The 52,879-nt window shown below is 42.2% G+C and carries 49 protein-coding genes and 1 pseudogene; 17 read left to right on the top strand and 33 right to left on the bottom strand.

The annotated features are described in order from the left end of the window. The 9 genes from Xvie_RS13550 to fkpA all read right to left on the bottom strand — a co-directional run. A partial coding sequence (locus Xvie_RS13550) for a GTP-binding protein (protein ID WP_234369306.1) occupies positions 1-100 on the bottom strand: 100 nt, incomplete at its 3' end. A gap of 69 nt (positions 101-169) precedes the next feature. Then, positions 170-2,278 (bottom strand): elongation factor G, encoded by a 2,109-nt coding sequence (fusA, locus tag Xvie_RS13545; RefSeq protein ID WP_086109840.1) that lies wholly within the window; start codon positions 2,276-2,278, stop codon positions 170-172. A gap of 93 nt (positions 2,279-2,371) precedes the next feature. Further along, positions 2,372-2,842 carry a 30S ribosomal protein S7 gene (rpsG, locus tag Xvie_RS13540; protein ID WP_086109839.1) on the bottom strand — a complete coding sequence of 157 codons (471 nt, stop codon included), beginning with the start codon at positions 2,840-2,842 and terminating at the stop codon, positions 2,372-2,374. Between the two features lie 98 nt (positions 2,843-2,940). Further along, entirely contained in the window at positions 2,941-3,315 is a 375-nt protein-coding gene (gene rpsL, locus Xvie_RS13535) for a 30S ribosomal protein S12 (protein WP_010848548.1), read from the bottom strand. Positions 3,316-3,494: 179 nt separating this feature from the next. Continuing rightward, the gene (tusB, locus tag Xvie_RS13530; protein ID WP_086109838.1) at positions 3,495-3,782 is read right to left on the bottom strand and encodes a sulfurtransferase complex subunit TusB; all 288 of its coding nucleotides are present in this window, start codon (positions 3,780-3,782) and stop codon (positions 3,495-3,497) included. Between the two features lie 19 nt (positions 3,783-3,801). Beyond that, complete coding sequence (gene tusC, locus Xvie_RS13525; RefSeq protein WP_086109837.1) at positions 3,802-4,161, bottom strand: sulfurtransferase complex subunit TusC; 360 nt, start codon at positions 4,159-4,161, stop codon at positions 3,802-3,804. A gap of 68 nt (positions 4,162-4,229) precedes the next feature. Further along, complete coding sequence (tusD, locus tag Xvie_RS13520) at positions 4,230-4,625, bottom strand: sulfurtransferase complex subunit TusD (protein ID WP_086109836.1); 396 nt, start codon at positions 4,623-4,625, stop codon at positions 4,230-4,232. A gap of 17 nt (positions 4,626-4,642) precedes the next feature. After that, entirely contained in the window at positions 4,643-5,347 is a 705-nt protein-coding gene (locus Xvie_RS13515) for a helix-turn-helix transcriptional regulator (RefSeq protein ID WP_086109835.1), read from the bottom strand. 565 nt (positions 5,348-5,912) lie between these two features. Continuing rightward, positions 5,913-6,677, bottom strand: coding sequence for an FKBP-type peptidyl-prolyl cis-trans isomerase (gene fkpA / locus Xvie_RS13510; protein ID WP_086109834.1), 765 nt, complete (start codon positions 6,675-6,677; stop codon positions 5,913-5,915). Between the two features lie 230 nt (positions 6,678-6,907). Here fkpA and Xvie_RS13505 point away from each other — a divergent pair, with 230 nt between their 5' ends. Further along, entirely contained in the window at positions 6,908-7,126 is a 219-nt protein-coding gene (locus Xvie_RS13505; RefSeq protein WP_086109833.1) for a SlyX family protein, read from the top strand. A gap of 137 nt (positions 7,127-7,263) precedes the next feature. Here Xvie_RS13505 and slyD read toward each other — a convergent pair whose 3' ends face one another. The 4 genes from slyD to kefG all read right to left on the bottom strand — a co-directional run bounded on the left by slyD (position 7,264) and on the right by kefG (position 10,550). After that, the gene (gene slyD / locus Xvie_RS13500) at positions 7,264-7,794 is read right to left on the bottom strand and encodes a peptidylprolyl isomerase (RefSeq protein WP_086109832.1); all 531 of its coding nucleotides are present in this window, start codon (positions 7,792-7,794) and stop codon (positions 7,264-7,266) included. 163 nt (positions 7,795-7,957) lie between these two features. Then, entirely contained in the window at positions 7,958-8,161 is a 204-nt protein-coding gene (locus Xvie_RS13495) for a YheV family putative zinc ribbon protein (protein ID WP_086109831.1), read from the bottom strand. A 14-nt stretch (positions 8,162-8,175) separates the two neighbouring features. Then, a complete protein-coding gene (kefB, locus tag Xvie_RS13490) occupies positions 8,176-9,984 on the bottom strand; it encodes a glutathione-regulated potassium-efflux system protein KefB (protein WP_086109830.1) in 1,809 nt (602 codons plus the stop codon). A 2-nt stretch (positions 9,985-9,986) separates the two neighbouring features. After that, a complete protein-coding gene (kefG, locus tag Xvie_RS13485) occupies positions 9,987-10,550 on the bottom strand; it encodes a glutathione-regulated potassium-efflux system ancillary protein KefG (RefSeq protein WP_086109829.1) in 564 nt (187 codons plus the stop codon). A gap of 187 nt (positions 10,551-10,737) precedes the next feature. On the opposite strand from kefG, the gene Xvie_RS13480 reads away from it, so the two are divergent. Beyond that, positions 10,738-12,699 carry an ABC transporter ATP-binding protein gene (locus tag Xvie_RS13480; protein ID WP_086109828.1) on the top strand — a complete coding sequence of 654 codons (1,962 nt, stop codon included), beginning with the start codon at positions 10,738-10,740 and terminating at the stop codon, positions 12,697-12,699. Between the two features lie 326 nt (positions 12,700-13,025). On the opposite strand, the gene Xvie_RS13475 is transcribed toward Xvie_RS13480, so the two are convergent. Together Xvie_RS13475 and Xvie_RS13470 are read right to left on the bottom strand one after the other, a co-directional pair. Then, entirely contained in the window at positions 13,026-13,916 is an 891-nt protein-coding gene (locus Xvie_RS13475; RefSeq protein WP_086109887.1) for a LysR family transcriptional regulator, read from the bottom strand. Positions 13,917-15,550: 1,634 nt separating this feature from the next. Next, a complete protein-coding gene (locus tag Xvie_RS13470; protein ID WP_167376280.1) occupies positions 15,551-18,985 on the bottom strand; it encodes an inverse autotransporter beta domain-containing protein in 3,435 nt (1,144 codons plus the stop codon). 400 nt (positions 18,986-19,385) lie between these two features. Here Xvie_RS13470 and murQ point away from each other — a divergent pair, with 400 nt between their 5' ends. Continuing rightward, on the top strand, positions 19,386-20,285 hold the full coding sequence (murQ, locus tag Xvie_RS13465; protein WP_208612590.1) for an N-acetylmuramic acid 6-phosphate etherase: 900 nt from the start codon (positions 19,386-19,388) through the stop codon (positions 20,283-20,285). A gap of 62 nt (positions 20,286-20,347) precedes the next feature. Next, complete coding sequence (murP, locus tag Xvie_RS13460; RefSeq protein WP_086109825.1) at positions 20,348-21,829, top strand: PTS N-acetylmuramic acid transporter subunit IIBC; 1,482 nt, start codon at positions 20,348-20,350, stop codon at positions 21,827-21,829. Between the two features lies 1 nt (position 21,830). Here the strand turns inward: murP and Xvie_RS13455 are convergent, their stop codons facing one another. Next, entirely contained in the window at positions 21,831-22,439 is a 609-nt protein-coding gene (locus tag Xvie_RS13455; protein WP_086109824.1) for a LysE family translocator, read from the bottom strand. 92 nt (positions 22,440-22,531) lie between these two features. Between Xvie_RS13455 and Xvie_RS13450 the strand changes: the two genes are divergently transcribed. The 4 genes from Xvie_RS13450 (at position 22,532) to crp (ending at position 25,909) form a co-directional block, all read left to right on the top strand. Further along, positions 22,532-23,572: a hydrolase gene (locus Xvie_RS13450; RefSeq protein ID WP_086109823.1), complete on the top strand. Its 1,041-nt coding sequence runs from the start codon at positions 22,532-22,534 to the stop codon at positions 23,570-23,572. Positions 23,573-23,619: 47 nt separating this feature from the next. Beyond that, positions 23,620-23,844 carry a YheU family protein gene (locus Xvie_RS13445; RefSeq protein ID WP_086109822.1) on the top strand — a complete coding sequence of 75 codons (225 nt, stop codon included), beginning with the start codon at positions 23,620-23,622 and terminating at the stop codon, positions 23,842-23,844. Between the two features lie 71 nt (positions 23,845-23,915). Then, positions 23,916-24,785 (top strand): phosphoribulokinase, encoded by an 870-nt coding sequence (locus tag Xvie_RS13440; protein WP_086109821.1) that lies wholly within the window; start codon positions 23,916-23,918, stop codon positions 24,783-24,785. Positions 24,786-25,270: 485 nt separating this feature from the next. Then, positions 25,271-25,909, top strand: coding sequence for a cAMP-activated global transcriptional regulator CRP (gene crp, locus Xvie_RS13435; RefSeq protein WP_086109820.1), 639 nt, complete (start codon positions 25,271-25,273; stop codon positions 25,907-25,909). Positions 25,910-25,978: 69 nt separating this feature from the next. On the opposite strand, the gene Xvie_RS13430 is transcribed toward crp, so the two are convergent. The 4 genes from Xvie_RS13430 to Xvie_RS13415 all read right to left on the bottom strand — a co-directional run bounded on the left by Xvie_RS13430 (position 25,979) and on the right by Xvie_RS13415 (position 29,957). Beyond that, complete coding sequence (locus Xvie_RS13430; protein ID WP_208612588.1) at positions 25,979-27,205, bottom strand: aspartate aminotransferase family protein; 1,227 nt, start codon at positions 27,203-27,205, stop codon at positions 25,979-25,981. Positions 27,206-27,328: 123 nt separating this feature from the next. Continuing rightward, positions 27,329-27,904, bottom strand: coding sequence for an aminodeoxychorismate synthase component II (locus tag Xvie_RS13425; protein WP_086109818.1), 576 nt, complete (start codon positions 27,902-27,904; stop codon positions 27,329-27,331). 248 nt (positions 27,905-28,152) lie between these two features. Next, complete coding sequence (gene ppiA, locus Xvie_RS13420; protein WP_086109817.1) at positions 28,153-28,719, bottom strand: peptidylprolyl isomerase A; 567 nt, start codon at positions 28,717-28,719, stop codon at positions 28,153-28,155. A gap of 278 nt (positions 28,720-28,997) precedes the next feature. Continuing rightward, on the bottom strand, positions 28,998-29,957 hold the full coding sequence (locus tag Xvie_RS13415) for an AEC family transporter (protein ID WP_086109816.1): 960 nt from the start codon (positions 29,955-29,957) through the stop codon (positions 28,998-29,000). Positions 29,958-30,147: 190 nt separating this feature from the next. Here Xvie_RS13415 and Xvie_RS23245 point away from each other — a divergent pair, with 190 nt between their 5' ends. The 3 genes from Xvie_RS23245 (at position 30,148) to yihA (ending at position 31,744) form a co-directional block, all read left to right on the top strand. After that, complete coding sequence (locus Xvie_RS23245; RefSeq protein ID WP_244175646.1) at positions 30,148-30,693, top strand: LysR family transcriptional regulator; 546 nt, start codon at positions 30,148-30,150, stop codon at positions 30,691-30,693. A gap of 12 nt (positions 30,694-30,705) precedes the next feature. Next, positions 30,706-31,041, top strand: a complete 336-nt coding sequence (locus Xvie_RS23240; protein WP_339373921.1) for a LysR substrate-binding domain-containing protein — start codon at positions 30,706-30,708, stop codon at positions 31,039-31,041. 79 nt (positions 31,042-31,120) lie between these two features. Beyond that, on the top strand, positions 31,121-31,744 hold the full coding sequence (gene yihA, locus Xvie_RS13405; protein WP_086109815.1) for a ribosome biogenesis GTP-binding protein YihA/YsxC: 624 nt from the start codon (positions 31,121-31,123) through the stop codon (positions 31,742-31,744). Between the two features lie 85 nt (positions 31,745-31,829). On the opposite strand, the gene spfP is transcribed toward yihA, so the two are convergent. From spfP to Xvie_RS13385, 5 genes are all read right to left on the bottom strand, one after another. Beyond that, positions 31,830-31,877, bottom strand: coding sequence for a small protein SpfP (gene spfP, locus Xvie_RS26665; protein ID WP_438361642.1), 48 nt, complete (start codon positions 31,875-31,877; stop codon positions 31,830-31,832). 374 nt (positions 31,878-32,251) lie between these two features. Further along, the gene (polA, locus tag Xvie_RS13400; RefSeq protein ID WP_086109886.1) at positions 32,252-35,071 is read right to left on the bottom strand and encodes a DNA polymerase I; all 2,820 of its coding nucleotides are present in this window, start codon (positions 35,069-35,071) and stop codon (positions 32,252-32,254) included. A 412-nt stretch (positions 35,072-35,483) separates the two neighbouring features. Next, positions 35,484-36,107: a thiol:disulfide interchange protein DsbA gene (gene dsbA / locus Xvie_RS13395; RefSeq protein WP_086109814.1), complete on the bottom strand. Its 624-nt coding sequence runs from the start codon at positions 36,105-36,107 to the stop codon at positions 35,484-35,486. Between the two features lie 17 nt (positions 36,108-36,124). Further along, positions 36,125-37,114 carry a serine/threonine protein kinase gene (locus Xvie_RS13390; RefSeq protein ID WP_086109813.1) on the bottom strand — a complete coding sequence of 330 codons (990 nt, stop codon included), beginning with the start codon at positions 37,112-37,114 and terminating at the stop codon, positions 36,125-36,127. A gap of 18 nt (positions 37,115-37,132) precedes the next feature. Continuing rightward, positions 37,133-37,402 (bottom strand): YihD family protein, encoded by a 270-nt coding sequence (locus tag Xvie_RS13385; protein WP_086109812.1) that lies wholly within the window; start codon positions 37,400-37,402, stop codon positions 37,133-37,135. Positions 37,403-37,587: 185 nt separating this feature from the next. On the opposite strand from Xvie_RS13385, the gene mobA reads away from it, so the two are divergent. The 4 genes from mobA to Xvie_RS13365 all read left to right on the top strand — a co-directional run bounded on the left by mobA (position 37,588) and on the right by Xvie_RS13365 (position 42,135). Next, positions 37,588-38,190: a molybdenum cofactor guanylyltransferase MobA gene (gene mobA / locus Xvie_RS13380; RefSeq protein WP_086109811.1), complete on the top strand. Its 603-nt coding sequence runs from the start codon at positions 37,588-37,590 to the stop codon at positions 38,188-38,190. Further along, the gene (gene mobB / locus Xvie_RS13375) at positions 38,187-38,765 is read left to right on the top strand and encodes a molybdopterin-guanine dinucleotide biosynthesis protein MobB (RefSeq protein ID WP_086109810.1); all 579 of its coding nucleotides are present in this window, start codon (positions 38,187-38,189) and stop codon (positions 38,763-38,765) included. Before mobA ends, mobB begins: the two co-directional genes overlap by 4 nt. A 96-nt stretch (positions 38,766-38,861) precedes the next feature. Beyond that, entirely contained in the window at positions 38,862-40,247 is a 1,386-nt protein-coding gene (locus Xvie_RS13370; RefSeq protein ID WP_086109809.1) for a pyridoxal phosphate-dependent decarboxylase family protein, read from the top strand. Between the two features lie 415 nt (positions 40,248-40,662). Further along, positions 40,663-42,135, top strand: coding sequence for an alpha/beta fold hydrolase (locus Xvie_RS13365; protein WP_086109808.1), 1,473 nt, complete (start codon positions 40,663-40,665; stop codon positions 42,133-42,135). Between the two features lie 127 nt (positions 42,136-42,262). Here the strand turns inward: Xvie_RS13365 and Xvie_RS13360 are convergent, their stop codons facing one another. From Xvie_RS13360 to Xvie_RS23235, 5 genes and pseudogenes are all read right to left on the bottom strand, one after another. Continuing rightward, complete coding sequence (locus Xvie_RS13360) at positions 42,263-43,006, bottom strand: class I SAM-dependent DNA methyltransferase (RefSeq protein WP_244175644.1); 744 nt, start codon at positions 43,004-43,006, stop codon at positions 42,263-42,265. 116 nt (positions 43,007-43,122) lie between these two features. Continuing rightward, a complete protein-coding gene (gene lsrG / locus Xvie_RS13355; protein ID WP_086109807.1) occupies positions 43,123-43,422 on the bottom strand; it encodes a (4S)-4-hydroxy-5-phosphonooxypentane-2,3-dione isomerase in 300 nt (99 codons plus the stop codon). Between the two features lies 1 nt (position 43,423). Beyond that, positions 43,424-44,308, bottom strand: a complete 885-nt coding sequence (gene lsrF / locus Xvie_RS13350) for a 3-hydroxy-5-phosphonooxypentane-2,4-dione thiolase (protein ID WP_086109884.1) — start codon at positions 44,306-44,308, stop codon at positions 43,424-43,426. A 66-nt stretch (positions 44,309-44,374) separates the two neighbouring features. Next, positions 44,375-45,394 carry an autoinducer 2 ABC transporter substrate-binding protein LsrB gene (gene lsrB, locus Xvie_RS13345; RefSeq protein WP_086109806.1) on the bottom strand — a complete coding sequence of 340 codons (1,020 nt, stop codon included), beginning with the start codon at positions 45,392-45,394 and terminating at the stop codon, positions 44,375-44,377. A 126-nt stretch (positions 45,395-45,520) separates the two neighbouring features. Beyond that, positions 45,521-45,625, bottom strand: a pseudogene (locus tag Xvie_RS23235) (autoinducer 2 import system permease LsrD); the annotation flags it as partial. Between the two features lie 455 nt (positions 45,626-46,080). Between Xvie_RS23235 and lsrR the strand changes: the two are divergent. Then, entirely contained in the window at positions 46,081-47,046 is a 966-nt protein-coding gene (lsrR, locus tag Xvie_RS13335; RefSeq protein ID WP_086109804.1) for a transcriptional regulator LsrR, read from the top strand. 74 nt (positions 47,047-47,120) lie between these two features. Then, positions 47,121-48,713: an autoinducer-2 kinase gene (lsrK, locus tag Xvie_RS13330; protein ID WP_167376279.1), complete on the top strand. Its 1,593-nt coding sequence runs from the start codon at positions 47,121-47,123 to the stop codon at positions 48,711-48,713. 128 nt (positions 48,714-48,841) lie between these two features. Here lsrK and Xvie_RS13325 read toward each other — a convergent pair whose 3' ends face one another. The 3 genes from Xvie_RS13325 to Xvie_RS13315 form a co-directional block, all read right to left on the bottom strand. Then, complete coding sequence (locus Xvie_RS13325) at positions 48,842-49,228, bottom strand: acyl-CoA thioesterase (protein ID WP_086109802.1); 387 nt, start codon at positions 49,226-49,228, stop codon at positions 48,842-48,844. A 258-nt stretch (positions 49,229-49,486) separates the two neighbouring features. Further along, positions 49,487-50,839, bottom strand: coding sequence for a glutathione-disulfide reductase (gene gorA / locus Xvie_RS13320; protein WP_086109801.1), 1,353 nt, complete (start codon positions 50,837-50,839; stop codon positions 49,487-49,489). Between the two features lie 207 nt (positions 50,840-51,046). Next, positions 51,047-51,889: a 23S rRNA (adenine(2030)-N(6))-methyltransferase RlmJ gene (locus Xvie_RS13315; protein ID WP_086109800.1), complete on the bottom strand. Its 843-nt coding sequence runs from the start codon at positions 51,887-51,889 to the stop codon at positions 51,047-51,049. Positions 51,890-52,879: the final 990 nt, after the last annotated feature.

The following is a 52,879-nucleotide window of genomic DNA, read 5'->3' as shown; positions in this document are numbered from 1 at the left end:
TGGTGATTGCAGCAGTCAGGGTAGTTTTACCGTGGTCAACGTGGCCGATAGTACCAACGTTAACGTGCGGTTTTGAACGTTCAAACTTTTCTTTAGACACGACTCTATTCCTTAATACCGCTCCCCCGTCACAGAGAAGAGGGAGCTAAAAGATTGTAAACTCGAAAACTTATCTAGATTTGCGAGCTTCGATAATAGCCTGAGCGACGTTGCTCGGCGCTTCGTTGTACTTCAAGAACTCCATGGAGTAAGAAGCACGACCTTGGGTCTGAGAACGCAGGTCAGTAGCATAACCAAACATTTCAGACAATGGTACTTGAGCACGAACAATTTTGCCCGTAGCTAAATCATCCATACCCTCGATCATACCACGGCGACGGTTCAAGTCACCGATGACGTCACCCATGTAATCTTCTGGTGTTTCCACCTCAACTTTCATGATAGGTTCCAGCAGAACTGGTTTCGCTTTCATGAAGCCTTCTTTAAATGCCATGGATGCAGCAATTTTAAAGGCGATTTCTGAGGAGTCAACGTCATGGTAAGAGCCATCGAACAGGGCAACTTTAACGTCAACGATTGGATAACCAGCCAGAACGCCGCCCTTCAGCTGTTCCTGAACGCCTTTGTCGACGCCTGGGATGTATTCTTTAGGAACAACACCACCAACGATTTCGTTCGCGAATTCGTAACCAGCACCACCTGCTTCCAGAGGCTCGATACGTAGCCAAACGTGACCGTACTGACCGCGACCACCGGATTGTTTAGCGTGTTTACCTTCCTGCTCAACAGAAGTACGGATAGTTTCACGATAAGCAACCTGAGGTTTACCTACGTTCGCTTCAACATTGAATTCACGACGCATACGGTCAACCAGTACATCGAGGTGCAGCTCACCCATACCTGCAATGATAGTTTGACCAGTCTCTTCATCACTGCTTACACGGAATGATGGATCTTCCTGAGCCAAACGGCCTAAAGCGATACCCATTTTTTCTTGGTCAGCTTTAGTTTTTGGTTCGATAGCAACAGAGATAACTGGCTCTGGGAATTCCATGCGCTCCAGAATGATTGGAGAACCCATGTCACAGAGAGTATCACCTGTAGTTACATCTTTCAGACCGATCGCAGCGGCGATGTCGCCTGCGCGGACTTCTTTGATTTCTTCACGTTTGTTGGCGTGCATCTGTACGATACGGCCAAAACGTTCTTTCTTGTCTTTTATCGGGTTCAGTACGGTGTCACCAGAGTTAACAACACCAGAATAAACACGGAAGAACGTCAGGTTACCCACGAATGGGTCAGTAGCGATTTTGAACGCCAGCGCAGAGAATGGCTCGTCATCGCTAGAGTGACGTACTGCTGGAGTGTCTTTACCGTCTGGCAGAACACCTTTGATAGACTCAACGTCTGTTGGTGCTGGCAGATATTCAACAACTGCATCCAGCATTGCCTGAACACCTTTGTTCTTAAATGCAGAACCACAGGTAACCAGGATAATTTCGCTAGCCAGAACACGCTTACGCAGAGCTGCCTTGATTTCTTCTTCAGTCAGCTCTTCACCGCCCAGATATTTGTCCATCAGGTCTTCTGATGCTTCTGCTGCGGATTCAATCAGGTTCTGATGCCATTCTTGAGCCAGTTCAACCATGTCTGCTGGGATATCTTCATAAGTGAAGGTAGTTCCCTGATCAGCTTCGTTCCAGTTGATTGCTTTCATCTTCAGCAGGTCAACAACACCGGTGAAGGTATCTTCAGCACCGATCGCCAGTTGAAGTGGAACTGGGTTAGCAGCCAGACGGGTTTTGATCTGCTCAACAACGCGCAGGAAGTTCGCACCCATACGGTCCATTTTGTTAACGAACGCGATACGTGGAACATTATATTTGTTAGCCTGACGCCATACGGTTTCAGACTGAGGCTGAACACCACCAACCGCACAGTAAACCATTACTGCGCCATCAAGAACACGCATGGAACGTTCTACTTCGATAGTGAAGTCAACGTGTCCTGGGGTGTCGATGATGTTGATACGGTGTGGTTCATACTGTTTAGCCATACCAGACCAGAATGCAGTCGTCGCAGCAGACGTGATAGTAATACCACGCTCCTGTTCCTGCTCCATCCAGTCCATAGTTGCTGAACCTTCGTGAGTTTCACCGATTTTATGGTTTACGCCTGTATAAAACAGAATACGTTCAGTTGTCGTGGTTTTACCGGCGTCGATGTGGGCACTGATACCGATATTACGGTAACGCGCTATGGGTGTTTTACGAGCCATTTTTTCCTCTCTCGTGGGCGTTCAATTTAGAGAACGGGTAGCCGAGCAGCTACCCAGAACATATTCACTGTTGATGGGTTACCAACAAAGGGATTACCAACGATAGTGTGCGAACGCCTTGTTAGCTTCTGCCATACGGTGAACGTCTTCACGTTTCTTCACAGCAGCGCCTTTGTTTTCAGCCGCATCAGACAACTCATTCGCCAGGCGCAGAGCCATCGATTTATCACCGCGTTTACGAGCAGCATCAACGATCCAACGCATTGCCAGAGCATTACGACGAACCGGACGAACTTCAACTGGAACCTGATAGGTAGAACCACCAACACGGCGGGACTTAACTTCCACAGTCGGGCGCACGTTATCCAGTGCCAGCTCGAATGCTTCCAGATGATCTTTACCAGCACGCTGAGCCAGGGTCTCAAGCGCACCATATACAATTGCTTCTGCGACAGACTTTTTACCGTCTACCATCAGGATATTTACAAATTTGGCCAGCAGTTCAGATCCGAACTTTGGATCTGGCAGAATTTTACGTTGACCAATTACACGACGACGTGGCATGGAAATACTCCGTTTCGAATTTCAGGGTTGTCCAAAACTCTACGAGTTTATTTTGACATTAAAGTGAAAAATGTTTGGCCTTACTTAACGGAGAACCATTAAGCCTTTGGCTTCTTCACACCGTACTTGGAACGACCTTGTTTACGGTCTTTAACACCTGCACAGTCCAGTGCACCGCGAACAGTGTGGTAACGCACACCTGGCAAGTCTTTAACACGACCGCCACGGATCAAAATAACGGAGTGTTCCTGCAGGTTGTGGCCTTCACCACCGATGTAGGAAGAAACTTCGTAACCGTTAGTCAAACGCACACGACATACTTTACGCAGTGCGGAGTTTGGTTTTTTAGGAGTGGTGGTATATACACGAGTACATACGCCACGTTTTTGCGGGCAAGCTTCCAGAGCAGGAACGTTGCTTTTCACAACTTTCGAGCTACGGGATTTGCGAACCAGCTGGTTAATAGTTGCCATTATTAAAAAAGCTCCTGGTTTTTTTGCTTCGTAAACACGGATTTTATCCTTCGTCAGTCATAATGACAAAACGAAAGGACGCCGAATTTTATTGCTGACTTGACGAGGTGTCAAGAAATATACAGTTTTTCTATACTGGTAAAATAACTGAAAAGTACAATTTAGACTTACCAATTAATCTACCAGGCAAAATTTTGTTGATGCTTTACCGATAAGCTAACAAAGCCGTTGTAATCAATCACCATTACACGGTCTGAAATTTGTTCAATCAGTCCTCGTGCTTCTAAATCTTCCTTCAAAACATAAATATCTGCCCCTGTATGAGCCAACTCTGTCAAATAGCGATTACCATTAATGCCGAGTAATACACCATTCTGAATCAAGAGAACATCATCTGTATCAGATACAAGGCCAAGCATTGCATTGAAGTCATCATGGTAAGGTGAGCGACTGACAGTATATAACATGTTACCCGCCTGAAATAGATTAAAATTTCAACACAAAATCATAGCCCACCAGCAATTCTCGAATTGCTTCAGCGGAAAGAAATTCAGCTTCCAGCACAAAATTGCTTGCTGGGCTGCCTCCTCGAATGACCAGATCATCCAGACAAACGTAACATTTATCAATGTCATAAAGAGGCAAGATCTTAAAGGTTGAGATATAGTCACGGGCTAAAGCTTTATCCGGCTGCTGGTTAGCCAGCAACTGGAATACTCCATCAGAAATAAAAAATACACCGATTTGCTCAGTCAATGCCGACGTTGCAAGCAATGCATCCAGCCCTTCCCTACCGGCAGAAGTGCCATGGGGAGCTTCAGTAAAAACAAAGGCGATTTTTTTCATTGATACCCGCTATTTCATCGATACCCACGAAGGTTCCTGATTATTGCCTTAAACTAAACTGCCCTAAACTAAAATTGCATGACACGATCACACAACATCATGGCTTCTGCCAATGATCCTAATCCACTAAGCTCAAACCCATCAGCTAAATTAACGGCAGGCAAATTCAATTCACGGGCTTGTTGTTCATCCACGATACCGCGCCGCAATGCTGCCGCAACACAAATAAACAGATTGAACTGATGTTGGACTGCCAATGCCTGCCATGCCCTGACCAGATCAAACTCATCATTGGCCGGGGCGACCAATTGATTACCGTTTTGGACACCTTCTCGATAAAAAAACACGCTATGTAATTTATGGCCTGCTGCGGTCAACGCCTGAGCAAATTGATAGGCACTGCTGGCTTGTTGGGTTCCGTAAGCTGGCCCAGTGACCAGCAGGCAATAAGACAGTGATGACATTACTTCTCCGAACTAATTCATTCACCACTTTTAAACTGGCGAATATAGAGATATACCGTATGCTTGGAGATATTTAAACGATCAGCGACCTGATTAATGGCATCTTTAATATCAAAAATACCTTTCTCATACAAATTCAGTACGACTTGTCTGTTTTTCGCATTATTGGAAACATTGCGATCAGTATTGACTTCCTCAATAGTGAACTCCAGCGTTTGTGCCACCAAATCATCTACGGAAGAAGCAAAATTGACGTTTGAAGCAACTTCATTGGTTTTCTCTGGGATAAAGGTCTGAATAATTTCGGAAAAAGGCACATCAAGATTCATATTGATGCACAAAAGCCCGATGACTCTACGTCGGCGATTGCGGATAGCAATTGTGACAGATTTCATCAGCGAGCCACTTTTTGCCCTCGTGAAATACGCTTTAGAAACGCTACTGTCTTCATCCGTAATATCATGCAACATTCGCAACGCCAGATCAGTAATCGGAGAGCCAATCTTACGACCCGTATGCTCTCCATTAGCTATTCTGACGGCTGAGCATTTAAGATCTTCCAGTGAATGAAGAACTATCTCACAATGCCCACCAATCAACATAGCCAGGCCATCAACAGCAGCTTCATAAGATTTTAAAATTTCATGATCAGTTTCACTAAATGGTTGATTTTCCATCAAATCAATATCACTGTTATCACTAGTTAATAGCGGGGTAGACATTCAATACACCATCCTTCAAGTTCAGACTTTGCCTCATCAAAAACTCAGGGCAAAATTTATTATAAAATCATATTATTGCAACTCAGAGTCTACTTCAGTAAACGCTTACTGTTGCAGGCCATTTTAATCAGGACTAAACACAGAGACCGGGACACACATAAAATACGTGAAAATTTCGAGCACAGCCCAAATTCAAAATGGCAAATTAATAGCCTCATGTGATAGGCATTAAAACAGAAAACATTTAAAAATGTTTTATATCCCATTCAGAATGGTGACGTTAAAACTACATCGAATTGCCGTCAAGCCCTTACTGTATATCCCGTGGGGATCTATCACAGCTTTATGCCTAATCTGCCTGAAACACAAAAAACAATATAATATTTAATACCTCAGAAAATAATAAGCAAACAAATTCATTTTTCTTTATCCATGCTTATTACTCATCAAATTATTACTCACCAAATAGAGGTAAATATCAGCAGCAAATCGAAGGGTGAAAGAAATGCATGATAAAGCAGGAGCCTTAAGCTCCTGCTAATGCTGTTTTTGATTATTACAAGAGTTATTTTGCCTTGGCAACAGGTTTAATATCCAATAATTCAACACTGAAGACCAAAGTGGAGTTGGCTGGAATACTAGCCATACTTGACTGGCCATAAGCCAGATTAGGTGGAATAACTAATGTGATTTTTCCGCCTCTTTTCACATGCTGCAGGCCTTCAGTCCAACCAGGGATAACGCTATCCAAACGAATAGTCAGAGGCTCTTTACGCTCATAAGAGCTGTCAAAAACCTGACCATCAATCAAAGCACCTTTGTAGTTAACAACTACAGTATCAGTCCCTTTAGGTGCTTTGTCAGTGCCTTCTTTTTCAATTTTGTAAAGAAGCCCTGTTTTGGTTTCCACTACGCCAGCTTTCTTAGTGAACTCTTTGCGATACTTAGCACCTTTTTCGCCATTTTCACCCGCTTCTTTTTCTGCCTTGGCCCGTGCCGCACTTTTCACTTGAGATTCCAAAGTCGACAGAGTTTCTCGAATTTCTTGATCAGTCAATTTGGCTTTATTATTTAAAGCGTCTTCAACACCGGCCAATAACTGTGCTTTTTCCAGATTGAAACCGAGCATTTTATGCTCTTTCAGCGCATGGGACATATAGCCACCTACAGAAGCCCCCATGGCGTAGGCATTCTGCTGCTCCATAGTTTTAAAAGCGCTATTCAGTTTTGGTTCACTTTTGGTTTCGGTATTAGCAGCCAAGGCCTGAGGTACACTAAACGCCACCGCCAGAGTCGTTGCCAGTAGAGTTGTTTTAAACAATGATTTCATCCTATTCTCCAATAAGGTTGGTGGGTTTATCATAAGCATAGGTCACACACAACATCTACTATAACCGCCTAAGGAAACCAATGACAATATTTGCTATGCCTTGCAATAAAAACCAATAAAGAGGTTTTGCAAAATCCTATTTCACTGAGTTTTTTGAGTATTATAGTGTCAGCTTGACCGAGTAACCGCTCCGTCCTTTAATTAAATGATCAGAAGTAGGAGGAAAGATAATGGAATTATCTGAGTTTGAACAAAGATTTGAACAGATTGAAACTAAACTGGCCTATCAAGAAGCTACCATTGAAGAACTGAATCAGGAAGTGAGAAAACAACAAATAGAAACTGATAGGCTGAAAGAACAGCTGAAATTAATGACTGAACGCCTGAAAACTCATCAGACATCCATCATTGCACCACTTTCTGAAGAAACACCACCTCCCCATTACTGATATCAATCTGGGAAAATCTCTGCCAAGGAAGGCTCAAGCATAAAATAAAAAAAGAGAAGCATATAAAACGCGCTTCCCTTTTTCTGCTACTTATTACTGATTTCTCAGAGTACCAACGATTGTCAGTTAGCTACGACTTAATGGCAGCTACCGCCGCAGCATTCATGCTCGCCATGCTCATGATCGTGATCACCACAACCACCTTGACCATGCACATGGCCGTGAGCTAATTCTTCTTCAGTCGCCTCACGAATCGCTATAATTTCAACATTAAATTTCAGATTCTGGCCAGCCAGCATGTGGTTAGCATCAACAACCACTTCATCACCTTCTATTGCTGTGATTTCTACTGGGATAGGTCCCTGATCCGTATCAGCCAAGAAACGCATGCCTACTTGAAGATCGTCCACACCAACAAACACATCTTTTGGTGCACGCTGAACCAGGCTATCGTCATACTGACCGTATGCATCATCTGCTTCTACGCTAACATCAAAACGTTCACCCGCCTCACGACCTTCCAGTGCTTTCTCCAATCCACTGATTAGAGAACCACGACCATGCAGATAGTCTAACGGTGCACTTACCGGGGACTCATCAACTAAAACACCATCTTCTGTTCTTACTTGATAAGCCAGGCTGACCACCAAGTCTTTTGCTACTTTCATGACAACTCCTACATACCCGAAAGGGAAAAACCCGTGAGGGAAAATTTTTACAGCTCAGAAAATGCTGCCGATTGTAACGGAATTCTACGTCGCTGTACCTAGCGACGGTAAAATTTATCCACAATTTATTGTATTTATATTGATTTATTATATGTGTACTGATTTATTGTGGCGTAAAGATCCCAATAATCTGTTCCTGCTCCCTGACATGAGATGCGGTAGCTTCATCCGTTTGCCTTTGTATATGACCACAATGGACACACTCAACAATATCAACCTTATTCTCCTGCCACATTGCCAACGTATCCTGTGATTGACATTTTGGGCAAACAGCTCCCGCAATAAAACGCTTACGACTAACGGACATAATTCCCCCCAACGCTATTCATGTTCATCCCACCCTTCCGGCCGACGACGTTCATTAATCATTTCCCGTTCAAACAGTTCTTCCAATTCCCTGCGAGCCTCTTTTATGCGGGATATCTGTGCCAGATCCTCATGCAGATAGGGCATCAATTCACGCAACATGCGCATATCTAATCGCCGAAAATGCTGCTGTGCACGATGTGCCTGATATGGATGCATACCCAGCCTGATCAATGCCTTTTTTCCCAGCTCCAATGCACTGGAAAATGTTTCTCGGCTAAAATCTTTCACACCACTCTGCAACAGCTCATGGGCTTCCAGACGCCCTCTTGCACGCGCAATAATATTCAGATGAGGAAAATGTTTCTGACACAAGCGCACAATCGCCACCGTATCTTCTGGTTCATCACAGGTAATGACAATTGCTTTGGCCTTTGCAGCACCAGCGGCTCGCAACAGTTCCAATTTACTCGCATCACCATAATACACCTTATAGCCATAACGACGCATAGTACTGATTGCGCCCATATCGCGTTCCAGCACAGTGATACGGATCTTATTCGCCATTAGCAAACGCCCAACCACTTGTCCGAAACGACCAAAACCAACCAAAATCACCTCAGGATCATTGTCTTCCACAAATGGCTGTTCAGTGTATTTTTCATGTGCATTATATCGACGTGCCAAAACACGTTCGATTAATAGCATTACCAAAGGTGTTGTCATCATTGATAATGTCACCACAGCCAATAAAAGAGACTCCTGCGTCTGATTCAATACCTTTTGCTCAAGCGCCTGAGAAAACAAGACAAATGCAAATTCTCCCCCTTGACTTAACACCCCGGAAAATTGTGAGCACAGCGATTTTCTTAAACCGGACATCCTGCCAATCACATAAAGTATGAGGCTTTTTATCAATACCAGACCCAAGACACTCAATAAGATATTAAGCCAATAAGTAAAAAAAATGCTCAAATTCAGCGACATGCCAACAGAAATAAAAAATAGCCCCAACAACAGTCCCTTGAATGGCTCAATAGAGATCTCTAGCTCATGCCGATATTCACTTTCCGCCAACAATACGCCTGCAATGAAAGTACCTAGCGCCATAGAAAAACCTAATGCTTCCATAAAAATCGCGGCTCCCAGAACAATCAGCAATGCAGCCGCAGTAAATACCTCCCTGACACCAGATTTCACCACTAACCGGAACAAGGGACGCAGTAAATATCGTCCTCCCAACAACATGCCGGCTAAAGCGATAATCTTCAGCACAATATGCCGCCAATCACTGGTTGTTACTCCCCCGACCAGCAAAGGGATTGCAGCTAAAGCAGGGATCACTGCCATATCCTGAAACAGTAAGATAGAAAATCCGAGCCGACCACTTTCATTATTACTCGTCATCCCTTTATCTTTCATCAATTGCAGTGCCATAGCCGTAGATGACATCGCAAGGCCAATACCACCAATAACAGCGGCTTGCCATACAAAATTCGCCAAATAAAGGAGTGAGATGAGAACCAGTGCGGTTAAAACTACTTGAGCCATACCGGCACCAAAAATCGATCGCCTGAGCTGCCAAAGTTTTGTTGGATTCAGCTCAAGTCCGATAACAAACATCAGGAAAACAACGCCCAGTTCTGAAAAATCGAGGATCTCATCAACATTCTTGATAAATCCCAGCCCCCACGGGCCAATGACGATCCCTGCAATAAGATATCCCAGGACAGCCCCGATATTGAATTTCTGAGCAAGGGGAACAGCCACAACAGCAGCGAATAAAAACACTACACTGGCGCTTAATAGCGCTGAAGTCTCCATGATCACCCACCTCCCAAGGATAATGGCGCTTTCAGCCATTCCTGATACGCGTTCGCACGGCTGGCAAGTACCTCAGGCCGTTGACGTCTGGCCCAATAAATGATCATTGGTGATAACCAATGCATATGGCACATTGATGCAGTTAATTCGAAAGGCCGGAGAATTTCCTCCATTGGATAAAAATTATACCCCCCTCTCCGGTAAGCATCTTCCGGCTCTCCCGTCGTGATAACAGACCGCCAATACTTTCCTTTAAGCGCCTGCTCCGTCCTACCAACGAAGTCTCTGCTCAACACACGATCCATCCATTCTTTCAATAAAGCAGGACAACTATAAGTGTACAAAGGATGTTGAAAAACAATCACCTCATGCTCGTGCAACAACTGTTGTTCTAAAGAGACATCAATAAAAAAATCAGGATAAACCCCGTAGAGATCGTGAACCGTGACATGCTCTAATTTCTGTGCCATCTGCAATAACATTTTATTAGCAACTGAATTCATCGGTTCCGGATGGGTATATATCAGCAATACTTTAGGCGGCAATACGTTAGGAGATAACAACATCAATCCCTCCAGGACGTGTCAGGACACATATTTTCCGCTACCATGCACGCCAAGCTATTAAATCAAATTGTATAAATACCCAATACATTTCAAATTGCAGCATGGTGGTATCAACAAAACAGCAACTTGAAAGATGAAAGATATCAACCTAATTATTAACTCAACATACTATATATAGACAATACCTATGATTCTTTTCTCTTCACTGCAAATCCGTCGTGGCATTCGAGTCCTGCTGGACAATGCCAACGCAACCATCAATCCCGGGCAGAAAGTGGGATTAGTTGGCAAGAATGGCTGTGGTAAATCGACCCTACTCGCATTACTAAAGAATGAGCTTCAGGCTGAGAATGGTTCCGTCACATTTCCCAATAACTGGGCGTTGGCTTGGGTGAATCAGGAAACACCCGCTTTAGAGACTTCGGCACTAGAATATGTCATTGATGGAGATCGCGAATTCCGACAACTGGAACAAAAGCTAAAAATAGCCAACGAACAAAATGATGGGCACGCCATTGCCCATCTTCATGGCTTGCTTGATACCATTCAAGCATGGACAATCCGCGCACGAGCAGCCAGCCTGCTGCACGGATTGGGTTTTTCCCAAGCTCAGCTAGAACAACCAGTGCGTTCATTTTCCGGTGGCTGGCGCATGCGCCTCAACTTGGCACAAGCACTAATCTGTCGTTCTGATCTGTTATTGCTCGACGAACCGACCAACCACCTTGATCTTGATGCCGTTATCTGGCTGGAAAAATGGCTGAAGAATTATACCGGCACCTTGATTCTGATTTCCCATGATCGTGATTTCCTTGATCCAATCATTGATAAAATTCTGCATATTGAGCAACAGAACCTATACGAATATACCGGCAATTACTCTTCCTTCGAGCGGCAACGTGCAGCGAAACTTGCCCAGCAACAGGCGCTATACCAAAGCCAACAGGAAAGAGTGGCACATTTGCAGAGCTACATTGATCGTTTCCGTGCCAAAGCCTCTAAGGCGAAACAAGCACAAAGCCGCATCAAAATGCTGGAACGTATGGAGCTTATCGCCCCTGCTCATGTCGATAATCCCTTTCATTTCAGTTTCCGCCAACCGGATAGCCTGCCAAATCCGCTTCTGAATATGGAGAAAGTCAGTGCTGGCTATGGTGAAAAAACTGTTCTGAATTCGATCAAATTAAATCTGGTGCCGGGTTCACGAATTGGCTTGTTGGGTCGTAATGGTGCGGGCAAATCCACGTTGATAAAATTGCTGGCAGGAGAGCTTGCAGCTCAGCAAGGAGAAATTGCCTTATCAAAAGGTATTAAGTTGGGCTATTTTGCACAGCACCAGCTGGAATACCTGAGGGCAGATGAGTCTCCATTGCAGCATTTAGCCCGAATAGCGCCACAAGAGATGGAACAACAATTGCGGGATTATCTAGGTGGATTTGGCTTTAAAGGCGATCAAGTCACTGACCCGAGCGGGCGTTTTTCTGGGGGAGAAAAAGCCCGGTTAGTTCTGGCCCTGATTATCTGGCAGCGCCCTAACCTCCTGCTGCTCGACGAACCGACCAACCACCTTGATCTGGACATGAGGCAAGCACTGACTGAAGCACTTATTGATTTCGAAGGTGCTCTGGTCGTCGTATCGCATGACAGGCATTTACTGCGTTCTACCACAGATGAACTGTATCTGGTGCATGATGGTAAAGTAGAAACATTTAAAGGCGATTTAGAGGATTACCAGCAATGGCTGACCGAGCTACAACGCCAGCAAATACGTGACAGCCAAGAAAAAGAACGAACAGAGACCGATGCATCAAACACCAATGTGTCAAATAACAGCACGCAAAATTACAGTGCCCAAGAGCGCAAAGATCAAAAACGGCGTGAAGCTGAATTTCGCAATCAAACTCAACCATTACGTAAACAACTTACAGCTCTTGAAAAACAAATGGAAAAATTGAGTGCTGAATTGGCGAGTTTAGAAGAAAAACTATCAGACAACACGCTTTACGAAAATCATCGTAAGTCTGAATTAACCGAATGCCTTCATCAGCAGACACAAACAAAGTCTACGCTCGAAGATATTGAAATGGAATGGCTGAATATTCAAGAACAAATCGAGCAGATGGCCGAAGCATTTAATGCCAGTCAATAAATTAATTTTGCAAATATAATCGGGCATTGGAATTCAATGCCCGATTTCTTTTTATTCTCACATCACTGCATCAAGTATCAAAAAATACTGTTCCCTTTTTATCGCAAAAAATAAAAAATTGTATGCATACAGCCACTTTACTCGCTGTAAAAAATGATAATTCATTTATGCTAATAAGTTATTTATGCTTGAAAAACACTTGGTATATACATTCTCATTTTTCACTCCTTACTGAGAAAGTTTCTTTATAATTTATACAGTAACCTCCATATCATATAGAGATTAAGTAACAAATATCCTAATGAAGACAGCGGTAATCTTCTGACTTATACACTAGCAACCAATGTAGAAAAACTTTCTGCATCGTCAAGCAGGTGATCATCTATTGATTTTCCCCAAACCACACCGAGATCAATCTTTTTATCTGTTTCAACAATTTCCAGCAAATTCATATAATACTCAGGAATCGAACTAATAATTCGTTCAGGAACACACGTATACGAATTATTCTTTGTTACCATCTCAATTATCAACATGATATCATTTGTTTTTAATAACAAATGCATATTGTCACCGGTATAAATAGGAAAAACATTAAGACAATCCGTTAACTCAATTACCTCATTTTTTTCTGATGAATTTGACGGAACAAGCCCATTGCCATATTTACTTAAAGCTATCCTGAACTTAGATATCAAGTTACTCTTTTTTCTAAAGATAAAAACTAACCTTTCTGTAAACGTCTTTTTAGGCTCTAACTGCGCAATAGATGCCATAGGCATCACAGCAACATGCAACATCCCTGCATTCAATAAATTTATTTGCTGCTCAACTGACAAACCGGTCACCAACGCCAGTACAACATTCCCTTTATTCCCCGCAATTTGTTTCTCTATTTGAGAATAGTTATGAATAGGGAAACATGAGCCAATATATAAATGCCTGACCATATCTTCTTTTGAATCAAAATGAACCTGACTTTTAAAACGTTCATAGTGAGTTAAGAACTTCCTGGCATTTTCCAGTGTCTTATACCCAAAATCAGTCAATCTTGTTCCATTTGGCCCCCTTGTAAATAATGAAGCACCAAGAATATCTTCCAACCCGTGTATTTTCTTCGTCAAGGCAGGCTGAGAAAGATAAAGCCTCTCTGAAGCCTTATGATAATTAAGAGTCTCAGCCAAAACGATAAAAGCTTCAAGATTGCGTATATCCATGTTCTTTCGCCCAATGATTGTTAAATAACTACAAAACATTACAGATTCATGGTGATAGCATTTTAACTTAACGTTTTGCCAAAGGTTTTATCTGGTCAACTGTCAAAATGTTAACTAACAAAATGTTAGTTAATAAGGGTACAATAAGCAAAAGATTTATTATTATCACGCGTTAATTACGTAAAGAAATAATATCACTTGCAACTAACACGAAGTTTACATTTTATAATACAGATTAAAATAACCTCTTGTTATTCACATTTATATCCTGCTTCTTTCAAGTTATTTCTTTGTTGGCTGCGATCATTCATCCAAATCATATCGTTAGGATTAATTCAATTGCTGACACAATATAACTTAAAATCTATCAGGTATACTAATCTCCCTTCATTTTTCAAATTTTGGCTTTACTTGCTATACTAAAATTTGAGAGCGAACAGATATACAGCATACAAATAAACCCACTGTTGGCTATGTTATATGCCCTAAAATTAAGGCTACCACCAAGAAAATAATGAACAACAAGTTATCAATTGATAACTTTCATTTATTGGTAACCCATCTATGGAAATACCAAAAAACCATGAAAGTTAAAATATCATACTAAGAAACTATTGTGTGAATAATTTAATTCTTAGACACAAAGAAAAGCATATATAGCTGACTTACTCGCATAGTGAAATAAACAGCAGATAATTTATATCCATTCTATTATTTTTCCTTAGCTAACGATTTACTTTTATGGCTTTTTCAAAATTTACTCTTATTACGTGTTAATAAGAACCAACTTCAATTTAAAATACAGCATTAAATTCAGTAATAATAATATTCATCATCATAAAACGAGTATAAAACTCACTCAAAAATATAGTATTGATAAATAATAGTACGCGTAATGGAAGGTTTTTAGTGTGTTGTCACTGATAAAAATCCATCTAATATTATTCCAAATTATTAAGCTTTTTTATATCGGAATATTCTGTATTAGCATGAGATTTTATGTAACAATTATGTTGAAATTTATGTGCTGAAAGTAGTGGGTTGTTAACATACTTAATCACAAAAAGTGATGAAATCATAAGTAGTTATCTAAATGATATCTACTTGATAGATTTGGAATCACAGAGATAATTATTGAACTTCAATGAATGGGGTAGATTAATAAAGAGGCCATTTTAGCTGACAACGCCTCCCCCTACTGCCTGGGTATTTTCTGCAATAGCATGTGTAGCACCAGCTTCCAAATAGTGATATTTTCGTATATTATATTTTTTATTGTTACTAGTGTCTAAAACCGTTTAAATAAACTCTTCCGATTGTATCATTATTAATGAAGACGGTAAAAACAACATCATGACCAATATAACTAAAAAGTGTAATCACATATTGATATATGAAATAATATACAAGAACCTTAAAATTTAAACCCTCTCACATGAATTAGATAAATTATATCTAAACCTCATCCTGCTCTATGTATTTCCCTTCTCTCAAATCATTGCTTCATTGGCGTAACCCTAGGAATCTTTGATTTAATCATTACAAGAAAATAAAATTAAGTAACCACTTATTTACTTATCAGAAAACACAGGCTCAATATTGAGCCTGTGTTTTTATCACTATAAATTTATTACTTAATCACGGAATAAACAAAAGACTGGAGTAGAATCATTAGTGTCTTGAGTCTGAAGGGTTGAAATATTGAGTGCTTCAAATTTATCAGTATCTATGTTCAAGACATTCATAATGGATTTATCAGATGGGGTGTTCCCTGCTACTGGAACCTTAAAGAATCCCCACTTCGGCAAATTCTCGAATTCATTTACTAATGTGTCCCTATCTCCTCTCTTATCATAGTTCCATACATGAATATTTTTTACATCCTTAAGATAATTTGAACTCTGGCAATAAGCATCTTTCTGCTGTTTCTTTGCCTCCTTATTCACTCCCATCATCAGGAACCAGCGAATAGGTTTCCAATGATATTCATACGCGGTCACCTCACGAGTACTCTTATTCACTATCCTTGCCTTAAACGTCTGCTCGGTCAGTGCACTTCTGGTTCCTCTTGTTGACGGAGTCATATCGAAAGAAATTAAGCCACTCTCACTGTTTATGAGCTTGCTGCTATCGACTATAGTACCAACATCGCCACTATAGGTAACTTTAAAGTTCTCACCAGCATCTGGTAGACGCTCCCCATTCTCCTTGAGTAAACGTGCTTGTAGCGAGTTAAATACGTTGCTAGGTCCATTACTATTGATATCAAAATCCTGATAAATATCAGGAGCATCTTTATTAAACACTCTAAACATCGCGAGTTTCGGGACTGGCTCAAAGTTTATTCTCTGATTATCATCCAATGTGACTTCCTTCCCGCCTTCTGAACTACTAGTAGGGATTTTCACACTCACTCTAACGCCATTTTCAATAGCTGCCTTAGTTACCAGATCAGCATACAGAAGCCCCACGCCATTTGTTGTTGGCGATTCAAGTGTAAAATTAAATTTATCTTTAAGACTCTTGTCAAAATTAGCTATCCACTGAATTTGACTAGGATCAATGCTGATATTCCTTGCGGTACTGTTATCTTCCCCCTTCCGAATTTCTATCTTTAACCTAACCTTATCTTGCCCATTCGCTATGTACTCCCGGTTTGGTTGATGACCTGGATTGTCAACTTTAAACGAGAAAATTTTAAGATCATTAAGCCCTGCTTTAAAAGATATCGGAGGTGACTTAATGGTTACTTTATTACCACCCGTCTCTGTGAGAGTAAGCTCTATCGCTTCCTTTTCGGTTATTTGGGTACTTGTAATGGTGAATGTTATTTGTTTCCCAAGACCAACAGTCTCTGGACTCCCTGAATCCAACTTAAGACCAGGGTACTGTTCCGCATTGGTGAATTTATGATTGTGACCTTGCTGAAAATCAACATTACTACTATTTGGGATGGTAACGATAATTTTTTGCTCTTGATTGTACACAGCTGAATATACTTTACCTTCAGGTGGTATATTCCAAGTAATATCTTTAGCCTTGTCCTTAACGAAGTCTACAGGATCAGCTGTAGATGCTGTTTTAGCACCATCTATTGTCACTTCAACAATGATACCTTGTGCAGCTTCCTCACTGACTAGAGTCGCTGATATTTGACCATTCGCATCCGTTTTATCAGTTTCTTTCACCTTTTTCCAGCTCACACCATGCGGAAGGCCATTCTTAACGCTCCACTTAACTTTCACATCTTTCTCTTTCAGAAGGTTATTAGCTGCGTCACGTATAGTAGCGGTGAAAGTGTAACCATTGCCTTTACCAACCTCCATTGGGCTAGAGTCTGCAGTGTTAACCTCAACTTTGTATTCAGATTCAACTTCCTTAGAGAAATCGAGATTATTGGCTATTTCTTTTTGACGCATTCCGTCCATTGCCAAGTAAACCTTCACGTCCTTAAGCGGTTTTGTACTGCTTAGCGTTGCCTCTAACTGCCCCAAACCATTCGTTGTGTCACTTCCCTTCGTCCATTTCACTTCTTTAGAGTTAACGTCATCTACTGACCACTGCAAATTATTAACTTTCAGGTTAGCAAGGGCATCATTATCTTTTGTACCGTGAGTGATGGTCGCCAGAAATTTGTAGGCCACTTCACCAGGTTCGTTGGTCTTAACTTGTGTTTTCGTCACATCTCCTTTTAAAACAAAAGGCTCAACTGTGACGGTTATACTACTGGGTTTTGATTCGTTGCCATTGCTGTCTTGCGCCGTAAAACTGAGCTTATACGTATTATTAGCTTTAGGGTCAGTGTCATATTTTGGTAGTGTCAACCTGATAGGATTCACGCCGTCAGTAATCTCTCCGTTGTTCTTACTGAATGAATCATTTATCTGCCATAGCAGTTTCGCATCCTTAGGTGTGACAGTGGCATGTATCGGATCCCATCGTTGATAGCTATATCCTGTAATATTCTGTTGCTGAATATTCAGCAATACTTCTTTTTCACCTTTCTTACGGTAATCAAGAACAATCTGGTTATTTCTTTCCACCAAATCGTGGCGGCTGCCTGCCAATGTACGCATAGATGCAACGCTATCCGGTGCTAGCTGAGCTTCAAACGGTACGCCGAATCTGTAATTAAAATTGGTTTGGAACAGCGTTTCACTGTGCCCACCGCTGCCGAGTTTATAATCGACCCCCATGGTCACCAGTGGAACAGGTGTATAGTTCACTCCAAATCGAGCCAGACTCGGGTCTTTCTGCTTGGTATCACGATCGAATAAAGCGACTTTATCACCAAAATACTGTTCATAGGCTAACTTACCGCCAATATTCGGATAAGCAGGCAGGAAGAATTCACCAATGATATCAAAGCCGTTGGCAGGACGTTCTTCCCACCCTTTTTCATGCGGTGAATCATGCCAGTCACTCACACGCCAATAAGTATTGGCAGAGAACTTGGCATAATCAGTCCATGCCTCTCCCCCTAAACCAATACGTTTATTATTGCCCGTGACATCAAAGTCATAGAAAGAATTTAATCCATACATCCAGCTTGGTGTAAAATAACGCCCACCAAACCCTAAGTTAAGAGTATGTCGGCTATCTTTATTGCGATAACCCAACTGTGAGAAAAATAGCCAATCGGATTTGTTATCGTAAAGTGGTAACAGTAAGTCCAAAGATCCGTTATCCAATTTCCCTTTTCTATCCATAGAAAAATTAATTTTGGCTGTCCCAAACTGCGATAGCCACTTTTGTGCTTCACCGTTTACCGTGCTATTTATTTTCCCCAGTGCATAAGATTTAGCTTGTTCAGCAAGCTGAGACGGTGATGATGACAATACATTGCTGACGGTTTGAATATTTTGTGCAATCAAACCAGCCTTCTCATTTTCCTTATCACTGAGGTTATCTTCACTACTCTCCTTATTCTCTAAGAATTTTTTTTGCGATTGATGTTCATATTTTTTTCCATCCACAGCGAATGCACTCAATGATGTCAATGGAAAAATAAATACCGAATATATAAAAACTAAAAATCTAACGAACTTTTTACTAATATACGAGTCCATATATAAGTACCTCATAAAATATGGTTCTTTTCCAGCAATTAAGCATTGATGTCCAAATTTAGAGAAAAAAATAACACTTACACGCACTTAAAATACATTAGGAAACTTTTAGACAAAGTGCTTAATGAAATATTATTATCGCCTGATAATAAATGGTTATCGCATATTGCATATAAATCCGTTTACCGGAACGAAAATTTAGACTCATTCTCTTATATTCATATAATTTACACTCATATAAATAATTTAAACTTATATAAATAATAAGGAGGGTTTCTACTGGCTTCTGGATACGACTAGAAATATATTGGGTATAAAACCAATAATCTGTACGATAACCAGTTACCGATAAATCTATTCTGGTCACAAATCTATTCTGACCACATAGCAGGGAAAAATAATGAAAATCGACCTAAGTAATATGGTAACTGAGAGCCGCAACCCCTCCAGTACTCATATCGATACGTTATCCACTCTCGATATGTTACGTGTTATCAATGATGAAGATAAAAAAGTGGCTATCGCTGTCGAAAAAAACCTGCCTCAAGTTGCCGATTTGGTTGATAAAGTTGCCGAAGCATTTCTCCAAGATGGGCGTTTAATCTACATTGGAGCCGGAACATCCGGGCGCTTGGGAATTTTGGATGCCAGTGAATGTCCACCGACTTACGGCACAAAACCAGAACAAGTCATCGGCTTAATTGCTGGTGGGCACCAGGCCATTCTGAAAGCTGTCGAAAATGCAGAAGATAACTGGCAATTAGGCGCAAGTGACCTGAAGGAACTACGCTTTAATCAAAGAGATATACTGGTAGGGATCGCCGCCAGTGGCCGGACACCTTATGTATTGGGTGCAATGGAATATGGCAAATCAGTTGGCGCTACCGTCGCCTGTATCAGCTGCAACCCGGACAGCCCGATGACACAGTTGGCAGATATCGCCATTACCCCCATAGTCGGTCCTGAAGTGGTGACTGGCTCTTCCCGCATGAAAGCAGGAACAGCACAAAAACTGATACTGAATATGATCACGACAGGTGCTATGATCCGCACGGGAAAAGTGTATGGCAATTTGATGGTAGATGTGGAAGCCACCAATGCCAAATTGATTGAACGCCAGAAAAATATTGTCATGGCCGCCACTGAGTGCAACAAGGAAACAGCAGAGCAAGCCCTCAGTGCCTGTGGTGGTCACAGCAAGACCGCAATTGTAATGATTTTATCGGGTATCAGTGCCGCAGAAGCCAAAGCTTTATTGGCAAAACACCAAGGGTTTATCCGGCCAACTATGCCCAATTAATTTCTAGATGCAGGGTAGATTTTGATAAACCGATAATCATTGCCTCTTTAAAGGGGTTATAAATGGCTAAAATTAATCAGGAAATGTTGGTCGAAATACTCAATGCCATCGGTGGGGTGAGTAACATAGTACATTGTGGTAACTGCATGACCCGCCTACGATTGACCCTATATGATAATGAATTTGTTGATAAAACCAGCTTAAAGAAAATAGCGGGCGTCTTAGGTGTCATAAAAAGTGATGACCAGCTCCAGATTGTTCTTGGTCCCGGCAAAGCTCAGACAGCAGCAGAGATGATGAACACACTATTAAGTGAATCACATCATCTCCGTAGTTCAGACGCTCCTGCTATAAAATCTCCTACCACAGAACTCCATTCCGACAAGCTAAAAGAGATTGCCATTTCCAATAAGCAGCATCTTAAAGAAAAACAAACCAGCTCAGTCCATAAGTTTCTGGCTAAATTCGCCACTATTTTTACTCCCCTGATCCCCGGATTTATCGCTGTTGGTCTGTTATTGGGATTTGCGACTCTGTTGGAACAGATTTTTATCAAAGAAGCCGTTCATTCCAACGCTGTATTGGTTGAGATAATCGGCTATATGAAAATCTTCAGCAAAGGCATGTTCAGCTTCCTGAGCATCTTGATTGGCTACAATGCACAAAAGGCATTTGGTGGTTCAGGAGTTAATGGAGCCATCATCGCATCCCTGTTTGTATTGGGATATAACGCCGAAGCCACCAGTGGGTTCTATTCTGGCATCAGTAATTTCTTTGGCTTCGCTATCGATCCTCGGGGCAATATTATCGGGGTACTGATAGCGTGTATTCTCGGCGCTTGGGTCGAAAGGCAGGTCCGCAGAATTATGCCCTCTGATCTGGATATGATCCTGACCTCCGCAATTACTCTACTTATCATGGGTGCTATTGCCTTTATTATCATTATGCCTGTCGGAAGTTATCTGTTTACCGCAATGTCATGGTTGTTTATTAACTTAAATGGCAACCCATTCGGTACGGCAATCTTGGCGGGGTTGTTCTTAATTGCCGTGATGTTTGGTGTACATCAAGGCTTTGTTCCCGTCTATTTTGCCTTAATGGATACACAAGGCTTCAATTCCCTGTTCCCCATTCTCGCGATGGCAGGTGCGGGTCAGGTTGGCTCTGCATTGGCTTTGTATGTGAAAGCTAAAAAAGGTTCCCCGCTGCGTACCCAAATCAAAGGGGCCATCATTCCGGGATTTCTGGGCATTGGAGAACCCTTAATTTATGGTGTAACACTGCCACGCATCAAACCTTTTGTCACCGCCTGTTTAGGAGGCGCTGTAGGTGGTTTTTTTATCGGCCTGCTTGCCTGGTCGGGATGGCCTGTTGGGTTAAATAGCGTTTTCGGCCCTTCCGGACTGGTTGCCCTGCCACTGATGACATCCAACAGTGGCATTTTCACAGGCATGGCCGTATACGCTTGCGGGCTGCTCATCTCTTATATCGCTGGCTTCACGTTGACATTATTCTTCGGGAGCAAAAATATCAATCTAAGCTGATTCAGCCAAACCAGATTAAAGGCACGCAGGCTGCTGTCAGAATACCCATTGTAATATTGAACATGAACCATGCATGACGGCTTCTCAATAACTGTCCAATCAGTGAGCCGAGAACAAGCCAGATTGCGCTAGCGAGTATATTGGAGATTAACATCACGATACTAATGGCAAAAATGGAATGGTTATATAGCTGCCCGGACAAACTATAACTACTGACCGCACCCAATCCCATCAACCACGTTTTCGGGTTCAGGAACTGTAATAGCCATCCTTGGTAAATTTTGGTTGCCTCCCTCCCTGCCGATTTCATTGTATCCAATCGCTTATAATGTGAACTGGCTGTTTTCCACGCCAACCATAATAAATACAAGCATCCGAGCACTTTCAAACCAGCATGTATGGCAGGATAAACCAGTAACAGCGCAGCAACACCAAACGCAGACAGCAATAAAATTGTCTGCATTCCCAGAAGAATACCCAAACAAAGTGGGATGGAACGACGGATACCAAAATTCGCGCCTGATGATGTTAGCAACAAATTATTTGGGCCGGGCGTGACTGCGGAAATAAACATAAATACACTGAGCGAAAATATAAAGCTTATAGTCATGGATAAATTCTTCTCCTACAAAGTTGACTTTTCCTTCCAGCAAAATGACAGTATGCCATTCCATATATGGCTAATCATGAAATCAATTCACTATGAATGATAAATTTTATCCTTTAAGTGGGGTGAGTAATCCCCATCTGCAAACTCTTTTGCCCCGTATTTTACGGCGCCGTCCCAAACTGCAACCTCATTGGCAGCGGTTAAATTTACCCGATGATGATTTTGTTGATTTAGCATGGAGCGAAAATCCTGAAACGGCCTCCCACAAACCACGACTGGTTCTTTTTCACGGTTTAGAAGGTGGATTCAAGAGTCCTTACGCCCACGGTTTGATCAGCGCCTGTCAGAAAAAAGGCTGGCTTGGTGTCGTGATGCATTTTCGTGGATGCAGTGGCGAGCCTAACCGCCAAAAACGCATTTATCACTCAGGAGAAACCAGTGATGCCCGCTATTTTCTCAACTGGTTAACAACGAAGTATGGCAAAGCTCCCACCGCTGCTGTCGGTTATTCTCTTGGCGGCAATATGCTGGCCTGTTATCTGGCAGAAGAGCGGGAGAACGCCCAAGTAGATGCAGCGGTTATTGTCTCAGCACCGTTTATGCTGGAAGCCTGTTCAAAACGGATAGAACAGGGAATTTCTCAGCTTTATCAATATTATTTTCTTAACAAGCTGAAAAGTAATGCCATCCGTAAGTTGCTGCGTTATCCCAACTCTCTGCCTTTGAGCCTTAGCCAACTCAATTCGATGAAAAAACTGCGTGAGTTTGATGATGCCATTACCGCTAAAATCCACGGTTTCAAAGATGCAACCGATTATTATCGTCAGTGCAGCGCACTGCCTCGTTTACCAAATATCACAATACCGCTGTTGATTATCCACGCCAAAGATGATCCTTTCATGGCTCCGGAAGTTATCCCTGAACCAGCCAATTTACCACCCAATATTGAATATCAGATGACGGAACATGGCGGTCATGTTGGTTTCGTTGGCGGTTCTTTGACAAAACCACAAATGTGGCTGGAACAACGTATTCCTGAATGGTTAGTACCTTATTTAGAATCAGTGCATTTAGAATCGGGTCATTTAAAACCAGAGCATTTAGTACTACCATCTTCAACGCCATTGCTCTAAAAAATATCACCGTAAAAAACATCACAGAATCCTCAGGAGGAGCAACAATGATTATCCCGTGGCAACAATTGGAAGCTGATACCCTCCTCAACCTGATTGAGAGTTTTGTCTTACGGGAAGGCACCGATTACGGCGAACAGGAAAAAACTCTTGAACAAAAAGTACAGGATGTCAAACGCCAGCTTGAACAAGGTGAGGTTCTGCTGGTATGGTCTGAATTACATGAAACCGTCAATATCATGCCCAAAGAAATGTTTCACCATCAAGTCTGACTTGTTCTGTTCACCCTAATAGGCTGATTAAAAATATAATCTCCCCAATTTTATTGATAAGGAGTCTGTTCATGTCTGTCAAACACCCTGTCATCGCAATTACTGGTTCCAGTGGAGCAGGAACAACCACTACCAGTGTCGCCTTCCGCAAAATCTTCCAGCAACTTGGCGTAACCGCCGCACTGATAGAAGGGGATAGTTTCCATCGTTATACTCGTCCTGAAATGGATGCCGAGATCCGAAAAGCGAAGGAGCAGGGCAGGCATATCAGTTATTTTGGGCCAGAAGCCAATGATTTCAGTACACTGGAAAAAATGTTTTTTGATTATGGGAAAACAGGGGGAGGTCGCTGCCGAAAATACCTCCATACCTATGATGAAGCCGTACCTTATAACCAACTTCCAGGTACTTTCACCCCGTGGGAATCCCTACCAGCAAATACAGATGTTCTATTTTATGAAGGGTTACATGGTGGTGTTGTCACGCCGCAATACAATGTCGCCAGCCATGTTGATTTGCTGATTGGTGTTGTACCTATCGTCAATCTGGAATGGATACAGAAGTTAATCCGTGATACCACTGAACGCGGGCATTCCAGAGAAGCCGTTATGGATTCCGTTGTACGCTCAATGGATGACTATATTCGTTATATCACACCACAGTTTTCACGCACTCACATCAATTTCCAGCGTGTTCCCACCGTTGATACCTCCAACCCCTTCTCTGCCAAGGCGATTCCTTCACTGGACGAAAGTTTTATCGTGATTCGCTTTCGTGGCCTAACCCAAATTGATTTTCCTTATTTACTGGCAATGCTTCAAGGTTCATTTATTTCCCGTATAGATACTCTTGTCGTTCCGGGTGGAAAAATGGGACTGGCTATGGAATTAATTATGGCACCACTTGTCAAACAATTATTGGAAGGCAAAAAAATCTCATAATTCCAGCATCATTTCACTTTTAATAAAACAGGTAACAAAAAATAACGCTACCTGTTTTATTAAAATAAATAGGCCATTTTTATAACAATAAATCTACCTATCAAAGATGAGATGCAGAAACAGATAAAAAAACATCATAGGGCATTACACTTACCAGAATCTCTTTATTTCTTTTATAAATAACCATTCCTTATGACAGATTTTTGGCAATTCCTTAACATGCTGAAGCGATACAAGAAAAACAGAAACGTTTCTCTATGTTACAAACATAGTTACAATGGTAGACTGGGGTGAGCTGGTGGCCTATATGACTTAACATCAAAATGTCAGTAAACTGATATTTTTAATAATTCATATAAAGCTCCTGCTTGTCATTTTTTTAGTAATTTAACATGTTAATAATTTTTTTTATAAAGCCATCCTGAGATGAGAAACCACAGTTTCTCACAGTGTAAAGGCAGAAATAACAACAGAGGATAAAGCGAATGGTTCTCGGCAAGCCACAAACAGACCCTACTCTTGAATGGTTTTTGTCACATTGCCATATTCACAAATATCCATCCAAGAGCACGCTTATTCATCAAGGCGAGAAAGCAGAAACGCTTTACTATATTGTTAAAGGTTCAGTTGCTGTTCTAATAAAAGATGAAGATGGCAAGGAAATGATTCTTTCTTATTTAAATCAGGGAGACTTCATTGGTGAGCTTGGATTATTTGAAGAGGGGCAAGAACGTAAACGAACGGCATGGGTACGAGCTAAAAGTGCCTGTGAAGTGTCCGAAATTTCCTATAAGAAATTCCGTCAGTTAATTCAGGTTAATCCTGATATCCTGATGCGTTTATCTGCTCAAATGGCAAACCGCCTACAAACTACTTCAGAAAAAGTAGGTAACCTAGCTTTTCTAGATGTTACAGGTCGTATCGCCCAAACGTTACTCAAGTTAGCCAAACAGCCTGATGCAATGACCCACCCTGATGGTATGCAAATCAAAATCACTCGTCAGGAGATTGGTCAGATTGTGGGTTGTTCTCGTGAAACAGTTGGCCGCATTCTGAAAATGTTGGAAGGGCAAAAACTGATCTCAGCACACGGTAAAACCATCGTCGTTTATGGGACACGTTAGTTCCCAACAAGCCTGAACCCCAGCCAGTGCAGCCTGTTACATTCGCACTGGCTTTTTTTGTTGCTTCACCTAACCGTTATATCTACTCAACCATCCGGATATCGCTATATCCAGCCGCATCATGCCTTCTATGATTTCATCCTGAGAAATAACCAAGGATGGTGTAAAACGCAAAATACTGTCTCCCGCACTTAATAACATCAATCCCTGTTCTTCCGCTTGCTGCAATATTTCTCTGGCCTTGCCCTGATATTCTGCTTTCAATACAGCCCCAATAAGCAAGCCTTTTCCGCGAAATTCATGGAAGATGCCATATTTCTGGTTAATCTTTTTCAGGGCATGAATAATCATATCGTGACGTTTTTCCACACCCACCAGCACTTCCGGAGTATTGATGATATCCAAAGCGACACAACCGACAGCACAAGCCAATGGATTTCCGCCATAAGTCGTTCCATGTGTGCCTGTTTCCATTGCAGTCGCTATTGCATCTGTCGTTAACATCGCACTGATTGGGAAACCTCCCCCCAAAGCTTTTGCTGTCGTCAAGATATCCGGCTGTACACCATAATGCTGGTAAGCATATAACTTGCCTGTGCGCCCCATTCCACTCTGAACTTCATCAAAGACCAACAGAGCCTGATGCTTATCGCACAATTCACGTACCCCATGCAGAAACTCCATCGTCGCTGGAGTGACTCCCCCTTCTCCCTGAATTGGTTCTAAAACAACAGCACAGCAGTAATCATCGATCGCTGCCCTGACAGCATCCAGATCATTAAAAGGTACATGAACAATATCAGCAGGTTTGGGGCCAAATCCTTCAGCGTATTTCGGCTGCCCTCCTACCGAAACAGTGAAAAAAGTGCGCCCATGAAACGCCTGATGAAAAGCAATAATTTTAGTCTTGTTGGGATGATGGCGAGTAATCGCATAGCGACGCGCTAATTTGAATGCAGCTTCATTAGCTTCTGCTCCCGAATTAGCGAAAAAGACCTTCTGCGCAAAGGTCGCATCAATCAATTTTTGTGCTAAGTTTAAGGCGGGTTCATTGGTAAAAACATTACTGACATGCCACAATTTTTCACCTTGCTGTTTCAGGGCATCCACCAAAGCAGGATGACAATGCCCCAGAGCCAAAACAGCGATACCACCGGCAAAATCAATGTATTCTTTTCCCTGTTGATCCCATACTCGACTGCCTTGTCCTCTGATAGGAATAAAATTTGCTGGTGCATAAATGGGCAACATTACCTGATCATAGTTATTTCGGTTTATTGCTTTATTTTCTACCATTTCCCTCACCTTATTTTTATATTTGCCATTTAAAAGTGAAATAATAATCATTAAATATGAATAAAAAATCACGCAAGGGCAAATAAAAAAACAACCGAATGAGGGAGTAAAGATAGTATCTGATTAATATTTGAGGAAATTATTCAATAGTTCATGCCCCTGTTCACTAAGAATGCTTTCCGGATGAAATTGCACTCCTTCCAGTGGCAAAGTACGGTGACGTATTCCCATGATTTCATCCACATCACCATTACGCTGACTCCATGCCGTCACTTCAAATGAAGCAGGAAGCGTTTCTGCGGCAATGACCAAAGAATGGTAACGCGTGACGGTTAAGGGATGATCCAACCCTTTGAATACTCCTTGCTGGCTATGGTGGAGCAAACTGGTTTTTCCATGCATCACTTCACGGGCTTTAACAACACTGGCTCCAAAAGCCTGTCCTATCGCCTGATGCCCCAAGCATACGCCGAGAATGGGCAATTTCCCTGCAAAATGTGAAATCGCTTCCAGTGAGATCCCTGCTTCATTTGGTGTGCAAGGGCCTGGAGAAATAACTAAATGTGTAGGTGCCAAATCTTCGATATCTTCAAGCTGTAGCTCATCATTACGCTTAACTAAAACCTCTGTCCCTAATTCACAAAAATATTGATATAAATTGAATGTAAAAGAATCGTAGTTATCTATTATTAATAACATAGGAGTATATCCTACTGATTTTATAGTTTTATAAGTTGCCCTACCCCATTGGGGTATTATGCATTCTGTATTACGGTAAAATCAGGTAAAGCAGTATCAACGGCAACGGGGAGCTCATCATACCACAGAAGCATTCGAAAATAGAGATGCGGAAAAATGGCGAAAAGAAGAACAACGGAGAGGAAACAAACGGTATTCAAACAACTATTAATGATTATCTGAATACCATACTATGTCAGTTTGAATTATTAACGCTCAATCTTGGCAGACAAGAGCACTATAGGTTTCACGGGTACATTTTGATAAGGTCCGGCATTTTCTGTTTTGACCTGAGCAATTTTATTAACCACGTCCATGCCTTTTACTACCTTCCCAAAAACTGCATAACCGAAGTCACGCTGCCCGTGGTCAAGAAAAGCATTATCAGTCACATTAATGAAAAACTGGGCGGTGGCGCTATCCTTATCTGCGGTTCGAGCCATCGCAATAGTGCCACGAAGATTACGCAGACCATTATCTGCTTCATTTTTGATTGGCGCTCTGGTGGGCTTCTGTTTCATATCTTTTGTGAAACCGCCCCCCTGAATCATAAAACCTGGGATAATACGATGAAAGATAGTGTTGTTATAAAATCCCTCATTGACATACTTAACGAAATTCTTGGTAGTAATTGGAGCTTTATTGCTATCTAACTCAAGTTCGATTTCTCCTGCCGATGTTACCAGCTTCACGTGAGTTTCAGCAGCCAATGCTGGGACAGCAACTGCACTGATAGCACATGCCGTCATAAGCGACACAAAAATACGTTTAAACATTAATGATTCCTTTATTTTTGAGGTCAACAATAAACTCATAACAACAAAACTTATTAAGTGTAAGCCCCAATGGAATTAACTTCCAAAGATTTACCTACCTTTACGAGTATTTTGGGTTGATAGGCGAATAATCTATCGATATTACTTTTATATTCGCATATTTTGGTAAGAGTTATTTTGCGAATAACCTCCATATTGATGTGCTTTCTGCACTAAGGAACATCAATATCGTATTCATCACGTATTGAATGCATAAAACCAAAACTCTCATCCAAATTTTAGGCCGGCAGCAATTGCAGAACAGTTGATATCGTCACCAATGAGATAAGTAGGGAAATGATAATAGAGAGGGAAATAACTTCTTGTTTGAAGCCATATTTATTGGCAAAAACGTATACTCCAGCGCCGATAGGCTGTGCAGCCATAATAATAGCGACAATTAACCAGATATCATCTGTCTGTTGCATGCCAAGCAAATAATAAGCGCAGATAAACGTAACCAAAGGTTGTATCCCCAATTTGAGTAACAACATCGGTACAACCAGTTTTAACGCTTCTCCATTGATATGCTCTTTGAATTTAAGCCGGGATAATCCCAACCCCAGAGCGAACAACGCCGTAGGCCCTGTGGCATTACCAAGAAATTCCGCAACTAATTGCAAAAATTCTGGAACGGGAATATCGAAGCAAACAAAGGCCAAACCCATCATAACTGAAATCATCAACGGATTACTTAATGTGGCCTTTAATGCCTTAATAAAACTTTGGCTAATGGATGTTTTGCTACCTGATTGACGAGCAGAAAGAATATCGTAAGTAATGATGACAACTATAATAACCGGAATATTATGCAGGATCGTAGCTATAGCGGCGGGAAACGCAGCAGATTCCCCATAGACGGAGATCAGGATTGGGAGCCCCAGATATCCGGTAGTGCCATAACACGCCCCCATACTTAAAATCGACGATTGAGGCAACATAACGCCCATAAATTTAGCTAGCAACATCCCTGAAACATACGTGACACCAATACCAGCCAAGCTGGCAACTATAAATTTCCACTGTTGCAATTCACTCGTATCTGCTCGAGCAATAGCAAGAAACAATAAGGCAGGCAATGCAATATAAAGTACATAATCATTAATTAATTTATCGGAATGACCGCTATCAGGATTCAAGCGGCCAAAACAATATCCGACAAAGATAACCAAAAATATTGGCACAACTGTCATAAACATTTGGGCTGATTCCACATGAATTTTTATATAACGTCTCGAAAATTTCCCTGGCGCATTAGACTTGCTGTAGCTATTCAAAATAAATATTTGTTATATTTTTGATAATATTGCGATAACAAATTAATTTTGTTAAATAAAAAATTCCTTTCTTATCATTGAATTTATCAATGATGACAACAGAGGCAACTCTATGAAACAGGATATTTGCATTAATCGTTTTGACGGACGTGGCATAACACTTGAGCAACTACGTGCATTTGTCCTCGTAGCTACACATGGTGGATTTGCCAAAGCTGGCGAAGAATTAGGCCGCACACAACCTACGCTTAGCCTTAGCATTAAACGACTTGAGGAAGATATTGGATGCCGTTTAATTGATCGGCGACAAGGCTCAATTATCGGGTTGACCGATGAAGGTAAACAACTATTACCAGCAGCCAGAGATATTCTTTCCCGTATGACACAAGCACTGCAATCAGTGAAAAAATTCCGGTTAAGAGGAAAAATTGCGCTTGGTGTCCCCGATGATTTCAGCATTAAAAATCTGTATAAAGCGATCTCTTGGTGCCTGTCTGAACATCCCGAATTAAAAATAGAAATTACAGCAGCCTCATCACCGGTACTTTCTACCCTATTGGAAAAACGGCAACTGGATATAGCCATTACTAAAGAAATAGCAGGCCAGCCGACCAACACCAATAATAAAAGTATCTTGAGTATTGAACCGTTATATTGAGTTGCTTCTAAAATAGAACACTTCAATGAACATCAAGAAATTCCTCTGGTTATTTTCCCTGATGGCTGTGTCATTCGCCAATGTGCCATAAAAGCACTGGAACATGTGGGCAAACCTTACTTCTTTGCGTATGTCAGTGCTTCATTTGAGAACGTGAAAAGTGCAATAGAACACGGTTTGGGAATTGGATTATTGCCACGTAATTCATTAAACGATGCTCTGTATGTATTGTCTTCCGAACACGGTGTACCCAGCACGCCAACAATTCAGCTTGTTTTGCATGTCGCAGCTCAAGGGGAATTATATTCACTTTTCGCCGACTACTTGCGCCGTTCGTTATCAGAATAAAGTTACGCCTGTCCACAAGCAGTAGCTCTCGGTATAATCACCGCGCTATTTTTGTGTATTCCTCGGGGAGAAAACCATTTTGACCATCAAGAACTACAACTATCATATGACCCACTTTATCACGAGTGCACCTGACATTCGCCACCTGCCTCAAGATGTGGGCATTGAGGTCGCGTTTGCCGGTAGGTCAAATGCGGGCAAATCCAGTGCCCTGAATGCACTGACCCGCCAAAAAAGCCTTGCGCGCACCAGTAAAACCCCCGGCCGTACCCAGTTGATTAACCTGTTCGAAGTCGAAGAAGGGGTTCGATTGGTCGACTTGCCGGGCTATGGTTACGCTGAAGTACCAGAAGAGATGAAGCGCAAATGGCAGAAAGCCTTGGGGGAGTATCTCCAGAAGCGCGAATGCCTGCTAGGGCTGGTGGTTTTGATGGATATCCGCCATCCGCTGAAAGATCTGGATATGCAAATGATCGAATGGGCTATCGTGATGCAGGTGCCTGTCATGGTATTGCTGACTAAAGCCGATAAACTGGCATCCGGTGCCCGCAAGAGCCAATTGGCGAAGGTTCGTCAGGAATTGGCCTCTCTGGATGGTGATATTCAGATCGAATATTTCTCCGTCCTGAAAAAAATCGGCATCGATAAACTAGAGCAAAAACTTGACCTTTGGTTCAATCAACCAGCCATTGAAGCGGAATAGTACCCGCTCCTGATCTTACCCCGCCCCTATAAACCGGACATAAAAAAACGCCCCAGTCAAAAAAGATGACTGGGGCAGCTAATATTCAGCTAAATCCGATTACGTGAAGTAAAAGGTCTGAAAGATAGAACATCTTACCTCTGTACCCTACATTGGTAACTTTAACCTATTCCTTTAATCAAAAAAAGAGTTTTTTGTAATTAATTTTCATAAAATACCTCGATTCAGCCGCTAGCATTTAAGTAAAATAGGTTATACAGACACCATTTATGTAGTTTAATTACATATTTGTGAGATCTAGATCTTATCTCAAACCTAACCTAAATTCTTGTTACAAGCCTCTTAATGGCGTAATTGAGTTTATTTCCGTGCATTGAACAAACTGTGTTTTCATAAAAATCATTCAATAAAAAAATACCGCCATAAAAACACAGTCATAAAAAAAGAACCGCACTTCTGCGGCTCTTTTTCAGTTTCTAAGATGAAAATTCTGAGATAAAAGGCATATCAATGTGCCTGATCCCAATTATTGCCAACCCCAACATCCACTTTTAACGGCACATCAAGCAGCATACTTTGTTCCATCAACTCTCTGATTTTCTGCTCTGCGGTCTCCAGCTCTGATTCGTGCACTTCAAATACCAGTTCATCGTGAACCTGCATGATCATACGCACATTTGGCTGCTCACTGACAATCCAGCTATCTACCGCAATCATCGCCAATTTAATGATATCCGCCGCCGTACCCTGCATAGGTGCGTTGATAGCTTCACGCTCTGATGCCTTGCGGCGCATGGCGTTACGTGATTTTATATCCGGCAGGTACAACCGACGACCTTCCAATGTTTCGACAAATCCATGATCAGCCGCTTGCTGGCGGGTGCGTTCCATATAAGTCAATACACCCGGATAACGCTCAAAATAGAGATCCATATAACGCTGTGCTTCACCGCGCGGAATACCTAACTGACGGGATAAACCAAACGAACTCATGCCATAAATCAAGCCAAAGTTAATTGCTTTAGCACTGCGGCGTTGCTCGCTGGTCACTTGTTCCAATGGCACACCGAACACTTCCGCAGCCGTCGCACGGTGGATGTCCTTACCTTGTGCAAATGCCTTCAGCAGCCCTTTGTCTTGCGATAAATGAGCCATAATGCGCAGTTCAATCTGTGAATAGTCCGCCGCCATAATTCTGTAGCCTTCTGGCGCAATAAATGCCTGACGAATGCGTCGTCCTTCTTCATTGCGGACAGGAATGTTTTGCAAATTTGGATCACGGGAAGAAAGGCGCCCTGTCGCAGTTACCGCCTGATGATAAGAGGTATGAACGCGATTTGTCAGTGGGTTCTCCATCTGAGGCAATTTATCCGTATAAGTGGATTTCAGTTTTGCCAGACCACGATGTTCCAAAATCACTTTGGGTAATTCATGGTTTTCCGCCAACTCTTCCAACACTTCTTCATTCGTTGATGGTGCGCCATTCGGCGTCTTTTTCAGCACAGGCAAGTTCATTTTTTCAAATAGAATGACTTGCAACTGTTTTGGCGAAGCAAGATTGAATTCTTCCCCTGCCAGCTCATAAGCGGATTTTTCCAGTTCATCTAAACGTGCAGTGATTTCCCTTGAATGTTTTGCTAACGTTTGAGCATTGATCAATACCCCCGTTCTTTCCATGCGGGACAATACCGGCACCAGTGGCATTTCGATCTTCTGGAAAATTTTTTTCAGGGTTGGGACACTTTCTAACTGAGGATACATGGCCTGATGCAGTCTCAGAGTCACATCCGCATCTTCTGCCGCATATTTTGAAGCTTCCTCCAATGGGATTTGATTGAAGGTAAGTTGTTTTTTACCCTTGCCTGCAATTTCTTCAAATGTAGTGGTTTTATGCCCCAGATGGCGATCAGCAAGGCTATCCATGTCATGCCGCCCACCAACACTGTTCAAAACATACGATTCCAGCATGGTATCAAAAACAATTCCATTCAAAGCAATGTCATAACGCGCCAGAACACCACGATCAAATTTCAGGTTTTGACCAATCTTAGGCAAGTTAGCATCTTCCAGTAGCGGCTTTAATACAGCGAGAACTTCATGCAGATCCAATTGCTGTGGCGCATCCAGATAATCGTGTCCCAATGGCAGATAAGCGGCTTCAACTTCTGATTCTCCCGCTTCTGATTCCCCCACGGCAATGGCAAAAGACATTCCCACCAGATTGGCTGTCAGGGTGTCCAAACCGTCGGTTTCAGTATCAAAAGAGAATGCCGGAGCCTGTTTCAGTTTTTCAATCCACTCATCAAGGGATTGGCGTTCAAGGATGGTTTGATAGCTTTCCGGCGAAATTTTGACAGCAGTGGATTCAATTGACACTGATTCTGATTTATCTGATTTATTAATAGCGCCTGCGGCGGGTTTCTGTCCGCTCCTTTCCAGCCAACTACCATTCTGTACGTCACTGATCCAACGTTTGAACTCATAATGACTGAATAGTGTCAACAATTCATCCGTATCCGGCGGCATAACGGAAAGCTCCAGACAGGTCTTATCCATCTCAACATCAGTTTTGATGGTTGCCAATTGGTAGGAAAGATAAGCCACCTCTTTATGCTGCTCCATTTTACCGCCCAATGTTTTGGCTCCACGGAAACCAAGTGTGGCAATCTCATCCAGTCGGGCATAGACCTCATTCAATCCACCGATACCCTGCAATAGCCCCAGAGCTGTTTTCTCACCCACTCCCGGTACACCCGGAATATTATCGGAAGAATCTCCCATCAGGGCGAGAAAATCGATAATCAGTTCAGGAGGAATACCGTATTTTTCCGTAACCTCGTCCGGCCCCAAAATGGTGTTGGTCATAGTATTAATCAATGTAATGTTTGGCGTCACCAATTGCGCCATATCTTTATCACCAGTACTGATCAGAACTGAACGGCCTTCTTTTTCAGCCTGCAAGGCCAGTGTACCAATAACATCGTCAGCCTCAACGCCCGGAACAACCAGAATTGGCAGCCCCATTGCCTTGACCATCTTGTGCAACGGCTCAATCTGTGAACGTAAATCATCCGGCATTGGCGGCCGATGAGATTTATATTCAGCAAACAGCTCATCACGGAACGTTTTACCCTTAGCATCAAACACAACCGCCACATGACTGGGTTTGTACTGCATGATTAAACTTCGCAGCATGTTCAGCACGCCATACATGGCGCCCGTCGGCTCTCCTGAACTGTTTGTCAGTGGAGGAAACGCATGGTATGCACGATAAAGGTATGAAGAACCATCAACCAAAATCAGGGGATTGTCTGCTATCTGTGCCATAAAATTTTCTTCGTCGTTCTGTGGGATGAATAAAGAATAGAATGCCATACTGTGTCGTTATAGACGAATATTGCGGAAATTTTCTCGTACTAACTTGCATTTTATGACAAATATTCTGATGAATACTCTGTGGATAACTTTGTGCACAAAAAATGGCACATAAAACAGATTTATGTTTATAACTGCAAAGAGTGAATAACTGGAGGCAAAAATCAATGAATTACGCGGAGTATTACAGAAATATGACAACCGCTTTAAAATCACTGAATTGTGGATATTACCGGTGTTTATGTTATGAAAGGTGTTTCTTGGCAAGTATTGTGCCAATTCTATCATAGTTGGCACAATACCTAGGTTATTTTATATTAATACCAGCGTTTTTGTTCCCTTACGCCACTATCTTGCTTGTGACTTATTTTTTGTTTATCAGATAGTTCACTACTTCAGAGAATTCTTGGGCATAATCCTGAGTTGAATGGGGTTCGATACCGTTGTTGTTAATCAAATACTTGCCTTTAACAAAGACAGACGGAACACCACGCAAGTTAAGATTCTTAGCAGCCAAACGCTCTTTGTCTGCTACAGATTTCACAATAAAACTGTTCAATGCCGCATCATACTCTTTACCAGATACACCCGCTTTGATGAAAGCATTGCGGATATCTTCCTTGCTATGAATGGATTGGCTTTTATGAATACCCTCAAACAAAATTGGAGTGACTTTATCCTCAACCTTCATGACAATGGCGACCGCCCAAGCATCAGTCAACTCTTTACCCAAAGGCCCCATAAAATCAACATGATAGCGTTCATGAGTCACTCCTGCTGGCAAGTTTTTCTCGATAGTTGAACGAACATGATAAATATTTTCAAACTCATAGCAGTGAGGACAATAAAAAGAGAAAAACTCCAACACCTGAGGCTGATTCACAGCCGGATCTCTTAACTCGATATACTGTTTGCCTTCAGAAAAACCGGAAGCGAATGCATTAAATGCCATAAACGCTCCCACTAAGGCTAGATAAAATTTCTTCATAATGGTCTCCAAAAAAATTAATACATAGGATTGAGCTGTAAAGGTGGCTCCTGTAACAGCCGAATTTGCTCGGAAAAAAGACTTATTTGCTTATACCAGAAATCACTATCAGCCATCCACGGAAATGCTTTTGGAAAGGCTGGATCTTGCCAGCGACGAGCAACCCAAGCCAAATAATAGACCATTCGCATCGCACGCAGGGGTTCTATTAATGCCAATGTTTTTGGATCAAATGCCATAAACTGACCATATGATTCCAACAAAATATCCAACTGGATCAGCCGCTCTTGCCGTGAACCATTGAGCAGCATCCACAAATCTTGAACAGCCGGACCATTGCGGGCATCATCAAGATCCACAAACCATGCTTCATCACGCCACAAGATATTACCAGCATGGCAATCCCCATGCAGCCGCAATATTTGCCACTTACCATGCCATTGACTAGCCACTGCCTGATTTAATTCATCCAGTGCAGCCAAAACGCCCTGTTTATGTCTGGCAGGGATTAGTTCGCATTCAGCCAGGTATTGATACGGCTGATATAAATATTCATTCAAATTAAGCGTGGGGCGAACAAAAAATGGTTTTTTTGCTCCAATTTGATGCATTCTTCCCAGCAATAACCCAACATCTTCCAATTGGTCAAAATTGTCTGATTCGTACTGGCGCCCCCCCACACTGGGAAAAATGGCAAAAAAGAAACCGCCGTAATTCAGCACGCTCTTCCCGTCGAACCTCAAGGGTGCCGCCACTGGCAGATCAGCTTGCTGCAATTCATGAGCAAGATCATGTTCCTCTTGAATTTGTTGTTGGCTCCAACGCAGGGGACGATAAAATTTCACAACATAGCGTTTGCGGTTTTCATCCATGAACTGATACACACGATTCTCATAGCTATTCAGTTCGGTCAGACCAGAATCAAGATACAAGCCAGACTGCACCAACGCATCCATAATTAAATCTGGCGTAATATTCTGAAAATTAAAAGCCTTCGGTTCCGTCACAACACAGTTCTCTCTTCATTAATCTTTAACAATGCCCCGGGCACGCAACAACGCTGTCTTAAAATCTTCTTCATAATCTTTTTTCAACCCAGGGATTTCTGCATGACTATCCCTACCACGCATTTTCAGGTGGTAAATCAGAATATCATCCGTTAATTCAGACAGCTGTCCTTCAAATCCTGCTTCATCAGCCAGTTTCTGCAAAAGTTCCACCAAATTTAAATCCGGCTCATTCTTCCATACTGGATATAAAAGTTCGATGACTTCATTGAGGCGGTGATACTTCATTATTTTTAGTTCCTTATAAAGATAACTATACAAACTAGCAAGGTTAATGGCTCTGAGAAAGCATTGGTCTGTCAATCTGCGTAAAGTTATACTGCCACCTTAAAGCAGCATGGTTAGACATTGATTTACAATGGTTATATACCCAAACATTAAATATTTCATTGCCCAATATCAGGTGGTTTAACATGACGCATTCAAAAATCAGTGGCGCAATTCTGGCTGGAGGGCTATCCACCCGCATGGGTGGAAATGACAAAGGATTGCTGCAATTCGATGGCTCACCATTATACCAACACATTGCCGCAAAGTTGCAGCCACAGGTTCATGAGCTGTTGATTAACGCCAATCGCAACTTGGGGATTTACCAACAAAGTGGCTATCCAATTATACCGGACATTATTACCGATTTTTCTGGGCCACTGGCTGGTATGCTGGCAGTTTTAAAAAAAGCCCTTAATGAATGGGTAGTTTTTGTTCCGTGCGATGCCCCTGATTTCCCTGAAGATCTCGTCGCAAAGCTATGGCACTACAAACAAAACGCTTGGGCCGCTTATGCACATGACTGCAATCGCGCACACCCTACCTTGGCATTAATGCACCGCAGCCTGATCCCTCGTCTGGAAAGCTATCTCGCATTGGGAGACAGGAAACTGATGTTCTTTATGCAGATGATTAAAGCAAAAGCAGTCTATTTCCCCAACTCTGGCGCTTTCACCAATTTAAATACACCTGAAGAATGCCATAACTGGGAATACCAACATTGGGAATTGCTTCAGGAGTCAGCATGAATCGCAATATCAATACCTGTGACACTACACTGCCCATTCTGGGTATCACGGCTTATAGTGGAACCGGAAAAACCACGCTATTAAAGCAGGTTATTCCATTATTGTGCCAACAGCACATCCGGGTTGGGTTGATTAAGCATACTCACCATAATATGGATGTTGATAAACCGGGCAAAGATAGCTATGAACTGCGCAAAGCGGGCGCGACTCAGACGTTGGTCGCCAGCCAGCAACGTTGGGCATTGATGACTGAGACTCCAGATTTGCCGGAACTAAATCTTTATTACCTAGCCAGTCGATTTGATGCAAACTCACTGGATCTGATTTTGGTTGAAGGATTTAAACAAGAACCGATCCCAAAAATCGCGTTGTATCGAGATGGCCTAAACCGAAATTGCCTAAGCCGAAATAGCATGTCCCCTGACTTTGATGAAATCCTTGATCCTTATGTACTCGCCATTGCTAGTGACATCCCACTGGCAACATCACTTCCACAGCTCGATATCAATCAACCAGAACAGATCACATCTTTTATTGCTAAATGGTTGTACTCACAAAAAACCAGAAAGGATTGAGGATAATAGGCAGTTAACCAAGCACAGAAAAGAAGCAAAAACAACCATCTATGGATGGCATGGAAAATAAAACAATGATAACGGGAAAACAACGTCATGAAAGATCCAATTCGCGATGCTTCGCTGTCTGCGGTTAAAATCGCCAACGAAATCGCATACAGCTATGTCAGTGAAATCCGAAGCCAACGGGTATTTCCCGATGCCAATGCGTTATCGGGCCTGCAACATTTTGATAAGCCATTACCAACAACGGGCACTGACTGCCAAAAAGTGCTTGAACAGCTCCATGTATACGGTTCACCCGCTACTGTAGCGACAACTGGCGGCCGATATTTCGGCTTGGTTGTCGGTGGTTCAACGCCTGCCGCTTTGGGAGCAAACATCATAACCAGTGCCTGGGATCAAATCGCACTGATGGAATCCTCTTCCCCTGTTGCCAATCAATTAGAAAAGATCGCCGGACGTTGGGTATTGGAACTACTGAATTTACCCTCAGAGGCATTCGTCAGTTTTGTGACTGGTACAACGATGGCGCATGTCAGTGCTTTAGCTGCTGCACGGCATTACCTGTATCAGAAACAAGGTTATGATCTTGCGGAACAAGGTTTATACAATGCACCTGAATTAAAAGTTGTGCTGTCTGAAGAAGCCCACATTTCTGTTTTGAAAGCTCTTAGGCTACTCGGTTTTGGTCGTTCACAGTTTATTTTTGTACCATGCGACCAGCAAGGACGAATCATAGAGAGTGCTGTTCCTGATTTTTCAGACAATATGATTCTGGCATTACAGGCTGGCAATGTTAATTCCGGCAGCTCAGATAACTTTCACACCCTAATACCCAAAGCTAAAAAAGCAGGTTGTTGGGTACATGTGGATGGCGCTTTTGGACTCTGGGCACGAGCATCAACAGAAAAATCCGCCTTGGTCAAAGGAATTGAAGCAGCTGATTCTTGGGCCGTGGATGCTCATAAATGGCTTAATACCCCATACGATTGTGGCATGTGTATCGTGCGCCATAAGCAAGCACTAAGAGAAGTCATGACAACCTCTGCAGCCTATGTGGAAACGCAAGATATATGGCAGGCAAAAGACATGCTGCCAGAGTTCTCTCGCAGAGCCAGAGCTATTGAAGTCTGGGCGGCAATTGCAGAGCTTGGCTCACAGGGCATTGAGGCATTGGTTGATCGCTGCTGTTTATACACAAAAAGGCTGGCGGAAGGGCTGGAAGCACTTGGTTTTACTATTCTCAATGATGTTGTGCTTAATCAAGTTGTGGCTTACTTACCCGATATCTATTTGCAGCGTGCAATGTTACACAAAGTGCAGCAATCCGGTGAATGCTGGTTTGGACAAACAAAGTGGCAAGGGCAAGAAGCCATTCGTCTCAGTGTCAGCTCCTGGGCTACCACAGAAGATGATATTCAACGCAGCTTGAAAGCAATTTCTACCGCTATTGGCGAGATTAAACAACAGGCTGTTTAAAATCTGCCTTATATATAACAGCAGAAATTATTTAGAAATTATATTGTCAAAAATCCAAACGCCCTGATAGTCATATCAAGGGCGTGAAATCATATATATACAGACAAACCTTCAGATAAACTGTAACAATATAAAAGAAAACAAATAAAAATAAAAATAAAAATAAAAATAAAAATAAAAATAAAAATAAAAATAAAAATAAAAATAAAAATAAAAATAAAAATAAAACAACACCACATTAATATTTGCTTTTAAAAAAGAAAATTAAAGTAAAGATTACTAACAGTTATTGCAACTCAAATAAAATTACCTTAGTTTATCCAAACTTTTTAATTCAAATAATTTAAGGAAAAACAAATAAAAAATTAATTAATTTCAAAGCAAATTTAACCTTTAATTTAATAAGGAGTTGGGTATGAAAACCCTAACAGCAATTACTTTTATCTTATTAACGAGTATATCTTTTGTATCCAAGGCCAATACAGAATCGGTCAATACAGGCTCTTGGGGGAAATGCCCTTCAAACTGGGCATCGGCTTCTGGAATTAATAAGGAAATGATACTTGAAAGATCCAATATCCTGAATGCTAAGGATGATGTGAATATTAAAAATAGAAAGAGTACACAATGTACATACATAAAATCTCCGATAGATCATAATAATACAAAAGAAAAGCATTTTGTAAAATTAGCAGTAGCAAAATTTCCAGCACAAGTAAACAAAAAAGGAACCATAATCCTGATAGCTGGCGGCCCAGGTCAATCAGGCCTAGGCCAAGTTATTGACACGAAAGAACTGAGAAAACATTTTGATATTATCACTTATGATCCCAGAGGAATCGGAGAATCTATACCCAAAATAAAATGCAGTACTCAAAAAAACACAGATAAAAATGAAGAAATCACTTCAAAAAAATGGCTGTCTTCCTGTATCAAGAACAGCGGGGGGGAATTAATAGAAAATATGTCTACGTATAATGCCGTAGATGATCTGGAAGAAATAAGGAAAGCCTTGAATGAAGACAAAATAACAATAATTGCATATTCCTATGGAACAGCTGTTGCTCAACTTTATGCGTTAAAATACCCGGAACACATCAGTAGCATTGTTAATGATGGTATTGTTGACTTAACAGAAGATCATGAAGCTATGCTATTAAATCAAAGTAGAGGATTTAACTTAGTCTTTGAAAAATTTTCTGTTTACTGTGCAGAGAGAAAATCATGCCCATTCTATCACTCACCAAAAAAACCCCTCGATATATATAAAGAAATTTTGGAGAAATCAAAGGAAAATAAAATAAAAGACAAGACAGGAAAAATCATTACCAATGACAATATAAATGAATTTACTTTCTATAGCTTGCTTTGGGAATTACAGTGGGATGATCTGATATCTTTTTTAGATAAAGCTTACAATGGAAAAACAAATCAGATAGACAAAAGCTCATTATCGGTTTTTGATGATTTAAGTGAAGATGGATTTACACTTATAACTTGCTCTGATTATGGAAAATTGGATCCCTCCAAGATTGAGCCACTTCTGGTAGATACTTTCGCCTCATCTAACAACTTTTTTAAAGAGGAAAAAGAGGAGTGTAGTTCCTTTCCTATTAAAAAACCGCTTATGCCAGCATTAATCCCTGACCATAAAAACATGCCAAAATTACTTTTTGTGGCTCAAACGGGCGATCCAACAACACCCTATAGTAATGCAACAAGAATGTCTGCTATTTTCAAAAGTCCATTGATAACTAAAATTGGTAATAGTCATACATTTGTCCTGAATGGTATTGACGATTGTGTAGATAAAAAAGTTGTAAAATTCATACTAAATCCGAATTTACCTATATCTGACTCCTATTGTTTATCTACCAATGATGATTGAAACCGGTACATTATACTAAGGCTTCTGCGGGCTAAACCGCCATCTGCAAAACTATTTCAGATGGCGGTTCCTGATTCTGTTTGATGTCACTCTTCAATAATAAGCTCCTGATACTAAAGATCTATTTTCAATAGTGGCAGTTCAGACCTGTATTAAGACAATTCTGTTGAAAAAGGGACCAAAAATCCTGCGAATGAAGCTGAATATCACTTTCCAAGACATTTGTTTTTTTCCACTCAAATTGGCTGAACCCAGCCTTTTCAACAGCAGACTCATAATCCTCACGACTCCATTGATAGAATGTAAAAGGACTTGGTGGCATACTAAGAAATTCCGCCTGATAACGATTTCCGTCTTTCCATGGTTCTTTGCCTAAGATATTTATGCCATAAACATCATAATTGCCCATTTCTAATCGATAATCTGGCGAAATCGTATAAGCCACTAACTTACCCGAAGGTTTTAGATTACGAGCAATGTTATAGAACATGCTCTCAAGATCTTTGAGCGATTCAGCATAATTAAACAGCCAAGCCGCAACAACGAGATCGAACTTACCAAATGATTCCATATCGCAAACATCTCGGATATGAAACTCGAGATCATCACCAGATTGTTTCGATTTTGCCCTGGCAAGCTCTATCATTTTTTCTGAGATATCTATACCGACAACTTTTGCTGCCCCACAATTGCGAAGCTTCCGACCGAAATACCCATTTCCACAAGCCACATCCAGAACTGATTTACCATGTACATCACCTATACTATCGAGGATAGTACGTACTTCTACCTTAATGTGGGCTGCAGCCTTCATAAAATGTTCATAGCGATCAGCGATGAAATTATAATCTAAATCTTTTTCAAGCATCATTATTATTACCCTTTAATATTACTTTCATTCAAAGTAAACAGAGGGTAAAGTAAACCTGTTTTCCATTTAATGACAAGTGAAATATCACCTGCCATTTATCCTGATATACCTTTGCCTTACTTACCTTCCGGCATCAAACCAATAAACGTGGTCTTTTTCCGTGGCTCCGTCATCAATGCTTCCAGTTTTTCGACACAACGCAAGTAATGGGGGGTTTTCTTATGCGCCGCAACAGCCTCTTCATCGTTATAGGCTTCATAGATATAGAAGCGAGTCGGAACATTTTCATCACGCAGTACATCAAATCGTAAATTGCCCGGCTCTTTAATGGAGCCAAGATGATTATCCCGGAATACTTCGATAAACTCGTCTATCTTGTCGGCTTTAACGTTAATCTCAACTAATGTGACATGCATATCATTCCCCCTTGGCTTTTTCACTGAGGAAAACTTCATAAGCCTGAGCGGGTTTCTCATTGTGATGCACCACAGCCTGTACCGCTTTCAGCATCGCAACAGGAGCTTCTGATTGGAAAATATTGCGTCCCATGTCTACCCCAGATGCACCCTGATCAATCGCCTGATAGCACATATTCAGTGCATCCAGCTCCGGTAATTTCTTGCCGCCCGCAATCACAATCGGCACCGGACAACCCGCTGCAATCCGCTCAAAACCGCTATCGACGTAATAGGTTTTGATAATGTTCGCCCCCATTTCGGCTGCAATGCGAGTCGCCAGCGAGAAATAACGTTGATCACGAGCCATATCTTTGCCGACACCCGTCACTGCCATAGTTGGCATACCATAACGGGATCCTTGATCCACCAGCTTGATAATGTTTTTGATGGATTGGTGTTCGTGTTCTGAACCAATATAAACCTGTGCCGCTACCGCACAGACGTTGAGACGAAGTGCATCTTCCATCGCCACCGCAACAGCTTCATTGGATAGCTCAGTCAGAATGGAATTGGCACCAGAGGCACGCAAGACCACAGGTTTATTGGTTGCAGGCGGAACCTGACTGCGCAGAATGCCACGGGTACACATCAGCACATCGGTATGTTCAAACAACGGGGCAATATTGATATCAATACGCTCCAAACCCGTCGTTGGCCCCTGAAAATAACCATGGTCAAATGCCAGCATCACCGTTCTGTTGGTAGTGGGATTAAAAATTCGAGACAAACGGGATTGCATGCCCCAATCCAGCGCACCACAGCCTTTCAGTTCAAACAACGTGTTCTTTTGCGGTGTATCAATGCCAAAATCTTTACCGTCTTTGATATCGTCTAAATCTGCCATTTCTTCCTCCAGAAAGGTGTCAGAGTCAGGCTGCATGTCAGCCCCATGAATCAGAAATCGTCTTAATTAGAAATCGTATTGATTAATATTGTCTTTGGTGAAGATCACCCGCTCCGGCATAACGACGATACCGTTGCCTTTCGCTTCATAACGGTATCCCTGCACGCTGTTAGGTGAAACTTCAATGTTGCCAACATCAGGAATATTCAATTTATCTCCCACATTCAAATCGCCTTTTTGCAATATCTCATTGGCAACGTGAATGGCTATTTTGCCCTGCTTGACCACATCCCACAGAGCGAACTGTTTGACCGTACCATTTTCAACATAAGGGCGCATTACATTTGGAGTACTGAACCCAACGATCGCAACATCCTGTCGTTTCAGGTTTTCTGCTGCCTGAGCTGCCGCAGGCAAGGCGTTGGCATCCGGAGCAATAATCACATCCAAATCCCCCCACGCTTTCAAAATACCTTCTGCTGTCTGCAAAGATTTAGTAGCATCGTTATACCCAAGCCGTGTAGTAACAATTTCCCAGTCAGGATGTTCCGCGGTGATCTTTATCTTGGCTTCTTTTACCCACTGGTTCTGATCTGCCACCACCGGACTGGAATAAAAAAATGCTACCTTCGCTTTTTCTTTTTTCACCTGATTAGCAGCCATATCCACCAGAAGCCCCCCCAATTGTTTTGACGTTCCTTGGGTGACATAAATAGAACGGCATTCTGGTGATGTATCTGAATCCCACGTCAATACCTTGACTCCGCGCTTCATGGCACGTTTCAGGGCAGGGCACAAACCATTCGTTGACACTGCTGATACCACAACCGCGTTATAACCTTGATTGACGAATTTATTGATAAGCTGAACCTGCTCTACCATACTTGATTCTGTCGGGCCATCGTAAGTCACTTCAATGCCCAGTGCCTTGCCAGCCTCCACTGCACCTTGACCACTACTGGTAAAAAAACCAACACCGACCAATTTAGGAATAAATGCAACCTTCTCTGCCGCCTGAGCCCAAAAGGTACTCGCCATACTGAATGCAGCAGCCAAAGCCAGCTTTTTTATTGTTGGTGCTTTCATACTTATCTCCGTCTATTCTTGTCTCAACACCATGTGTCAGGAGTGTCTTTTACGTTTCAAAAATATATTGTTGTGAAACAGAAGACTACCAATGTTGCTACCTATCACAAATTTGGTAACGGTACTGATAAAATTACTGGCACTGAACAACAATACATTAATATCCAGCATCCATAGATTAACCATGTAAAACAGCAGTATTTCCGTCACCAAGAGAATTGCTCCAGCCATAATATTGCTGATATAAATCCAGCTTAACAATTCTGCTCAAGCACCCAACCAATACCAACGTCACCAGTGGGACTAAGGCTGACTGGTACACTGTCAGTAAAATTCACAGTCAGTTTCAGGAAAAATGGATTATCTGTATTAGTGATAGCATCACCATGTCACATCACTGTAATTTATGTAATTCCGAGCTCTCGTTTCTGACACTAATACAACCAAATATGAGCATTTATTTATTAAAAATATTTTTGTTCAAAACTCTAATTCATAATTTGGAATTTTTGCAGTATTTCGATCACATTCTGTGGAAAAGTTAAAATTATATTAAAATATGTTCAAATTTTCACAAAAAGCCTCTGGTATATCAGGGGCTTTCGTGCCTATTCTTTCTTTGTGGATAAAGAAGGTGTTATGTCAACCAAATCAATCAAAAACAATTAGTATCAGAAGAGAGAAATATGCCATCCAAGGAAACTGACTATTCAGGTCACAACTATCCAGGAAACAGCATGAGTGAAGAAGAACTAATGGCCCGAATTGCCTGGTTTTACTATCACGATGGTCTGACGCAAGGCGACATCGGTGAATTGCTCGGCCTCAGTCGGCTCAAAGTCTCCCGTCTGTTAGAAAAAGGGCGGCAGTCTGGCGTGATCCGCGTTCAAATCAATTCACGCTATGAAGGGTGTTTGGAATTGGAAGATGCCTTGCAAAAACGCTTTAATCTCAAACAGGTTCGCGTATTACCCACCCTTGACGGCATGAATCTGAATGCCCGTCTCGGTATCGGAGCCGCTCATCTGTTGATGGCATTGATTGAACCACACCAGCTATTAGCAATTGGATTTGGTGAAACTCCCATGTGCACTTTACAGCATCTGAGCGGTTTTATCTCATCCCAGCAAATTCGGCTGGTGACGCTATCGGGAGGTGTTGGCCCTTACATGACTGGCATCGGCCAACTTGATGCAGCCTGTCCTGTCAGCATCATTCCTGCACCACTGCGAGCCTCCACACATCAAATCGCGGCAACATTCCGTGAAGAACGCAGTGTACGGGACGTGATTTTAGCTGCCTGTGCAGCCGATATTGCTATTGTCGGGATTGGTGCCATAAACCAGAAGCAAAACGCAACTATCATGCGTTCCGGCTATATCAGCGATGGCGAACAACTGATGTTTGGCCGCAAAGGGGCTGTCGGAGATATTCTTGGTTATTTCTTCAATGAGGAAGGTGAACTGGTCAGCGATATTGATATCCATAAGGAGTTGATCGGTATCTCTTTACCAGAAATGAAAACCATCCCGAATGTGATTGGTGTAGCAGGTGGCATCGAAAAAGCAGACGCTGTCGTTGCTGCACTAAAAGGAAGCTACATCAATTCACTGGTGACAGAAGAACAAACCGCGAGAGCTATGCTGATTTGATCGACTAATAATCTCTATCCATCCCCTGTGCCATATCGAATAAAAAGAAGATAACAACAGACGAGGATAGCATCATGAATCAACGCGCTCATGTTCACCCATCAAGGAAGTATCTGATGGCGCTTGATGCAGGAACTGGCAGTATCCGTGCAGTTATATTTGATCTCGAAGGGAATCAAGTTTCCGTTGGGCAAACTGAGTGGGTACATCAACCTGTACCGAATGTTGCGGGTTCGATGGAATTTGATCTAAAAAACAACTGGCAACTGGCCTGCCAATGCATTCGGCAGGCACTGCAAAAGGCGGAACTGCCTGCCAACGCGATTCAAGGCGTTGCCGCCTGTTCAATGCGGGAAGGTATTGTCCTTTATAATCGCAAGGGCGATCCTATCTGGGCGTGTGCCAACGTGGATGCTCGTTCCAGTCATGAAGTCAGCGAGCTGAAAGAGCTTTACAACAATACCTTTGAGTATGATGTCTACCGCTATTCTGGCCAAACATTGGCACTGGGGGCAATGCCACGCCTGCTTTGGCTGGCGCATCACCGCCCTGATATCTATCGGCAAGCCAGCACCTTAACCATGATCAGCGATTGGCTGGCTTATATGTTAAGTGGCGAGCTGGCCGTTGACCCCTCTAACGCAGGCACAACAGGAATGCTGGATTTAGTCAGCCGCAATTGGCGCCCAAGCCTGCTGGAAATGGCTGGACTGCGCTCAGATATACTCTCCCCCGTCAAAGAAACAGGGACTTTGCTCGGCTATATCACGGAACAAGCAGCGGCAGAATGTGGCCTGAACAGCGGTACTCCCGTGATTATGGGCGGTGGGGACGTTCAGCTCGGCTGTCTTGGCATCGGTGTCGTCAAACCCGCCCAAACCGCAGTGCTCGGCGGAACATTCTGGCAGCAAGTTGTTAACCTGCCGGAACCGATCACTGATCCAAACATGAATATCCGCATCAACCCGCATGTTATTCCCGGCATGGCACAGGCAGAATCCATCAGTTTCTTTACCGGTCTCACCATGCGTTGGTTCCGTGATGCGTTCTGCGCAGAAGAAAAACTGCTGGCAGAACGATTGGGCGTTGATACCTACAATCTGCTGGAAGATATGGCAGCGCGGGTTCCTGCCGGAGCGCATGGTGTTATGCCGATTTTCTCCGATGTCATGCGTTTTAAATCGTGGTATCACGCGGCTCCGTCTTTCCTCAATCTCTCGATTGATCCGGAAAAATGCAACAAGGCAACGCTATTTCGCGCACTGGAAGAGAACGCGGCTATTGTCTCGGCGTGTAACCTCGATATGGTTTCGGCATTCTCTGGTGTCCAGCCTGACTCACTGGTGTTTGCAGGTGGCGGCTCAAAAGGCAAGCTCTGGAGCCAAATTTTGGCTGACGTTACCGGGCTGCCAGTACGAGTACCCGTGGTTAAAGAAGCAACTGCTCTGGGTTGTGCGATTGCCGCAGGTGTTGGCGTTGGGTTATATAACTCACTGCCCGCCACAGGAGAAAAATTGGTACGTTGGGAGCGAGAATACCAGCCGAATTTAAGCCACCGCGAGGTTTATCAAAAAGCGAAGAAAGATTGGCAAGCGGTATATGCAGACCAACTTCATCTGGTGGATGATGGGCTGACGACTTCATTGTGGAAGGCTCCGGGGTTGTAATCGCTATTAACAAACAAAACAGAGCAAGTGTGACAGCTTGCTCTGTTATGATAAAGACATACTACTGACCAAGCATTAGCTAAACATCCTACATCCTTGTATAGCGATATTTTTCTGTTTGAAAGCAATCAATCAACAATGGCATTCATAACAATTTCAGGCACTGTTGGACGCCCATTTACTAAACAAGTAGCCACGAATGTTGCGTCAGCGTATACAACACCATCAACCAAAATTTGTTGCTCAAAATTAACCCGATTACGCTTTTCGTTCTTGGTAACCTTACAAGTTACCTGCATTTTATTTCCTTGTTGGAGGCTTTTTCTAAAACGCAGACTATATTCAAGAATGATATGCATGCGGCCAGCTTTGAATTCCTCTTCCAAGTCTAAGCCTAACGCCTCTTTCATAAATGCATGTCGCGCCCATTCTAAATAGAACGGATAATAAAGCCCATCAGCAATACCTTGAAAATCGAGGTGGTTATCGTCAACCAAATACTCTTTAGAAAACATTATAGATCCTTAAAATGGTTTAATAGGGTAAGCAGCATAAGAAAAATCAGACCGTCAACGTTCTTTCTAAGATCTTCCCTTATACATATTCTTATAGCCATACCCATATCATCATTCAGATCACAAAATCTCCCAACAACGGAGCTTTTTAAGATTCATAAATGCAAAAAGGGTCAGGGCACTAAAGCACCTGACCTAATTATCAAAATCCCAGATTGTTATTATTTGAAAAGCAATGCCAGCGGCTTTTTTACAAAATTACCTCATGGTAACAAACTCTTCCGCCGCAGTCGGATGGATCGCAACCGTATTATCGAAATCCTTTTTCGTTGCTCCCATTTTCAGGGCAACCGCAAAACCTTGCAGCATTTCATCCATTCCAAAGCCAATACCGTGGATGCCGACTATCTTCTCATTGGCTCCCACACAGACCAGTTTCATGCGGCATGGCTGGCGGTGTTGTGTCACGGCAGTATACATTGCGGTAAATGATGATGTATAAACCTTAACCTGATCTTCACCATACTCGGCCTTGGCCTGTGGCTCCGTCAATCCCACGATGCCAATGGGGGGATGGCTGAATACCACGGTTGGTATATTGGAGTAATCCAAGTGCTCTTCCGGTTTGTTATTAAACAGGCGCTCTGACAGACGACGCCCTGCAGCAACAGCTACTGGCGTCAATTCCACCGCCCCTGTATTATCACCAACCGCATAAATACCGCTGACATTCGTGTTCTGATATTTATCGACTTGAATATAACCTTTTTCATTCAGCGCAATACCTGTCGCAGCCAGATTCAGCTTATCCGTCATTGGTTCACGCCCAATCGCCCAGATTAACGTATCAACCGTCTGCTCCCGGCCATCTTGCAATTTAATCGTCAGGCTGCCATCACTATTTTTAATCACGGATTGTACTATTGCTTCCGTATGTAGTATTGGCCCTTCATTTTTGATGACTTCCAACAGTGTTTCCACAATCATCGGGTCGAAAGAGCGTAAAGGTGCATGTTTACGGACAAATAGATGAGTTTCACTGCCCAACGCATTCAAAACACCAGCGATTTCAACCGCAATATAACCAGCCCCCACGACAGCAACACGTTTCGGCATTTCATTAAGCTCGAAGAAACCATCTGAATCAATGCCATATTCCGCACCGGGAATATCGGGGCGTACTGGACGACCACCTGTTGCGATCAGGATATGGTCTGCGGTGATTTTTTCACCATTAACTTCAACAGTATGCGCATCAACAAAACGAGCGAAGCCTTGAACGACATCCACCTTATTGTTCCCCAATACGCGCTCATACGATTGGTGGATGCGATCAATATAGGCAGTACGGCTGGCAACCAGTTTTTTCCAGTCAAAATGATTGACGGTGGTATCAAAACCATAATCGGGACCATATTGATGAATAGATTCCGCAACTTGAGCAGCGTGCCACATCACTTTCTTCGGTACACAGCCCACATTAACACATGTTCCACCTAATGCTTTTGCTTCAATCAGGGCACATTTCTGCCCATACATGGCTGCACGGTTAATAGAAGCAATGCCACCACTGCCGCCACCAATTGCAATATAATCATAATGTTTATTCATCTTAGGTCACTTCCGTCTAATCAATTAAGTTACTGCTAAAGTTCAACCTGGCGTCTATTATTACAAAAAGTTATCACTGACGGAGGATGATTCTGGCTTTCATTACCATAGGCCACAACTATTGAGTGATATCACGCCATAACGTACTCAGAGATAATCCATTAAATGACAATACACTTAATAATAACGCTATGCGGAACCCTTACCTTATTCAGGTACAATCCATTCTACTGTTGCATGCCCTGTACCTTCAGGAACCAATACCTGATGCAGCCAAGGCAATGCAGCCTTCATCTGCTGCTCTAATTTCCACGGTGGATTAATGACAATCATGCCTGATGCCGTCATACCACGTTGATCACTGTCAGGACGCACGCCAAGTTCAATTTGTAAAATCTTGCGGATGCCTGTTGCTTCCAGTTGCTTCACCAAACGTTTAATCTGCTGACGCAGGACAACGGGATACCACAGCGCATAAGTGCCTGTCGCAAAGCGCTTATACCCTTCATGAATGCTCTGAACAACACTTTGATAATCCGATTTCAATTCATAAGATGGGTCGATCAGCACAAACCCGCGACGGCTTCTTGGTGGCAGTTTTGATTTCAACTGCTGGAAACCATCTTCCCGCAGGACACGGGCACGTATGTCACGGGAGAATTCTGTACGCAACAAAGGATAGTCACTGGAATGTAATTCACTCAGATTAAGTTCATCATGCTCCCGCAACAAGTGACGAGCAATCAGCGGAGAACCAGGGTAATAACGTAAAGAGCCATGCGGATTCAACGCCTTCACGGCACCTATGTACGCCGCAAATTCTTCGGGGATATCATCACGCTGCCAAATACGAGCAATACCTTCCAGATACTCTCCCGTACGCTCGGCATGTTCTCCACTCAATTGATAACGACCTGCGCCAGAATGCGTATCCAGATACAGAAAAGATTTTTCTTTTAATTTAAGTGATTCAATGATCAGGCTTTGCACTGTGTGTTTTAACACATCGGCATGGTTGCCGGCATGGAAACTGTGACGATAACTTAGCATTAATTTATTTCCTATTGATTTTTAATAAGTTTTAGTTCTACATAATGAGGATAAATCATTTTATTACCCCACGTATTACCCCACAATTCATTGCACGAGCACTAAAACACAACGAAGCATAGTAACAAAGTAACTGCCGTCATAGCATCTTAAAAAGAGTAAATGTAGGCTGACAGGAGGTGAAGTGGGGGGAAACGGATTACCCCACAGGAGGAAAATGAGGCCAGAGTTCTAATCAATGGGTTTAATTAGTGGCCAAATTCTGTTTTTAAGTTCGTTTAATTGTCATACTTGAATAAGTACCACTACTTATTCTAATATACTGAATTAAAAATAAATTTATATTTAATCTGATAAATTTGGGATAACTATGCGATTTATTCATGACAAAAAAATCCGAAATTCAATAATAAAACTGTTTACTTTTACAGAACAAATTATCCTACTCAAAAGCTTTGCATTAGTAAAAAATGAAACACCCGATGATTTTACTGCTTGGATAAAATGGCTGGCCTATGAAAATATGGCATCTGTAAAAAGAGTCACTCTATTTTTTATTATCATCGCCATTACATTATATATAACCACCTCCAAATCTTATTGGTTCAATTACCTTTTCTTTATCTATTTATCTGTTTCCTTTTGGATAATATTAAATCAAGCTAAAAACATCGGTTACAGTTATTCCATAGGTATAAAACTGTTTTTGTTCGCTCTCATTAACAGAATATTTTTTGAACCTCGCTCAGAACATAACTCTAGTACTACAGCCGTAATCATCCCAAAATTAACGTGTTATCTGATAATCAATAAACTGAGAAACCGTATCATTTCAAGCTGTTCTACGGGCATATTTCCGATTGAGAAAAACAAATACGGCTGTAGTACTAGTACTACAGCCGTAATCCCTATTGTGCCATGATGGGGCTCTTCTTCCTTAAATAAAAGGCGGTGTCACATGCCATCCCCTGCCAAAATCTGGGAACAAGA

Source organism: Xenorhabdus vietnamensis, from assembly GCF_002127535.1.
Classification (GTDB): Bacteria; Pseudomonadota; Gammaproteobacteria; order Enterobacterales; family Enterobacteriaceae; genus Xenorhabdus; species Xenorhabdus vietnamensis.
This window is presented reverse-complemented; position numbering and strand designations above follow the sequence as displayed.

Coding starts and splice junctions, on each gene's coding strand:
- tusC (WP_086109837.1), bottom strand. CDS start 4,161: ATGAAAAAAATCGCCTTTGTTTTTACTGAAGCTCCCCATGGCACTTCT.
- Xvie_RS13315 (WP_086109800.1), bottom strand. CDS start 51,889: ATGCTAAGTTATCGTCACAGTTTCCATGCCGGCAACCATGCCGATGTG.
- polA (WP_086109886.1), bottom strand. CDS start 35,071: ATGGCACAGATAGCAGACAATCCCCTGATTTTGGTTGATGGTTCTTCA.
- mobA (WP_086109811.1), top strand. CDS start 37,588: ATGACGCATTCAAAAATCAGTGGCGCAATTCTGGCTGGAGGGCTATCC.
- lsrB (WP_086109806.1), bottom strand. CDS start 45,394: ATGAAAGCACCAACAATAAAAAAGCTGGCTTTGGCTGCTGCATTCAGT.
- gorA (WP_086109801.1), bottom strand. CDS start 50,839: ATGAATAAACATTATGATTATATTGCAATTGGTGGCGGCAGTGGTGGC.
- Xvie_RS13325 (WP_086109802.1), bottom strand. CDS start 49,228: ATGTTTTCTAAAGAGTATTTGGTTGACGATAACCACCTCGATTTTCAA.
- lsrR (WP_086109804.1), top strand. CDS start 46,081: ATGCCATCCAAGGAAACTGACTATTCAGGTCACAACTATCCAGGAAAC.
- Xvie_RS13455 (WP_086109824.1), bottom strand. CDS start 22,439: ATGACTATAAGCTTTATATTTTCGCTCAGTGTATTTATGTTTATTTCC.
- dsbA (WP_086109814.1), bottom strand. CDS start 36,107: ATGAAGAAATTTTATCTAGCCTTAGTGGGAGCGTTTATGGCATTTAAT.
- lsrG (WP_086109807.1), bottom strand. CDS start 43,422: ATGCATGTCACATTAGTTGAGATTAACGTTAAAGCCGACAAGATAGAC.
- Xvie_RS13475 (WP_086109887.1), bottom strand. CDS start 13,916: ATGGATATACGCAATCTTGAAGCTTTTATCGTTTTGGCTGAGACTCTT.
- fusA (WP_086109840.1), bottom strand. CDS start 2,278: ATGGCTCGTAAAACACCCATAGCGCGTTACCGTAATATCGGTATCAGT.
- crp (WP_086109820.1), top strand. CDS start 25,271: ATGGTTCTCGGCAAGCCACAAACAGACCCTACTCTTGAATGGTTTTTG.
- lsrF (WP_086109884.1), bottom strand. CDS start 44,308: ATGGCAGATTTAGACGATATCAAAGACGGTAAAGATTTTGGCATTGAT.
- Xvie_RS13450 (WP_086109823.1), top strand. CDS start 22,532: ATGAATGATAAATTTTATCCTTTAAGTGGGGTGAGTAATCCCCATCTG.
- kefB (WP_086109830.1), bottom strand. CDS start 9,984: ATGGAGACTTCAGCGCTATTAAGCGCCAGTGTAGTGTTTTTATTCGCT.
- rpsL (WP_010848548.1), bottom strand. CDS start 3,315: ATGGCAACTATTAACCAGCTGGTTCGCAAATCCCGTAGCTCGAAAGTT.
- Xvie_RS13505 (WP_086109833.1), top strand. CDS start 6,908: ATGGAATTATCTGAGTTTGAACAAAGATTTGAACAGATTGAAACTAAA.
- Xvie_RS13360 (WP_244175644.1), bottom strand. CDS start 43,006: ATGATGCTTGAAAAAGATTTAGATTATAATTTCATCGCTGATCGCTAT.
- murP (WP_086109825.1), top strand. CDS start 20,348: ATGGCTAAAATTAATCAGGAAATGTTGGTCGAAATACTCAATGCCATC.
- Xvie_RS23245 (WP_244175646.1), top strand. CDS start 30,148: ATGAAACAGGATATTTGCATTAATCGTTTTGACGGACGTGGCATAACA.
- Xvie_RS13365 (WP_086109808.1), top strand. CDS start 40,663: ATGAAAACCCTAACAGCAATTACTTTTATCTTATTAACGAGTATATCT.
- murQ (WP_208612590.1), top strand. CDS start 19,386: ATGAAAATCGACCTAAGTAATATGGTAACTGAGAGCCGCAACCCCTCC.
- Xvie_RS13515 (WP_086109835.1), bottom strand. CDS start 5,347: ATGTCTACCCCGCTATTAACTAGTGATAACAGTGATATTGATTTGATG.
- Xvie_RS13440 (WP_086109821.1), top strand. CDS start 23,916: ATGTCTGTCAAACACCCTGTCATCGCAATTACTGGTTCCAGTGGAGCA.
- fkpA (WP_086109834.1), bottom strand. CDS start 6,677: ATGAAATCATTGTTTAAAACAACTCTACTGGCAACGACTCTGGCGGTG.
- slyD (WP_086109832.1), bottom strand. CDS start 7,794: ATGAAAGTAGCAAAAGACTTGGTGGTCAGCCTGGCTTATCAAGTAAGA.
- Xvie_RS13445 (WP_086109822.1), top strand. CDS start 23,620: ATGATTATCCCGTGGCAACAATTGGAAGCTGATACCCTCCTCAACCTG.
- Xvie_RS13425 (WP_086109818.1), bottom strand. CDS start 27,904: ATGTTATTAATAATAGATAACTACGATTCTTTTACATTCAATTTATAT.
- Xvie_RS13415 (WP_086109816.1), bottom strand. CDS start 29,957: ATGTTTATGACAGTTGTGCCAATATTTTTGGTTATCTTTGTCGGATAT.
- Xvie_RS13370 (WP_086109809.1), top strand. CDS start 38,862: ATGAAAGATCCAATTCGCGATGCTTCGCTGTCTGCGGTTAAAATCGCC.
- Xvie_RS13385 (WP_086109812.1), bottom strand. CDS start 37,402: ATGAAGTATCACCGCCTCAATGAAGTCATCGAACTTTTATATCCAGTA.
- Xvie_RS13480 (WP_086109828.1), top strand. CDS start 10,738: ATGATTCTTTTCTCTTCACTGCAAATCCGTCGTGGCATTCGAGTCCTG.
- mobB (WP_086109810.1), top strand. CDS start 38,187: ATGAATCGCAATATCAATACCTGTGACACTACACTGCCCATTCTGGGT.
- tusB (WP_086109838.1), bottom strand. CDS start 3,782: ATGTTATATACTGTCAGTCGCTCACCTTACCATGATGACTTCAATGCA.
- Xvie_RS13495 (WP_086109831.1), bottom strand. CDS start 8,161: ATGTCCGTTAGTCGTAAGCGTTTTATTGCGGGAGCTGTTTGCCCAAAA.
- Xvie_RS13430 (WP_208612588.1), bottom strand. CDS start 27,205: ATGGTAGAAAATAAAGCAATAAACCGAAATAACTATGATCAGGTAATG.
- rpsG (WP_086109839.1), bottom strand. CDS start 2,842: ATGCCACGTCGTCGTGTAATTGGTCAACGTAAAATTCTGCCAGATCCA.
- Xvie_RS13470 (WP_167376280.1), bottom strand. CDS start 18,985: ATGGACTCGTATATTAGTAAAAAGTTCGTTAGATTTTTAGTTTTTATA.
- tusD (WP_086109836.1), bottom strand. CDS start 4,625: ATGTCATCACTGTCTTATTGCCTGCTGGTCACTGGGCCAGCTTACGGA.
- lsrK (WP_167376279.1), top strand. CDS start 47,121: ATGAATCAACGCGCTCATGTTCACCCATCAAGGAAGTATCTGATGGCG.
- ppiA (WP_086109817.1), bottom strand. CDS start 28,719: ATGTTTAAACGTATTTTTGTGTCGCTTATGACGGCATGTGCTATCAGT.
- kefG (WP_086109829.1), bottom strand. CDS start 10,550: ATGTTGTTATCTCCTAACGTATTGCCGCCTAAAGTATTGCTGATATAT.